Origin of the sequence: Aeromonas rivipollensis, assembly GCF_010974825.1 — a bacterium.
Classification (GTDB): domain Bacteria; phylum Pseudomonadota; class Gammaproteobacteria; order Enterobacterales; family Aeromonadaceae; genus Aeromonas; species Aeromonas rivipollensis.
Map to the genome: position 1 here is coordinate 113,052 of NZ_JAAILA010000025.1, position 56,607 is coordinate 169,658.

General features: G+C 61.8%; 53 protein-coding genes and 1 tRNA gene (2 of these 54 running past the window's edge). 38 read left to right on the forward strand and 16 right to left on the reverse strand.

Annotated elements, in window-relative coordinates; genetic code table 11:
• From G4923_RS14685 to G4923_RS14705, 5 genes are all read left to right on the forward strand, one after another.
• Positions 1-405, forward strand: the final stretch of a protein-coding gene (locus G4923_RS14685; RefSeq protein ID WP_163137513.1) for a beta-galactosidase. It extends 2,637 nt beyond the left edge of the window; 405 of the gene's 3,042 nt are visible here — the last part of the coding sequence; its start codon lies off the left edge, out of view; it ends in the stop codon at positions 403-405.
• 221 nt (positions 406-626) lie between these two features.
• Entirely contained in the window at positions 627-1,613 is a 987-nt protein-coding gene (gene mglB / locus G4923_RS14690) for a galactose/glucose ABC transporter substrate-binding protein MglB (protein WP_111910882.1), read from the forward strand.
• A 53-nt stretch (positions 1,614-1,666) separates the two neighbouring features.
• On the forward strand, positions 1,667-3,187 hold the full coding sequence (gene mglA, locus G4923_RS14695) for a galactose/methyl galactoside ABC transporter ATP-binding protein MglA (RefSeq protein ID WP_041206573.1): 1,521 nt from the start codon (positions 1,667-1,669) through the stop codon (positions 3,185-3,187).
• A gap of 15 nt (positions 3,188-3,202) precedes the next feature.
• A complete protein-coding gene (gene mglC / locus G4923_RS14700) occupies positions 3,203-4,213 on the forward strand; it encodes a galactose/methyl galactoside ABC transporter permease MglC (RefSeq protein WP_106885521.1) in 1,011 nt (336 codons plus the stop codon).
• 58 nt (positions 4,214-4,271) lie between these two features.
• Positions 4,272-6,005, forward strand: a complete 1,734-nt coding sequence (locus G4923_RS14705; RefSeq protein WP_163137514.1) for a methyl-accepting chemotaxis protein — start codon at positions 4,272-4,274, stop codon at positions 6,003-6,005.
• A gap of 804 nt (positions 6,006-6,809) precedes the next feature.
• Here the strand turns inward: G4923_RS14705 and G4923_RS14710 are convergent.
• Entirely contained in the window at positions 6,810-6,986 is a 177-nt protein-coding gene (locus tag G4923_RS14710; protein ID WP_163137515.1) for a hypothetical protein, read from the reverse strand.
• 191 nt (positions 6,987-7,177) lie between these two features.
• On the opposite strand from G4923_RS14710, the gene G4923_RS14715 reads away from it, so the two are divergent.
• From G4923_RS14715 to G4923_RS14735, 5 genes are all read left to right on the forward strand, one after another.
• Positions 7,178-7,390: a hypothetical protein gene (locus G4923_RS14715; RefSeq protein WP_139743815.1), complete on the forward strand. Its 213-nt coding sequence runs from the start codon at positions 7,178-7,180 to the stop codon at positions 7,388-7,390.
• A 343-nt stretch (positions 7,391-7,733) separates the two neighbouring features.
• Positions 7,734-8,954, forward strand: a complete 1,221-nt coding sequence (gene arcA / locus G4923_RS14720) for an arginine deiminase (RefSeq protein ID WP_106885524.1) — start codon at positions 7,734-7,736, stop codon at positions 8,952-8,954.
• Positions 8,955-9,016: 62 nt separating this feature from the next.
• Entirely contained in the window at positions 9,017-9,943 is a 927-nt protein-coding gene (arcC, locus tag G4923_RS14725) for a carbamate kinase (protein WP_163137516.1), read from the forward strand.
• A gap of 70 nt (positions 9,944-10,013) precedes the next feature.
• The gene (gene argF, locus G4923_RS14730) at positions 10,014-11,018 is read left to right on the forward strand and encodes an ornithine carbamoyltransferase (protein ID WP_163137517.1); all 1,005 of its coding nucleotides are present in this window, start codon (positions 10,014-10,016) and stop codon (positions 11,016-11,018) included.
• Positions 11,019-11,139: 121 nt separating this feature from the next.
• On the forward strand, positions 11,140-12,546 hold the full coding sequence (locus tag G4923_RS14735; protein WP_025328664.1) for a YfcC family protein: 1,407 nt from the start codon (positions 11,140-11,142) through the stop codon (positions 12,544-12,546).
• A gap of 124 nt (positions 12,547-12,670) precedes the next feature.
• Here the strand turns inward: G4923_RS14735 and G4923_RS14740 are convergent, their stop codons facing one another.
• The 4 genes from G4923_RS14740 to G4923_RS14755 all read right to left on the reverse strand — a co-directional run bounded on the left by G4923_RS14740 (position 12,671) and on the right by G4923_RS14755 (position 15,582).
• Positions 12,671-13,162, reverse strand: coding sequence for an arginine repressor (locus tag G4923_RS14740; protein WP_005324454.1), 492 nt, complete (start codon positions 13,160-13,162; stop codon positions 12,671-12,673).
• A 200-nt stretch (positions 13,163-13,362) separates the two neighbouring features.
• The gene (pyrI, locus tag G4923_RS14745; protein WP_005324452.1) at positions 13,363-13,827 is read right to left on the reverse strand and encodes an aspartate carbamoyltransferase regulatory subunit; all 465 of its coding nucleotides are present in this window, start codon (positions 13,825-13,827) and stop codon (positions 13,363-13,365) included.
• A 17-nt stretch (positions 13,828-13,844) separates the two neighbouring features.
• Positions 13,845-14,765: an aspartate carbamoyltransferase gene (gene pyrB / locus G4923_RS14750; RefSeq protein WP_163137518.1), complete on the reverse strand. Its 921-nt coding sequence runs from the start codon at positions 14,763-14,765 to the stop codon at positions 13,845-13,847.
• 232 nt (positions 14,766-14,997) lie between these two features.
• Entirely contained in the window at positions 14,998-15,582 is a 585-nt protein-coding gene (locus tag G4923_RS14755; RefSeq protein WP_025328660.1) for a hypothetical protein, read from the reverse strand.
• Between the two features lie 202 nt (positions 15,583-15,784).
• Here G4923_RS14755 and G4923_RS14760 point away from each other — a divergent pair.
• Positions 15,785-15,861: transfer RNA gene (locus G4923_RS14760), tRNA-Trp, on the forward strand.
• A gap of 377 nt (positions 15,862-16,238) precedes the next feature.
• A complete protein-coding gene (locus tag G4923_RS14765; RefSeq protein ID WP_163137519.1) occupies positions 16,239-18,128 on the forward strand; it encodes a methyl-accepting chemotaxis protein in 1,890 nt (629 codons plus the stop codon).
• A 275-nt stretch (positions 18,129-18,403) separates the two neighbouring features.
• Here the strand turns inward: G4923_RS14765 and G4923_RS14770 are convergent, their stop codons facing one another.
• Together G4923_RS14770 and G4923_RS14775 are read right to left on the reverse strand one after the other, a co-directional pair.
• On the reverse strand, positions 18,404-18,931 hold the full coding sequence (locus tag G4923_RS14770; protein WP_139743810.1) for a lipocalin family protein: 528 nt from the start codon (positions 18,929-18,931) through the stop codon (positions 18,404-18,406).
• A gap of 16 nt (positions 18,932-18,947) precedes the next feature.
• On the reverse strand, positions 18,948-19,850 hold the full coding sequence (locus G4923_RS14775) for an AraC family transcriptional regulator (RefSeq protein ID WP_139743809.1): 903 nt from the start codon (positions 19,848-19,850) through the stop codon (positions 18,948-18,950).
• A gap of 144 nt (positions 19,851-19,994) precedes the next feature.
• Between G4923_RS14775 and yqhD the strand changes: the two genes are divergently transcribed.
• From yqhD to G4923_RS14805, 6 genes are all read left to right on the forward strand, one after another.
• Positions 19,995-21,158: an alcohol dehydrogenase gene (yqhD, locus tag G4923_RS14780; RefSeq protein WP_163137520.1), complete on the forward strand. Its 1,164-nt coding sequence runs from the start codon at positions 19,995-19,997 to the stop codon at positions 21,156-21,158.
• Positions 21,159-21,664: 506 nt separating this feature from the next.
• The gene (pntA, locus tag G4923_RS14785; RefSeq protein WP_106885533.1) at positions 21,665-23,191 is read left to right on the forward strand and encodes a Re/Si-specific NAD(P)(+) transhydrogenase subunit alpha; all 1,527 of its coding nucleotides are present in this window, start codon (positions 21,665-21,667) and stop codon (positions 23,189-23,191) included.
• Between the two features lie 11 nt (positions 23,192-23,202).
• Positions 23,203-24,687 (forward strand): Re/Si-specific NAD(P)(+) transhydrogenase subunit beta, encoded by a 1,485-nt coding sequence (gene pntB / locus G4923_RS14790; RefSeq protein ID WP_163137521.1) that lies wholly within the window; start codon positions 23,203-23,205, stop codon positions 24,685-24,687.
• 311 nt (positions 24,688-24,998) lie between these two features.
• Complete coding sequence (locus tag G4923_RS14795) at positions 24,999-26,291, forward strand: L-cysteine desulfidase family protein (protein WP_111910890.1); 1,293 nt, start codon at positions 24,999-25,001, stop codon at positions 26,289-26,291.
• A gap of 156 nt (positions 26,292-26,447) precedes the next feature.
• Positions 26,448-27,848, forward strand: a complete 1,401-nt coding sequence (locus G4923_RS14800) for an L-cystine transporter (protein WP_163137522.1) — start codon at positions 26,448-26,450, stop codon at positions 27,846-27,848.
• A gap of 98 nt (positions 27,849-27,946) precedes the next feature.
• A complete protein-coding gene (locus tag G4923_RS14805) occupies positions 27,947-29,275 on the forward strand; it encodes a CoA-disulfide reductase (RefSeq protein ID WP_163137523.1) in 1,329 nt (442 codons plus the stop codon).
• Positions 29,276-29,390: 115 nt separating this feature from the next.
• Here G4923_RS14805 and G4923_RS14810 read toward each other — a convergent pair whose 3' ends face one another.
• Positions 29,391-30,146: an outer membrane protein assembly factor BamD gene (locus G4923_RS14810; protein WP_163137524.1), complete on the reverse strand. Its 756-nt coding sequence runs from the start codon at positions 30,144-30,146 to the stop codon at positions 29,391-29,393.
• 116 nt (positions 30,147-30,262) lie between these two features.
• Between G4923_RS14810 and rluD the strand changes: the two genes are divergently transcribed.
• The 6 genes from rluD to G4923_RS14840 all read left to right on the forward strand — a co-directional run bounded on the left by rluD (position 30,263) and on the right by G4923_RS14840 (position 37,481).
• Complete coding sequence (rluD, locus tag G4923_RS14815; protein WP_005324417.1) at positions 30,263-31,243, forward strand: 23S rRNA pseudouridine(1911/1915/1917) synthase RluD; 981 nt, start codon at positions 30,263-30,265, stop codon at positions 31,241-31,243.
• A gap of 109 nt (positions 31,244-31,352) precedes the next feature.
• On the forward strand, positions 31,353-32,090 hold the full coding sequence (gene pgeF / locus G4923_RS14820) for a peptidoglycan editing factor PgeF (RefSeq protein ID WP_163137525.1): 738 nt from the start codon (positions 31,353-31,355) through the stop codon (positions 32,088-32,090).
• Positions 32,091-32,276: 186 nt separating this feature from the next.
• Complete coding sequence (gene clpB, locus G4923_RS14825; RefSeq protein WP_163137526.1) at positions 32,277-34,853, forward strand: ATP-dependent chaperone ClpB; 2,577 nt, start codon at positions 32,277-32,279, stop codon at positions 34,851-34,853.
• A 60-nt stretch (positions 34,854-34,913) separates the two neighbouring features.
• Complete coding sequence (locus G4923_RS14830) at positions 34,914-35,735, forward strand: MBL fold metallo-hydrolase (protein ID WP_163137527.1); 822 nt, start codon at positions 34,914-34,916, stop codon at positions 35,733-35,735.
• 211 nt (positions 35,736-35,946) lie between these two features.
• The gene (locus tag G4923_RS14835; RefSeq protein WP_163137528.1) at positions 35,947-36,570 is read left to right on the forward strand and encodes a c-type cytochrome; all 624 of its coding nucleotides are present in this window, start codon (positions 35,947-35,949) and stop codon (positions 36,568-36,570) included.
• Entirely contained in the window at positions 36,567-37,481 is a 915-nt protein-coding gene (locus G4923_RS14840; RefSeq protein WP_111910898.1) for a c-type cytochrome, read from the forward strand. The genes G4923_RS14835 and G4923_RS14840 overlap by 4 nt, the downstream gene beginning before the upstream one ends.
• A gap of 272 nt (positions 37,482-37,753) precedes the next feature.
• On the opposite strand, the gene asnA is transcribed toward G4923_RS14840, so the two are convergent.
• The gene (asnA, locus tag G4923_RS14845; protein ID WP_163137529.1) at positions 37,754-38,746 is read right to left on the reverse strand and encodes an aspartate--ammonia ligase; all 993 of its coding nucleotides are present in this window, start codon (positions 38,744-38,746) and stop codon (positions 37,754-37,756) included.
• A 153-nt stretch (positions 38,747-38,899) separates the two neighbouring features.
• Here asnA and asnC point away from each other — a divergent pair, with 153 nt between their 5' ends.
• Positions 38,900-39,361: a transcriptional regulator AsnC gene (asnC, locus tag G4923_RS14850; RefSeq protein WP_106885545.1), complete on the forward strand. Its 462-nt coding sequence runs from the start codon at positions 38,900-38,902 to the stop codon at positions 39,359-39,361.
• Positions 39,362-39,474: 113 nt separating this feature from the next.
• On the opposite strand, the gene G4923_RS14855 is transcribed toward asnC, so the two are convergent.
• Positions 39,475-40,239 carry a substrate-binding periplasmic protein gene (locus G4923_RS14855; RefSeq protein ID WP_163137530.1) on the reverse strand — a complete coding sequence of 255 codons (765 nt, stop codon included), beginning with the start codon at positions 40,237-40,239 and terminating at the stop codon, positions 39,475-39,477.
• An 83-nt stretch (positions 40,240-40,322) separates the two neighbouring features.
• Here G4923_RS14855 and G4923_RS14860 point away from each other — a divergent pair, with 83 nt between their 5' ends.
• Entirely contained in the window at positions 40,323-40,859 is a 537-nt protein-coding gene (locus G4923_RS14860; protein WP_163137531.1) for a DUF2301 domain-containing membrane protein, read from the forward strand.
• On the opposite strand, the gene G4923_RS14865 is transcribed toward G4923_RS14860, so the two are convergent.
• Entirely contained in the window at positions 40,856-41,260 is a 405-nt protein-coding gene (locus tag G4923_RS14865) for a CBS domain-containing protein (protein WP_163137532.1), read from the reverse strand. The two genes, G4923_RS14860 and G4923_RS14865, sit on opposite strands and share 4 nt — an antisense overlap.
• A gap of 129 nt (positions 41,261-41,389) precedes the next feature.
• Here G4923_RS14865 and G4923_RS14870 point away from each other — a divergent pair, with 129 nt between their 5' ends.
• Positions 41,390-42,094 (forward strand): SDR family oxidoreductase, encoded by a 705-nt coding sequence (locus G4923_RS14870; protein WP_163137533.1) that lies wholly within the window; start codon positions 41,390-41,392, stop codon positions 42,092-42,094.
• A gap of 50 nt (positions 42,095-42,144) precedes the next feature.
• Here G4923_RS14870 and G4923_RS14875 read toward each other — a convergent pair whose 3' ends face one another.
• Positions 42,145-42,693, reverse strand: a complete 549-nt coding sequence (locus G4923_RS14875; RefSeq protein ID WP_163137534.1) for a 2-amino-4-hydroxy-6-hydroxymethyldihydropteridine diphosphokinase — start codon at positions 42,691-42,693, stop codon at positions 42,145-42,147.
• Positions 42,694-42,818: 125 nt separating this feature from the next.
• On the opposite strand from G4923_RS14875, the gene cydH reads away from it, so the two are divergent.
• The 4 genes from cydH to G4923_RS14895 all read left to right on the forward strand — a co-directional run bounded on the left by cydH (position 42,819) and on the right by G4923_RS14895 (position 46,274).
• On the forward strand, positions 42,819-42,911 hold the full coding sequence (gene cydH / locus G4923_RS14880) for a cytochrome bd-I oxidase subunit CydH (RefSeq protein ID WP_106885551.1): 93 nt from the start codon (positions 42,819-42,821) through the stop codon (positions 42,909-42,911).
• 102 nt (positions 42,912-43,013) lie between these two features.
• Positions 43,014-44,414: a sensor histidine kinase gene (locus tag G4923_RS14885; RefSeq protein ID WP_106885552.1), complete on the forward strand. Its 1,401-nt coding sequence runs from the start codon at positions 43,014-43,016 to the stop codon at positions 44,412-44,414.
• A gap of 8 nt (positions 44,415-44,422) precedes the next feature.
• A complete protein-coding gene (locus G4923_RS14890) occupies positions 44,423-44,932 on the forward strand; it encodes a hypothetical protein (protein ID WP_025328636.1) in 510 nt (169 codons plus the stop codon).
• A gap of 61 nt (positions 44,933-44,993) precedes the next feature.
• Positions 44,994-46,274 carry a sigma 54-interacting transcriptional regulator gene (locus G4923_RS14895; protein ID WP_163137535.1) on the forward strand — a complete coding sequence of 427 codons (1,281 nt, stop codon included), beginning with the start codon at positions 44,994-44,996 and terminating at the stop codon, positions 46,272-46,274.
• Between the two features lie 43 nt (positions 46,275-46,317).
• On the opposite strand, the gene G4923_RS14900 is transcribed toward G4923_RS14895, so the two are convergent.
• Positions 46,318-46,800 (reverse strand): DUF1097 domain-containing protein, encoded by a 483-nt coding sequence (locus G4923_RS14900; protein WP_163137536.1) that lies wholly within the window; start codon positions 46,798-46,800, stop codon positions 46,318-46,320.
• 370 nt (positions 46,801-47,170) lie between these two features.
• Between G4923_RS14900 and msrP the strand changes: the two genes are divergently transcribed.
• Together msrP and msrQ are read left to right on the forward strand one after the other, a co-directional pair.
• A complete protein-coding gene (gene msrP / locus G4923_RS14905) occupies positions 47,171-48,175 on the forward strand; it encodes a protein-methionine-sulfoxide reductase catalytic subunit MsrP (RefSeq protein WP_163137537.1) in 1,005 nt (334 codons plus the stop codon).
• A gap of 97 nt (positions 48,176-48,272) precedes the next feature.
• Positions 48,273-48,911, forward strand: a complete 639-nt coding sequence (msrQ, locus tag G4923_RS14910; RefSeq protein ID WP_139743795.1) for a protein-methionine-sulfoxide reductase heme-binding subunit MsrQ — start codon at positions 48,273-48,275, stop codon at positions 48,909-48,911.
• On the opposite strand, the gene G4923_RS14915 is transcribed toward msrQ, so the two are convergent.
• Entirely contained in the window at positions 48,908-49,156 is a 249-nt protein-coding gene (locus tag G4923_RS14915; protein ID WP_111910906.1) for a PepSY domain-containing protein, read from the reverse strand. The genes msrQ and G4923_RS14915 overlap by 4 nt on opposite strands.
• 63 nt (positions 49,157-49,219) lie before the next feature.
• Between G4923_RS14915 and G4923_RS14920 the strand changes: the two genes are divergently transcribed.
• From G4923_RS14920 to G4923_RS14935, 4 genes are all read left to right on the forward strand, one after another.
• Complete coding sequence (locus G4923_RS14920) at positions 49,220-49,552, forward strand: PepSY domain-containing protein (protein ID WP_025328631.1); 333 nt, start codon at positions 49,220-49,222, stop codon at positions 49,550-49,552.
• An 81-nt stretch (positions 49,553-49,633) separates the two neighbouring features.
• A complete protein-coding gene (locus G4923_RS14925) occupies positions 49,634-50,290 on the forward strand; it encodes an AHA_4052 family stress response regulator transcription factor (protein ID WP_025328630.1) in 657 nt (218 codons plus the stop codon).
• A gap of 37 nt (positions 50,291-50,327) precedes the next feature.
• Positions 50,328-51,677, forward strand: coding sequence for a sensor histidine kinase (locus tag G4923_RS14930; protein WP_025328629.1), 1,350 nt, complete (start codon positions 50,328-50,330; stop codon positions 51,675-51,677).
• 122 nt (positions 51,678-51,799) lie between these two features.
• The gene (locus G4923_RS14935) at positions 51,800-52,261 is read left to right on the forward strand and encodes a hypothetical protein (RefSeq protein ID WP_106885558.1); all 462 of its coding nucleotides are present in this window, start codon (positions 51,800-51,802) and stop codon (positions 52,259-52,261) included.
• A gap of 214 nt (positions 52,262-52,475) precedes the next feature.
• Here G4923_RS14935 and torA read toward each other — a convergent pair whose 3' ends face one another.
• Positions 52,476-54,956 carry a trimethylamine-N-oxide reductase TorA gene (gene torA / locus G4923_RS14940; RefSeq protein ID WP_163137538.1) on the reverse strand — a complete coding sequence of 827 codons (2,481 nt, stop codon included), beginning with the start codon at positions 54,954-54,956 and terminating at the stop codon, positions 52,476-52,478.
• A 22-nt stretch (positions 54,957-54,978) separates the two neighbouring features.
• Positions 54,979-56,109 (reverse strand): NapC/NirT family cytochrome c, encoded by a 1,131-nt coding sequence (locus G4923_RS14945; RefSeq protein WP_163137539.1) that lies wholly within the window; start codon positions 56,107-56,109, stop codon positions 54,979-54,981.
• A gap of 348 nt (positions 56,110-56,457) precedes the next feature.
• On the opposite strand from G4923_RS14945, the gene G4923_RS14950 reads away from it, so the two are divergent.
• Positions 56,458-56,607 carry the start of a DNA topoisomerase III gene (locus G4923_RS14950; RefSeq protein ID WP_111910909.1) on the forward strand. The gene runs 1,821 nt beyond the window's last position, so the window shows 150 of its 1,971 coding nt (coding positions 1-150); its start codon is at positions 56,458-56,460; its stop codon lies off the right edge, out of view.

Here is a 56,607-nt window from a genome sequence, read left to right on the forward strand (position 1 = left end):
CTGGCCGACGAGGTCGACGAGGTGAGCTGGCTGGGACGCGGTCCCCACGAGAACTATCCGGATCGTCAGCTTTCCGCCGACCTCCATCGCTGGCAATTGCCGATCTCGGCCCTGCACACCCCCTATGTGTTCCCGACCGACAACGGTTTGCGTTGCGATACCCGTCAGCTGCGCCTCGCAGAGGTGAGCATGGAGGGCAAGTTCCACTTCAGCGTCAGCCGCTACAGCCAGCAGCAGCTGGCCCAGGCCCGCCACCAGACCGATCTGGTGGCCCTGGGGGGATTGCACCTCTGCCTGGATGGTTTCCACATGGGTGTAGGGGGTGATGACTCCTGGAGCCAGAGCGTGCGACCCGAATTCTGGTTGTCGCCTGGAAGTTACAGTTGGAACTGTGTTCTACACTGAATCTGACGCCGATGACGAAAATGGATTCGTAAAGGTCTTTTAATTGGATATCTGATTGATTTTAAAGTGTTTTATGTCTATGTAACAGAGTGTAAACGTTTTCATTTTGTTGCCATGATCACAGACCGCCATACAACAAACTGATTACATTAGGCTGGCGCCAGTTCAAACGGTGTACAGCATTCCCTACAAAAACAGATATTAGAGATCGGAGCATAACAATGAAAAAACTCACGACAGTTGCCACCTTGCTGATGGGACTGATGGCGGGAGCCCAAGCCCAGGCCGATACCCGTATCGGTGTCACCGTCTACAAGTATGACGACAACTTCATGGCGGTAGTGCGCAAGGCCATCGAGAAGGAAGCGGCAGCCAATCCCGGTGTGGAGCTGCTGATGAATGACTCCCAGAATGACCAGTCCAAGCAGAACGACCAGATCGACGTGCTGCTGGCCAAGGGCGTGAAGGCGCTGGCCATCAACCTGGTTGACCCGGCGGCGGCCCCTGTCGTGATCGAGAAGGCCCGTGCGGACGAGATCCCCGTGGTGTTCTACAACAAGGAACCGAGCGCGGCCGATCTGGCCAGCTATGACAAGGCCTACTACGTGGGCACCGACTCCAAGGAGTCAGGCATCATCCAGGGCCAGCTGATCGCCAAGCACTGGAAGGCACACCCTGAGTGGGATCTGAACAAGGACGGCGTCATCCAGTTCGTGCTGCTGAAGGGCGAGCCGGGCCACCCGGATGCGGAAGCCCGCACCACCTACGTCGTCAAGACCCTGAATGACGGCGGCGTCAAGACAGAGCAGCTGCACATGGATACCGGTATGTGGGATACCGCCATGGCGAAAGACAAGATGGACGCCTGGATCTCCGGCCCCAACGCCAACAAGATCGAAGTGGTCATCGCCAACAACGACGGCATGGCAATGGGCGCTGTTGAATCCCTGAAAGCCCAGGGCAAGAGCGCCATCCCGGTATTCGGCGTCGATGCCCTGCCGGAAGCCCTGGCCATGGTCAAGAGCGGTGCCATGGCGGGTACAGTGCTGAACGATGCGGCCAACCAGGCCAAGGCCACCTACGAGCTGACCAAGAACCTGGCGGAAGGCAAGCCGGCCGGTGAAGGCACCAACTGGAAGATCGACAACAAGGTCGTGCGTGTTGCCTACGTGGGCGTTGATAAAGACAACCTGTCCCAATTCGAGTAATTCCCCCCTCCAGGGCAAGGGAGATCCCCTTGCCCTTTTTTCAACCAGATGTGATGGCTGATATGACAACACGGCAACAATCAGAATGGCTGTTGGAGATGATTGACGTCAGTAAGAGCTTTCCTGGCGTCAAGGCACTCGATAATGTCAATTTACGGGTCCGTCCTCATTCTGTGCATGCGTTGATGGGCGAGAATGGCGCAGGAAAGTCCACGCTGCTCAAGTGCCTGTTCGGCATCTACGAGAAGGATCAGGGCAAGATCTTCTTCAAGGGCGAGGAGGTCAACTTCACCTCTTCCAAAGAGGCGCTGGAAAATGGCGTATCCATGGTGCACCAGGAGCTGAACCTGGTATTGCAACGCACCGTGATGGACAACATGTGGCTAGGTCGCTATCCCACCAAGGGCTGGTTCATCGACCACGGCAAGATGTATGACGACACCAAGCGCATCTTCGACGAGCTGGACATCGACATAGACCCCCGGGTCAAGGTCGGCACCCTCTCCGTCTCCCAGATGCAGATGATCGAGATCGCCAAGGCATTCTCCTATGACGCCAAGATCGTCATCATGGACGAACCCACCTCCTCCCTGACCGAGAAAGAGGTCAACCACCTCTTCAAGATCATCAACAAGTTGAAGGACAAGGGGTGCGGCATCGTCTACATCTCCCACAAGATGGAAGAGATCTTCCAGCTCTGTGACGAGATCACCATATTGCGGGATGGCCAGTGGGTGGCGACCCAGCCGCTCGAGGGCATGACCATGGATCAGATCATCGGCATGATGGTCGGTCGTGAGTTGACCCAGCGCTTCCCGGAGAAAACCAACCAGCCGAAAGAGGTGATCCTCGAAGTCGAGCACCTGACGGCCAAGAACCAGCCTTCCATCAAGGACGTGAGCTTCAACCTGCACAAGGGGGAGATCCTCGGCATCGCCGGTCTGGTGGGGGCAAAGCGCACCGACATAGTCGAGACCCTGTTCGGCATCCGCGATCACAGCGACGGTGTCATCAAGTTGCACGGCAAGGAGGTCGCCAATCGCAACGCCCACGAGGCGATCCAGAACGGCTTCGCCCTGGTGACGGAGGAGCGCCGCTCCACCGGGATCTACTCCCGTCTCGATATCGCCTTCAACTCCCTGATCGCCAACATGGACAGCTACAAGGGATCCATGGGGCTGCTCAGCGACAACAAGATGAAGAGCGATACCCAGTGGGTCATCGACTCCATGCGGGTCAAGACACCGACCCAACAGACACAGATTGGCTCCCTCTCCGGGGGCAACCAGCAGAAGGTCATCATAGGCCGCTGGCTGCTGACCCAGCCGGAGATCCTGATGCTGGATGAACCGACCCGCGGCATAGACGTGGGCGCCAAGTTCGAGATCTATCAGCTCATCCTGGAGCTGGCGAAGAAGGACAAGGGCATCATCATCATCTCCTCCGAGATGCCTGAACTGCTGGGGATCACGGATCGCATCATGGTCATGAGCAATGGCCGGGTCGCGGGGATCGTCAACACCAAAGAAACTGACCAGAGCGAGATCCTGCGCCTGGCATCTCTGTACCTATAAAGACAGGAAGACATTATGGAGTCGGCTAAAAATTTCAATCTGATGCAGGCGCTCAAAGAGAACGCCATCTACTTGGTGCTGCTGGTGTTGCTCATGATCATAGTGATCCAGGAGCCCTCCTTCCTCAGCCTCACCAACCTCAGCAACATACTGACCCAGTCCTCGGTGCGGGTCATCATAGCCCTCGGGGTGGCGGGCATCATCATCACCCAGGGCACGGATCTCTCGGCCGGTCGTCAGGTCGGTCTGGCGGCGCTGATCGCGGCCACCATGCTGCAGGCGCTGACCAACGTCAACAAGGTGTTCCCCAGTCTGGGTGAAGTGCCCATTCCTGTGGTGATCCTGCTGGTGTGTGCTGTGGGTGCCCTGATCGGTCTGGTCAACGGCCTGATCGTTGCCTACCTGAACGTGACGCCCTTCATCACCACCCTGGGCACCATGATCATCGTCTACGGCATCAACTCCCTCTACTTTGACTCTGTAGGTGCCTCCCCGGTGGCTGGCTTCGACCCCCGCTTCTCCAGCTTCGCGCAGGGCTTTATCCGGATAGGGGGATTCAAGCTTTCGTATCTCACTTTCTATGCGGCCATCGCCAGCGTCTTCGTCTGGGTGCTGTGGAACAAGACCCGCTTCGGCAAGAACATCTTCGCCATCGGCGGCAACCCGGAAGCCGCCAAGGTCTCCGGCGTCAACGTCGCCGTCAACCTGGTGATGATCTACGCCCTGGCCGGCGTCTTCTACGCCTTCGGCGGCATGCTGGAAGCGGGCCGCATCGGCAGCGCCACCAACAACCTCGGCTTCATGTATGAACTCGATGCCATCGCGGCCTGCGTGGTGGGCGGTGTCTCCTTTGCCGGTGGTGTGGGGACTGTCGCCGGTGTCATCACAGGGGTGCTCATCTTCACCCTGATCAACTACGGCTTGACCTACATAGGGGTCAGCCCCTACTGGCAGTTCATCATCAAGGGCGGCATCATCATTCTTGCCGTGGCCCTGGACTCCATGAAGTACGCCAAGAAGAAGTAAGCATTGGCAGAGAGGGTCGGACATGTTCCGGCCCTTTCTACTTGGAGGGACCCACCCCATGCCATTCAAAGTCAAAATCAACGTCCTGCTGCTGCTCGCCATCCTGGTCACCATCGGCACCGCCTGGTTCAGCGTCAATCACTTCATCAGTGGCTATATCCGCACCCAGGCGACCCAGAACATCAACGAGCAGATCACCCTGGTCAAGGAGAAGCTGGCCGGTGACATCAACCAGAAGGTGCTGCTGGCGGCGAACCTCAACCTCGGGGTGACCAGCGTCAAGAAAGCGCTGCAGGAGACCGGCTTTCACAACATCGTCAAACTGATCGGCGACATGGCGTTCGACGTTAACGGAGTCATCGACGACAAGGCCAGGGTTGAAGCCCTGCGCAAGCTGATCCCCGCCGCCAACAACCAGATCACCGTCAGCTCGCTGGAGCAGCTGGACGGCAAGCCGGTCATCTCCATCCTGGTGCCCAGGGGTGCCGATTCCGCCTACCTCTACTACCTCGACATGAGCGAGTTCAAGGCGCTGCTGGCCAAGGTAAGCGGGGAGGGGCGCTACTTCTCCCTTGCGGACAGTCAGGGTCAGGTGCTCTACAGCAGCAAACCCCAGGGAGAGAGCGAGTCTCGCCCCAACCAGCTGGATATCCGTGGCAGCCAGTGGACCCTGACCGGTTACGTGGACCTCGATTACATCCGGTCCATGACCCAGGCGCTCAACGGCAAGATCACCCTGGCCCTGCTCGGGGTTGCGGCCCTGGTGCTGGTGATCTCCATGGTGGCCCTCAACCTGGCCTACCGCCCCATCCTCTCCCTGCGCGATCTGGTGCAGGAGCTGTCCCGGGGCAGCGGCGATCTGACCCGCCGCCTGACGGTGACCAGCAAGGATGATCTCGGCCAGATCTCGGCCGGCATCAACCGCTTCATCGAGCGGCTGCAGGAGATGATGGGAGAAGTGCGGGAAGCCAGCGGCCAGCTCAACGAAGGGATCTCGGGTCTGGCCAGGCAGACGGGCTCGGCCCAGGGGCTGCTGGCCGAGCATGTGCGAGAGACGGAGCAGGTGGTCACCGCCATCAACGAGATGAGCCGTACCGCCGTCTCGGTATCGGAGAGCGCCGCCAGCACGGCCCAGCTGACCGGCCAGAGCCAGCAGCTCGCGAGCCAGTCGCGCCGGGTGGTGGATCAGGCCATGGCCAGCGTGACCGCCCTGGTGACAGAGGTGGAGGCCACGGCCCACTCCATCGCCGCCATGCAGCAGGATGTGCAGCAGATTGGCTCCATCCTGGGGGTCATCGGCAGCATAGCCGAGCAGACCAACCTGCTGGCCCTCAACGCCGCCATAGAGGCCGCCCGGGCCGGTGAGCAGGGGCGCGGCTTTGCCGTGGTGGCCGACGAAGTGCGCTCCCTGGCGGGCCGTACCCAGCAGAGCACGGCCGAGATCCAGACCATGTTGACCCGGTTGCAGCGGGGGACCCAGACTGTGGTTGCGGCCATGGGTAACACCCGGCAGAGCTGTCAGGATGCGGCAGAGAACACCAGCAAGGTGAATGCGTCGCTGGATCTGATGGCGGGGGAAGTGGTGGAGATCAACGATCTCATCAGTCATATCGCGACAGCGGCGGAGCAGCAGAGTGCGGTCGCCGAAGAGATCAACCGCAACATGAGCGCCATCGCCGAGGTGATCACCCAGCTCAAGGGCAATGGCGAGCGGACGGTTGAGAGTTCGACCTCAATGCAGCACACCTATGACAGGCTGCGGGAGATAGTGGGACACTTCCGACTGGAGTAAGGTCGGTTGGACTGGTCGTGGGCACCCTGGCCGCTGGCGCCAGGGTGGCAGCTCACAGGGAAAGTGTGAAAAATTCCCAAAAAAAGATGGGGGCGACTTGCGTCGCCCCCGATAGTCTTATCGCTCATATCCTTGAACGAAGTTGCTCCCTGCAATCCCTGACTATACCTCTTCCTTTAGGTTTCCCCTTCCCAATCCTTTGGGGTGTCCTTTAGCCATCATGGCCTGACGAGTCATCCGTTCCCGTCGCACTTTCTCCGTCCTGGGAGGTGTCCTTTACCACATCCTGTGGTGAGTCCATTTGCCCAACCCTGGCAGCCAGTCTTCCTGACCGACTTCATTGCGTCCGTGCAGGAGTAACTATAAGGATTTCCCGGGGGACGACAACGGCATGTTGAAAAACGTTTTTTCGAAACTCGTTTCTCGAGAAATGATAATGATGTTATTTCGTTGTAAATCATTTAGTTGTGATTTTTAAGTGCGGTTTTTTTGCTCCTATCTTCCGACTATGGCGAGAATTTTTGAGGCGCTTCGCTTACGTCCTCCATGGCGAATGTCTCACAGCTCGTTTAACTGAGGTTCAGAAAAGTCACCAGGGTCAGAGTCGATCGCAGATAGGTGAGCCGGGGCCGTCAGCATCCAGGGTCAGAGGCACCTGTGCCAGGACGGGTTGAGGGGGGAACACAGAGGGTTGCATGGGGTTGCTGGCCGGAAGTGGCTAAAAGGAGCGGGCTTCGGGGGAGGGGTATGCCGGTGTGGGGAACTGACAACCCAGGAGGAGGCGTCCTCCCCCTGGGGGCAGTATCAATGGTGCTGCTGGCCGCCATGCTGTTGGCACAGATAGGCGGGGAGCAGCTTCTGGGGGGACTGGTCAACATGGCACACCACCAGCGGTATGGCGGGAGCACCTTGGGCCTGAACCAGGGTCGGGGCCATGGGCAGAACCAGGGCGACCAGTAGAAACAGCGATTTGATCTTCATGGTTATCTCCTTGGTGATAGAAAATAGCGTGATCCTGATCACTTTCTGAGTTAAGGCGAACCCGGGAGTGGCGCAAGGTGGCGCAATAAATTCAACTAATGAAAAAACTTTAAAACCGGGATGCAATGGCGCTGGTGAGAAAAGCATCGCCAGGATGCGCTCAGAATGCATATCCATATAAAGGAGATGCGATGAGCACCCTGATACGGAGGGCTGCCCGTGCGGGTTGGCGCCGATGCCATGATCTGGGACAAGAGATGGATTATTCAGGCGAAGGGATGAAGATGACTATTTATGTGGTGAGTGGCGGGAGTATTTATGAGGATAAATGCATGGATGAGCGTATAAAATTCAAACAAAAAATAAAATCCATCCATGCCAATGATTTTATTGATTATTTTTAATTGTTCATATCCATTTGTAGATATCTGGCATGAATGAAAACGGTATCTTGGTGAAATAAAACCTGCCCTTATTGCGTCGTTATGCGGCAGGCGTTAATGAGTAAATGTCATTTATGTAAACTCCATCATAAATTAACTCCTGATTTTATTCAGTCTCGAGTGAATGTGATCAATGTCTAAGTTTGTGGTGATTGCTAGTCCTAACCTCTGTCACGAAAGGCAAGGGCAGGATAGAACACAAGCCGAGTACCCTACATAAAGAATATCCCGCCTTAGCCACGAGCCAGAATAGAAGGAATCTATTCAATCACTCGCAGGGACCACTGCTAGACGGAATATAATCATGAGCAAATTTTATGTAGGTTCTGAAGTTGGCCAATTGCGCCGCGTCATGCTGCACCGCCCCAACCTCAGTCTGAAGCGCCTGACCCCTTCCAACTGCCAGGATCTGCTGTTCGACGATGTCCTGTCCGTTGAACGTGCCGGTCAGGAGCACGACAAATTCGCTCAGGTACTGCGCGATCAGAATGTCGAAGTCTTCCTGCTGACCAACCTGCTGGCCGAAACCCTGGATGTGCCGGAAGCCAAAGCCTGGCTGCTGCAACACCAGGTCTCCGATTATCGCCTCGGCACCGCACTGGCCAATGACGTGCGCTGCTTCCTGGCTGACATGCCGCACCGCGAGCTGGCCCGCATCCTCTCCGGTGGCCTGACCTACTCAGAGATGCCCTTCAGCGGCGTCAACATGGTAGTGGGCATGCACGCTCCGACCGACTTCATCATAGAGCCGCTGCCCAACCACCTCTTTACCCGTGATACCTCCTGCTGGGTTTACGGTGGCGTCTCCATCAACCCCATGGCCAAGGCCGCCCGTCGCCGCGAAACCAACCATGTGAAGGCCATCTACCGCTGGCACCCGCAGTTCGCCGGTCAGGACTTCATCAAGTACTTCGGTGACGAGGATCGTGACTACGACAACTCCACCATCGAAGGGGGGGATGTCCTGGTCATCGGCCGTGGCGCCGTGCTCATCGGCATGTCCGAGCGCACCACGCCGCAAGGGGTGGAACACCTGGCCCGCGGCCTGTTCAAGCACGGTCAGGCCAAACAGGTCATCGCCATGCAACTGCCGAAACACCGCAGCTGCATGCACCTGGATACCGTCATGACCCACATGGACATAGACACCTTCTCCGTCTATCCGGAGGTCATCCGCAAGGATGTGAATTGCTGGAGCCTGACTCCGGGCGGCGCCACCGGCATGAACATCAAGGAAGAGGGCTACTTCGTCACCGCCATCGAGAAGGCGCTGGGTGTGGATCAGCTCAAGCTCATCACCACAGGTGGTGACAGCTTCGAGGCCGAGCGCGAGCAGTGGAACGATGCCAACAACGTGCTGACAGTGCGTCCCGGCGTGGTGGTGGGTTACGAGCGCAACACCTACACCAACGAGAAGTACGACAAGGCCGGCATCACAGTGCTGCCCATCCCGGGTGAAGAGCTGGGACGTGGTCGCGGCGGCGCCCGCTGCATGAGCTGCCCGATGGAACGTGACGGCATCTGACAAGACGGCGTGGCGCCGGCAGAGGCTGGCGCCACACACACCAAGACTCGAGAGTAACACTCATGAAAAAACCAACTGTCGTCGTCGCCCTGGGTGGCAATGCCCTGCTCCGTCGTGGCGAGCCCCTTGAAGCTGACATTCAGCGCAAGAACATAGCGACCGCCGCCAAGACCATCGCCCTGATAGCTCAGGAGTACAACGTGGTGCTGGTGCACGGCAACGGCCCGCAAGTCGGCCTGCTGGCCCTGCAGAACAGCGCCTATACCAAGGTCTCCCCCTATCCCCTGGATGTGCTGGGCGCCGAGTCCCAGGGCATGATCGGCTACATGCTGATCCAGGAGCTGAAAAACCTGATGCCGAGCCGCAACGTCACCGCGCTGCTGACCCAGGTGCAGGTCGACCCCAAGGATCCGGCCTTCGCCAATCCGACCAAGTTTATCGGCCCCGTCTATGAGGAAGCCGAAGCCCGCGCCCTGGCGGCCGAGAAGCAGTGGAGCGTCAAGGCCGACGGCAAGTTCTTCCGCCGCGTGGTGCCGTCCCCGCTGCCCCAGCGCATCGTCGAAGGCGACGCCATCGAAACCCTGATCGCCCAGGGCCACCTCATCATCTGTACCGGTGGTGGCGGCATTCCGGTGACCTGGGATGGCCAGTGCCTGACCGGCATCGAAGCGGTGATCGACAAAGACATGTCCGCCGCCTACCTGGCCAGACAGATCAAGGCCGATGCCCTGCTGATCCTGACCGATGCCGATGCCGTCTACCTGGATTGGGGCAAGCCGACCCAGCACCCGCTGCGGGTCACCAGCCCGGATGAACTGGCTGGCGTCAAGTTCGATGCCGGCTCCATGGGGCCCAAGGTCGAAGCCTCCTGCGAATTCGTCAAGGCAACCGGCGGCATGGTCGGGATCGGTTCCCTGGAAGATGGCCTCGCCATCCTCAAGGGGGAAGCCGGCACCAATATAGTCGCCACCCATACCGTGAATGCTTGAGTCGTTGAATCACTGCGTAGTTAACAACACTGCCCGAATTGGTCTGACACAAATATAGAGAGAACTCATCATGGCTTTTAATCTGCGTAACCGTAACTTCCTGAAACTGCTGGACTTCACCCCGCGCGAAATCCAATACATGATCGATCTGGCCATCGACCTGAAAAAAGCCAAATACGGTGGCTATGAGCGCAAGCATCTGACCGGCAAGAATATCGCCCTCATCTTCGAGAAGACCTCCACCCGCACCCGCTGCGCCTTTGAAGTGGCGGCTTTCGACCAGGGCGCCCAGGTCTCCTACCTTGGCCCAAGCGGTTCCCAGATTGGTCACAAGGAGTCTATGAAGGACACCGCTCGTGTGCTGGGCCGCATGTATGACGGCATCGAATACCGTGGCTATGGCCAGGAAATCGTGGAAGAGCTGGGCGCCCATGCCGGCGTCCCGGTCTGGAACGGCCTGACCAACGAATTCCACCCGACCCAGATCCTGGCCGACTTCATGACCATGCTGGAGCACGGCAAGGGCAAGCGTCTGGATCAGATCAAGTTCGCCTACCTGGGTGATGCCCGCAACAACATGGGCAACTCCCTGATGGTCGGCGCCGCCAAGATGGGCATGGACATCCGTCTGGTTGCGCCGAAAGCCTTCTGGCCGGAAGAGGAGCTGGTTGCCAAGTGCCGCCAGATCGCCGAAGAGACAGGTGCGCGCATTCACCTGACCGAAGATGTGAAAGAGGGCGTGCTGGGTACCGACTTCCTCTACACCGACGTCTGGGTTTCCATGGGTGAAGCGAAGGAAGCCTGGGATCAACGGGTGAAACTGATGACCCCCTATCAGATCAACATGGACGTCATCAACGCCACCAAGAACCCGGATGTGAAGTTCATGCACTGCCTGCCGGCGTTCCACAACGATGAGACCACCATGGGCAAGGAAGTGGCTGACAAATATGGCATGAAGGGTCTGGAAGTGACCGAGGACGTGTTCGAATCCGAGCACAGCATAGTCTTCGACGAGGCCGAAAACCGGATGCACACCATCAAGGCAGTGATGGTGGCTACGCTGGGCGACTAAGGTCGCAGTAGTGGTGCCGGGGGGTGACCCCCGGCTTTTCGACCATGTGACGGCGGCATAACACCTCTAACCCTACGACCCGCAGATACATGGATACCGCACCACAGAAGGAAGCTGGACCATGACCAAATTCAAGTTCCCGTCAGCCTACACCATATTGTTTGTGCTGATCGCCCTGGTGGCCGCCCTGAGCTGGATAGTGCCGGCCGGCAAATACGACATGGTAATGAATGAAGCCCTCGGCAAGGAAGTGCCGGTGGCTGGCACCTACAAGCTGGTAGAGGCCAATCCCCAGGGGATAGTCGACGTGTTGCTGGCACCCATCGACGGCCTCTACAACCACGACACCTATGAGGCAGGCGCCATCGACGTCTCCCTCTTCATCCTGATCATCGGCGGCTTCCTTGGCATAGTGACCAAGACCGGGGCCATCGATGCCGGTATCGAGCGCGTCACCGATCGTCTGCGTGGCCGCGAGGAGTGGATGATCCCTATCCTGATGGCGCTGTTCGCCGCAGGGGGCACCATCTACGGCATGGCGGAAGAGTCGCTGCCCTTCTACACCCTGCTGGTGCCCGTGATGATGGCCGCCCGCTTCGACCCCGTGGTCGCCGCCGCGACAGTGTTGCTCGGCGCCGGTATCGGTACCCTGGGCTCCACCATCAACCCGTTCGCCACCGTGATTGCCGCCAACGCGGCCGGCATCTCCTTCACCGACGGCATCTGGCTGCGGGTCGCCATGCTGGTGGCCGGCTGGCTGCTGTGCGTCGCCTACGTGATGCGTTACGCCAAGATGGTGCGCAACGACCCCAGCAAGTCCCTGGTGGCCGACAAGTGGGATGAGAACCGTGCCCACTTCCTCGGCAACAAGAGCGATCAGATGCTGGAGTTCACTCTGACTCGCAAGATAGTGCTGGGGATCTTCGTCGCCGCCTTCGCCGTGATGATCTACGGGGTGGCCGTGCTCGGTTGGTGGATGGCGCAGATCTCCGGTGTCTTCCTGGCCGCCGCCATCATAGTCGGTCTCATCTCCCGCATGAGCGAGGAGGAGCTGACCTCCAACTTCATCGACGGTGCCCGTGACCTGCTCGGCGTGGCCCTCATCATAGGTATCGCCCGCGGTATAGTGGTGGTGATGGACAACGGCATGATCACCCACACCATCTTGAACAGCGCGGAAGGCATAGTGACCGGCCTCTCCACTGTGGTGTTCATCAACGTGATGTTCGTGCTGGAAGTGGTGCTCTCCTTCCTGGTGCCGTCCTCCTCCGGTCTGGCGGTGCTGACCATGCCGATCATGGCGCCCCTTGCCGACTTCGCCAACGTGGGCCGCGAGCTGGTGGTCACCGCCTACCAGTCTGCCTCCGGTCTGGTGAACCTGGTGACCCCGACCTCAGCCGTGGTCATGGGTGGCCTGGCCATCGCCAAGGTGCCCTATGTGCGCTGGCTGAAGTGGGTGGCACCGCTGCTTGGCATACTGACTGTGCTGATTGTGGTCTGCCTGAGCCTGGGGGCCCTGCTCTCCTGAGTGAAGTAGCACGAGAAGACGAGTCGAATGAAACGGGAGCCTGCGGGCTCCCGTTTTTTTATGGCCTAGATGACAGGCAATAAAAAGGCGACCCAGGGGTCGCCTTGCTGCATTCGGGGCTGGCTTAGCGCGCCTGCTCCAGGGTGCGCACCACGGCGGCATGGGCCTGGCGAGTGCGACTGATGTGGCGCGGGGCTATCAGCACCACATCGTTGCCGGCGACGGCCCCCAGGATCTCGGGATCGGCGTGGCGATCCAGCAGACGGGCCACCACGGTCGCGGCGCCCGGGGTGGTGTGCACCAGCACCATCTGCTGGTTGTGCACCACGGCGCGCACCATGTCGTGTACGGAGCGGGTGCTGCCGGCGGGTTCCAGCTGATCGTCCACTAGCGTGTAGACCTTCTTGCCATTGGCATTCTGGGCCTTGGCGACGCCGAGGCGGCGCAGCAGACGGGAGATGGTGGACTGGCTGATGTCGGCGAAGCCGCGCTCCGCCAGCTCGCGGCGGATCTCTTCCTGGGTGCTGTAGCAGTGCTGGCCGATGATCTGGCGGCAGGCATCGAGCTGGGCCAGGTCGGACTCCTGTTCCGGGGGGCGACTGAGGGTCTTGACCATGGCGACTTCCTTTGACGATGACAGATGGCTATGGCGCTCAGTCTGTCATGCCTGTTTTTCATAGCGAAAAACACTGATGACGGGCATTTCGGTAGGTGATGAGCGATGTCTAGCCGTTGCGAGATGGCAAATTATAACCAAAGGGGGAATAAGTGATGTGACAGGGGTCAAAAATGGGCCCCACAGGGCCCGACAGAGTATCAATAGCGTTCGCTGACGATGTCCTGGGTGAAGGATTTCTCGCAGTATTTGCACTTCATGCGCACAGCGCCCTTCACTTCGCGCACCCGGAAGTAGCTGTCCACCGGCTCGTTGTGGGAGATGCAGTTGGAGTTGGGGCAGTGGAACACCCCGGCGATGAACTCCGGCAGCTTCAGCTGGTGCTTCTTCACCACGGCGAAGTCTTCGATGATGTTGACGGTCGCGGTCGGGGCAAACAGCGCCAGCTGGTTGGCCTGCTGTTCGGTCAGGCGGGTGTTCTCGATCTTGATGAGATCCTTCTTGCCCAGGGCGCCGGATTTGAGGTTGAAGCCGACGGTGATCCGCTCCTGGGTCTCGATCAGCTGGAACAGCTTGAGGATCTTGATGCCCTGGCCGGCGGGGACGTGGTCGATGACGGAGCCGTGACGGATGGCTTCGACTTGCAGTTGGTTCTTCTCGGACATGATGTTCCCCTTTTCCCTTAGACGGTTTCGTTCAGTACCAGTGCCAGCAGCGCCTGGCGTGCATAGACCCCGTTTTCCGCCTGCTGGAAGTAGTAGGCGTGGGGGGTCTTGTCGACGGCGACCTCGATCTCGTCGACCCGGGGCAGGGGATGCAGGATCTTCATGGTGGGTTTGGCCCCTTCCAGGGTCACCAGCTCCAGCACGAACTTGGCGGCCATGTGCTTGTACTCTGTCTCGTCGAAGCGCTCTTTCTGGACCCGGGTCATGTAGAGAATGTCGAGCTCCGGCATCACCTCTTCCATGGTCTCGTGGACGCTGAACTGAATGCCCTTCTCCTCCAGCTCTTCGCAGAGGTAGTCCGGCATCGCCAGGGCTTCCGGGGAGATGAAGAAGAAGCGGCAGTTGAACAGGCTCAGGGCCTGGGCCAGGGAGTGGACGGTGCGGCCGTACTTGAGGTCACCGACGAAGGCCACGTTGAGGCCGTCCAGCTTGCCTTGGGTCTCGTGGATGGAGAAGAGGTCGAGCAGGGTCTGGGTCGGATGCTGGTTGGAGCCGTCACCGCCGTTGATGACAGGCACCCGGGAGAACTCGGAGGCCAGACGGGCGGCGCCCTCTTTCGGGTGGCGCATCACCACCGCATCGGCATAGGAGCCGATGATCTTGATGGAGTCGGCCAGGGTCTCGCCCTTCTTGGCGCTGGTGTTGCCGCCGTCGGCGAAGCCGATGATGTTGCCGCCGAGGCGCTGTACCGCGGTCTCGAAGGAGAGACGGGTGCGGGTGGAGGCCTCGAAGAAGCAGCTGGCGACCAGCTTGTCTTTCAGCAGGCGGGTGTCGGGTTCGGCCTTCAACCGCTGAGCGGTGGCGACCACCAGTTCCATGTCGGACCGGGTCAGGTCCGAGATGGAGATGACGTGTTTGTTATAGAGTGGATTGGTCATCGTCTGCATTCCCTTTGACATCAATGAAGGTTTTTCTGGCACAAAAAAAAGCCCCTGAAACAGGGGCTCTTTTTAAAAATAACTGGGGATCTGTGGGTCGGAAACCGGAAACAACGGGGCCGCTCTGGTGCGCTCCACCCGTCTGCAAGGCTGCTTTTTTCATCAAAAACGGCATCGTCCTGTCCCGACCTTTTTCAAAACCGGACAGATTATAGGGCTGGTTTTTGAATTGTCAAAAATTTATTTCAGAGGCAGGATTTGCTGGTAAAAACGTTTGAGTGTCGCGAACGGGTCGACAAATCCAGACCTGGTGCTCACTCTGCAACGGCAGACCATCTTCGGCCATGCTGCGCAGATAGCCGAGCCTGTGGTGCCCCTCCAGCAGACAATATGGCTGCGGCAGGGGTTGGCCGTCCGGATAATGGCCGCCGGGCTCGGGGGCGAGCACTATGATGGGCTCTGACCAGGTGCCCCGGCTCAGCATGTCCTCGCCGAGCCAGGAGCGGCGCACATAGCGGTTGCTGCGCAGCATCTCGCCCCAGCGTTCGATCACCTCCATATGGCGGGAGCCTATCTGGCTCACGACCTGGGCCGTGTCCCAGGCCTCGCACTCGAATTGGTGGCGGGCGAGGTCGATAAAGCTCCAGTTGGACTCAAAACCGCGCCAATGGCGGTAAATCCATTGCGTCAGCACATTTTGGGGAATGAAGGGCACTAGGGGAGAGACCCGCTCGAGATAGTCTGGCAGGGACTCGGTTTTGCGCTCATCCCGGAAGTTGAGGGGCGCAAGTTGTTGAAGCAGGCGGTAATTGAGCATGAACGACCTCCCTGTGGCTGGTTTCACCCTACCCCCATTTATGCCCCATTCCTACCCCGGCGGGACTGCAAATACAGCAAGTTACCCCGGCTGGTTGCGGGAATTGCCGCGATTTGCTCGTGAATTGTTCGATCGCATCGAAAGTGAGAAAAAAAGCCTTTACCTTTGATCCCGGCTTTGTATAATTCGCCTCGTTTGTTGCAGGGGCGTAGTTCCAATTGGTAGAACAGCGGTCTCCAAAACCGATGGTTGCGGGTTCGAGTCCTGCCGCCCCTGCCATTTTCAGAAAGGCCAGCTCATTGAGCTGGCCTTTCGCATTTCTGCGATCCCTGAACCTTTCTGCTGCGCCGCTCGCCGGCGACCCCTGACGCGCTCCGCGCGACTCACTTCTCTTGTCCTTGCCTATCCGCCCCTTGGGTTCGCTCACCCTCGCTGGTCGCCCTGGCGCCATGTCGTTGCTGGCAATGGTGCCGCCTGCGGGCGGCCTCTGGATCTTGGTGCCCGGCGGCTGAGGTCGCGGCGACATGCACAGCATCTTCAGCTGTTGATAAAGAAGAAATTAAAAGGATTCACTAAAGTCCAGTGGGGCTGCCGCCGATATCACCTACCAATATGGGGGTATTCCTGGCCTCCTGTCACCACAAGGATTTGTAGTCATGACACTCTCGTTGCGCGGCAAGCTGCTCGCGACCAGCCTGGGGGTAGTGCTGCTGATGGCTGCCCTACTCGGCATAGTCGCCTTCCACACCCTCAAATCACGGACCCTGAGCGCCATCCAGAGCGAGGCGGTCAACTATGGTCACGCCCACTCGGTGGCCATCGGCAACTGGATGGCGGATCGCAAGCACGCGGTCGATGCCCTGGCCGCCGTCATTGCCGACAATCCCGAGGCGGCTCTGGTGCCGCACCTGCTGCAGACCCGCACCTCCGGCGGCTTCGGCCTCACCTATTTCGGCTCGGCGCAAGGGGCCATGACCCGCCACGATCCCTCCCTCAACACCGCCAACTACGATCCCCGGGTGCGCCCCTGGTATCAGAGCGCCAGCAAGGCGGGCAAGCTGATCGTCACCCCGCCCTACGTCAGCGTGACCATGCAGCAGATGGTGGTGACCCTGGCGGAGCCGGTGAGTCATCAGGGTCAGGTGATCGGGGTGGCGGGGGCTGATCTCTCCCTGGATGCCCTGATCGACGAGGTGCTGGCCATGAAGGTGCAGGGAGAGGGCTACGCCATGCTGCTTGACAGCTCCGGCCTCATCGTCGGCCACCCGCAGAAGGAGCTGGCCCTCAAGCAGGTAGCCGAGCTGGCCCCCGGCCTCACGGGGACGACCCTGGAGGGCTGGAGCCGGGACGGCGAGCTGCACGTCGCCACCATAGCGGGGCGTGAGGTGCTGCTGTCGGTGCAGGGGGTGCCAGGCACCGACTGGCTGCTCGCCATGGTGATGTACAAGGATGTGCTGGAGGCGCCCTTCGCCAGCCTGCTGTGGCAGCTGGTGGGGCTGACCCTGGTGCTGCTGCTGGTGTTCAGCGCCCTGCTCATCGCCATGTTCAACTACCTCTTTGCCGATCTCGGCCGGGTCTCCAAGGCGCTGGCCGACATAGCCCACGGCGAGGGGGATCTCACGGTGCAGATCGCGGCCCACAGCAAGGACGAGGTGGGGCTGCTGGCCCAGAACTTCAACCTGTTCGTGGCCCGGCTGCACGGCATCGTCAGCCGGTTGCGGGACGTCACCGTCGAACTGGCGGCCCAGTCGCGGACCCAGGCGGCGGGGGCAGAGGCTCGCAGTCAGCGGGTGCGCGAGCAGCAGGACGAGATCGTCATGGTGGCGACCGCGGTGACCGAGATGGCGTCCGCCACCCAGGAGATCGCCGGCAACGCCGAGTTTGCCGCCACCACCTCCGGCGATGCGGTCAGGCTGGCCGTGGCCGGTCAGTCCCAGGTCGGCCAGAGCCAGCGCAGCATCAGCGGCCTGGCAGGGGAGGTGGCCGACGCCAGCCAGACCATTCATGAGCTGGATGGTCATGCCCAGAAGATCAGCGGCATCCTGGCCACCATCAGCGGCATCGCCGAGCAGACCAACCTGCTGGCACTGAACGCCGCCATCGAGGCGGCCCGGGCCGGGGAGCAGGGACGCGGCTTCGCCGTGGTGGCGGACGAGGTGCGGGTGCTGTCGCGCCGCACCCACGACTCCACCGCCGAGATCCAGCAGATGATAGAGGCGCTGCAGCAGACCACGCGCCGCGCCGTGGGGGGCATGGAGACCAGCCGTCAGCTGGCGGGCACCAGCGTGGAGGATGCGGAGGCCGCCAACCAGAGCCTGGCGCGGATCAACGAGGCCATAGGCGCCATCAGCGACATGGCGACCCAGATAGCGGCGGCGGCGGAGGAGCAGACCTCGGTCACCGGCGAGATCAGCCGCAACACCGAGAATATCCGCCATGTCTCCCAGACGCTGGCGGCGCAGGCGAAGGAGGAGGCCGCCCAGGCCGCCGAGCTCAAGTCCCTGACCGAGCGGCTGGAGCAGGAGATAGGCCGCTTCCGGCTCTAGGGGCAGACCCTGATGTGACAAAGGCGACCCAGGGTCGCCTTTATTCATGCGGTATATGGATATTTTGTCACCATGCACCCGCTGAATAATGCCGGACTCTGGACTCGAAACCTGACCGGTCAGGGGCTCAGAGCGGCTTGATCTAGCCGTAGAACTCGATGTCCCGCTGGTCGCAGTGCCCCTCGTAGAGGGCCTGGGCCTGCCGATTGTCGGTGGCAGTGCTCAGCATCAGGGGGCGACCCGGGGAATGTCCGGCGGGGTGGCCTGGAAGATCTTCAAGGTGTGTTCCCGGCCGGCTCCTGGCTGACCCAGATAAGCTGGTCGGTGGCAAAGCCCAGCCCCCTGGCCTTGGCGATCAGCGCATCCACCTTGGCCTTGGGCGGCTGGGGGGAGCGGGAGAGGATCCACAGATAGTCGTGGTTGTAGCTGGTCACCAGGGAGAGCTGGTAGTCGGGGTCCAGATCGATGACGTTGTAGCCGCCGTAGAAGGGGCCGAAGAAGCTCACCTTGAGCCGCGCCTCGGTAGGCTTGTCCACGAAGTAGGCCTTGCCTTCGGCCTCGCGCCAGCTGCCATCGCTCTGCAGGCCGCGGTTGAGCACCTTGACGCCGCCGTCGTCACGCAGGCTGTAGGTGGCGCTCACCCGCTCCAGCCCCCGCTCGAAGCTGTGGTCGAGACGGGCGATTTCGTACCAGGTGCCGAGGTAGCGATCGAGCTGGAAGCCGGTGACGGGGCGGATGCCGTCGGCGAGGCCGGTGCAGGCCGTCAGTAGCCAGGCGGTGAGCAGACAAAGCAGTGAACGCATGGGGGATCCCTCTCTTTTAGCCTTCGATGATGTGCAACTGGCCTTCCCGGAAGCGGGAGGCCTGATCCGTCGGCGTGCTGCCGAAGAAGCGCTTGTACTCCCGGCTGAACTGGGAGTTGCTCTCGTAGCCGACTCTGGCCGCCGCCGCCCCCGCCTTGATGCCGTCGTGCAGCATCATCATGCGCGCCTTGTGCAGGCGAAACGACTTGATGTACTGCAGGGGCGAGGTGGCGGTGACCGCCTTGAAGTGGTGGTGGAAGGCGGAGACGCTCATGTTCACCTCCCGGGCCAGCTCCTCCATGGTCAGGGTGTCGGCGTAGCGCGCCTCTATCATACGCAGCACCCGGGCTATCTGGCCCACATGGTTGTGACGATTGGCCAGCGCCTGCAGCGCCGGGCCGCCCCCTTCGTGCAGGGCGTAGAACAGCATCTCCCGCACCGTCTGCGGCCCCAGCACCCGGGCGTGGTGGGGCTTGTCCATCAGATCGATCAATCGCTCGGCGGCACAGAACATTTCTTCGGACAGGGGGACAGAGTGCACACCGCTCTTTTGCACAGCCGGGGCGGGCAGGGCATCCCCCAGTTCCAGCAGCAGTTCCTGCAGGGTGGCGACGTTGATCTCCAGGGAGAAGCCGATGAGGGGCTGCTCGGGGGAGGCGAAGCACTCGCACTCGCAGGGCAGCGGCAGTGTCATCAGCAGGTAGTGGCTGGGGTCGTAGCGAAACACCTGATCCGCCAGATAGCCCACCTTGTGTCCCTGCAGTATGACGATCATCCGGGGCTGGTAGAGCACGGGCGTGCGGCCGTGATACTCGGTGGTGTAGATGAGGTTCACCTGATCCACCGGGGAGGGGGTGATGCCCGGGGTGGTGACGTGGCGGGCCAGCCTGGCGGCGAGATCGGCGTAACGGTTGGACATGGTCGCTCCGGGTGGATTCTGATGATTTGTAGAAATAGGCAAGCAATGTGCAGAATGTTGCCTTGATGGTAGAGGTTGCCTGTAGAAAAATGCAATCAACATTTTGCGGCCAGGCCGCCGGACTATCAGAAGAAGGCAATGTCGATGAACAATTTTACTCTCCATACCCCGACCAAGGTGCTGTTCGGCAAGGGCCAGGTGGCCCAGCTGCGCGGCCAGATCCCGGCCGACGCCCGTGTCCTCATCACCTACGGTGGCGGCAGCGTGGTGCGTAGCGGCCTGCTGGCGCAGATCCGCAGCGAGCTGGCGGGCCTGACCCTGTTCGAGTTCGGCGGCATAGAGCCCAACCCGGCTTACGAGACCCTGATGGGGGCGGTCGAGCTGGCCCGTGCCGAGCAGATCGACTTCCTGCTCGCCGTCGGCGGCGGCTCGGTGCTCGATGGCACCAAGTTTATCGCCGCTGCCGCTCACTACGATCTGGCCAAAGAGCCCTGGCACATCCTCGAGACGGTCGGTGGCGAGGTGGCTTCCGCCATTCCCCTGGGCGCCGTGCTGACCCTGCCGGCCACCGGCTCCGAGATGAACATGGGGGCCGTCATCACCCGCAGGAGCAGCGGCGACAAGCAGCACTTCTTCTCCCCCTTCGTGATGCCGCGCTTCGCCGTGCTGGATCCCGTGCTCACCTATACACTGCCGGCCCGCCAGGTGGCGAACGGCGTGGTGGATGCCTTCATCCACACCCTGGAGCAGTACCTCACCTACCCGGTCAACGCCAAGGTGCAGGATCGCTTCGCCGAAGGCCTGCTGCTGACCCTGGCTGAGGAGGGCCCCAAGGCGCTGGTTGAGCCGGAAAATTACGACGTGCGCGCCAACATCATGTGGAGCGCCACCCTGGCGCTCAACGGCCTGATCGGAGCCGGTGTGCCCCAGGACTGGGCCACCCACATGCTGGGCCACGAGCTGACCGCCCTGCACGGCCTCGACCACGCCCAGACCCTGGCGGTGGTGCTGCCCGCCCTGCTCGCTGCCAAGCGTGAACAGAAGCGCGCCAAACTGCTGCAATACGCCGAGCGGGTCTGGGATCTGCGCAGTGGCAGCGAAGAAGAGCGCATCGACGGCGCCATCAAAGCCACCCGCGACTTCTTCGAGCGGATGGGGGTCAAGACCCGGCTGCGGGACTACGGCCTGGCCGACGCCAATATCGACACCCTGCTGGCCAAGCTCGAAGAGCACGGCATGACGGCGCTCGGGGAACACAGCGACATCGACCTGGTGCAGAGCCGGCATATTTATGAAGCCGCCTGGTAAGAGGCGAGAGACCAGCTCCGGCCTTGTCCGGGGTTGAATCAGGGGGCCCGCTCCCGCCTTATGGCGGCGGCGCGGCCCCCGAGTCGTTACAAAACGGTTACTTTTTCCCCTTTCATCTCATCAGATGAGCCAACGGCAGATTTCATAAGAACAAAAAACGCTAAGGTAGAGGCTCGGCAAAACATTTTTTTTGACTGGTTGGATCACTTTTTTCAGCGCATTTTGCTGGTATAAGCCCCTAATTTGGTTTGTTTTTTTTAATCATGGTCCGGGATGGGCTGAATTCTGTACCCGCCCGCTCGGGGTCGTGGTTGTAATAAAACTCCAAAATTTGATACTAATCACCTTCGCGCCTGAAAAGCGGGGGCCTGACCATGACAGGAGGTTGAGGTAAAGCCTGCTGATTTTCATAACAAAGGGCCCGTGACCTGCACTTTGATCATGCCTTGTCCCCTCAGACATGAGAGACTGGGCAATGATTGTTTATTAACCATCAGGGAATAGTCATGCAGATTGGAATACCGAGAGAGAGTCTCGCCGGTGAGACCCGGGTCGCAGCGACCCCGGCCACCGTCGAGCAGCTGAAAAAGCTCGGCTTCGAGGTCGCCATCGAGGCCGGTGCCGGCCAGCTGGCCAGCTTCGATGATGCCGCCTTCGAGGCTGCCGGTGCCAGCGTGGTGCCGAGCGTCTGGCAAGCCGACCTTATCTTCAAGGTCAACGCGCCGACCGATGCCGAGATCGCACAAATTAAGGATGGTGCCACCCTGGTGAGCTTCATCTGGCCTGCCCAGAACCCCGAGCTGGTCAAGAAGCTGTCCGAGCGCAACATCAATGTGATGGCGATGGACATGGTGCCGCGGATCTCCCGTGCCCAGTCCCTCGATGCCCTCTCCTCCATGGCCAACATCGGCGGCTATCGCGCCGTGGTCGAAGCCGCCCATCAGTTCGGTCGCTTCTTCACCGGTCAGATCACCGCCGCCGGCAAGGTACCGCCCGCCAAGGTATTGGTGATCGGTGCCGGTGTGGCCGGTCTGGCCGCCATCGGGACCGCCGGTTCCCTCGGCGCCATAGTGCGTGCCTTCGATACCCGTCTGGAAGTCGCCGAGCAGATCGAATCCATGGGTGGGGAATTCCTCAAGCTGGACTTCGGTAGCGAGGACGGTGCCTCCAGCGACGGTTATGCCAAGGTCATGTCCGATGAGTTCATCAAGGCCGAGATGGAGCTGTTTGCCCAGCAGGCCAAGGAAGTGGACATCATCATCACCACGGCCCTGATCCCCGGTCGTCCGGCGCCCAAGCTGATCACCAAGGAGATGGTCGACAGCATGAAGCCGGGTTCCGTCATCGTGGATCTGGCTGCCGCCACCGGTGGCAACTGTGAGTACACCAAGCCGACCGAGCTGTTCGTCACCCCGAACGGCGTCAAGGTGATAGGTTACACCGATCTGCCGGGTCGTCTGCCCGCCCAATCCTCCCAGCTCTACGGTACCAACCTGGTCAACCTGATGAAGCTGATGTGCAAGGAGAAGGACGGCAACGTCGCCATCGACTTCGAGGACGTGGTTCAGCGCAACATGACGGTGATCCAGGCCGGTGAAGTGACCTTCCCGCCCCCCGCCATCTCAGTCTCTGCCGCGCCGCAAAAGCCGGCCGCCAAGGTTGCGCCGAAGAAGGCCGAAGAGAAGAAACCGTCCAACAAGAAGTTCGTGTTCGGTGCCCTCGGCATCGCCGCCTTCGGTTGGGTAGCTGCGGTGGCACCTGCCGCCTTCCTCTCCCACTTCACCGTCTTCATCCTGGCCTGTGTGGTCGGTTACTACGTGGTGTGGAACGTCTCTCACGCCCTGCACACGCCGCTGATGTCGGTCACCAATGCCATCTCCGGCATTATCGTGGTCGGTGCCCTGCTGCAGATTGGGCAAGGGTCGACCCTGGTCACCGTATTGGCCTTTATCGCCGTGCTGATTGCCAGTATCAACATCTTCGGTGGCTTCACCGTCACTCAGCGCATGCTGAAGATGTTCCGTAAGGATTAAGGGGGTTTAACGTGTCTCAAGGACTGGTAACAGCATCCTATATCGTTGCCGCCGTGCTCTTCATCCTCAGTCTCGCGGGACTGTCGAAGCAAGAAACGGCCAAGCATGGCAACCTGTTCGGTATCGCGGGGATGGCCATCGCCCTGCTCGCCACCGTCTTCAACCCGGAAACCAGTGGCGTGCACTGGATCATCCTGGCCATGGTCATCGGTGGCGCCATCGGCGTGCGTCTGGCGCTCAAGGTCGAGATGACCGAGATGCCCGAGCTGGTGGCCGTGCTGCACAGCTTCGTGGGCATGGCGGCGGTGCTGGTGGGCTTCAACAGCTTCATCGACTTGCACCCCTCCGCACCCGCTGAGGTAGTCGTCTCCGTCGGCTCCAACCTGGATGCGACCCTGGCTGCTGCCCGGGCGGCGTTCGAGCAGGCGGCCAGCGTCGCCCAGGTCGAGCACCTCTCCGGCGCCATGCTGAACATCCACCTGGTGGAAGTCTTCCTGGGCGTCTTCATCGGTGCCGTGACCTTCACCGGTTCAGTGGTGGCGTTCGGCAAGCTGCGTGGCCTGATCTCTTCCAAGCCGCTGCAACTGCCCCATCGCCACAAGCTGAACCTGCTGGCCGTGGTGGTTTCGCTGGCGCTGATGATCCACTTCGTCAACGCCGGTGGCTCCACCTTCGCACTGCTGGTGATGACCCTGATCGCCTTCGCCTTCGGCTGGCACCTGGTGGCCTCCATCGGCGGCGCCGACATGCCGGTGGTGGTCTCCATGCTGAACTCCTACTCCGGTTGGGCGGCGGCGGCGGCGGGCTTCATGCTCTCCAACGACCTGCTGATCGTGGTGGGTGCCCTGGTGGGTTCCTCCGGTGCCATCCTGTCTTACATCATGTGTAAAGCGATGAACCGCTCCTTCATCTCCGTCATCGCCGGTGGCTTCGGCTCCGACGGTGTGGCCTCCACGGCCGATCAGGAGATGGGCGAATACCGCGAGACCAACGCCGAAGACGTGGCCGACATGCTGAAGAATGCCAGCTCCGTCATCATCACCCCGGGCTACGGCATGGCGGTGGCGCAGGCCCAGTACCCGGTTGCCGAGATCACCCACAAGCTGCGCGAGCGCGGCGTCAAGGTGCGCTTCGGTATCCACCCGGTTGCCGGTCGTCTGCCTGGTCACATGAACGTGCTGCTGGCGGAAGCCAAGGTCCCGTATGACATAGTTCTGGAAATGGACGAGATCAACGAGGACTTCAGCGATACCGATGTGGTGCTGGTGATAGGTGCGAACGACACCGTCAACCCGGCCGCCATGGAAGATCCGGGCAGCCCCATCGCCGGCATGCCGGTGCTGGAAGTGTGGAAGGCGCAGAACGTCATCGGCTTCAAGCGCTCCATGAACACTGGCTACGCCGGTGTCCAGAATCCGCTGTTCTTCAAGGAGAACACCCAGATGCTGTTTGGCGATGCCAAGGCCAGCGTCGAGGCCATCCTGAAGGCGCTCTAAGCGTCGATGGGATGAGACAAGAGGAGGCTTCGGCCTCCTTTTTTATTGCCCGTTTTTCAGGGGGCGCGGGCAAGACATTGATGGCAAAGGGACTTGGCCGGGAGGGGGGATCCGTTGCCGGTGGCAGGGCAGCAATCCGGTGACGTTGCCCTCGCTGGAAGGCATAATGGCGGCAAAAGGCGAGGGGGCTCAATTTTATTTGAGACTCGCGCCACTAGAATCAAATAAAGTGACATGGACGGGGTGGCCCTCCAGATAGCACCCATATCCTCATACGATGCCTGCGGCACAGTGAACCAGAGAAACCACAGATGAAAGCACAATGGACCGACTTTATTACTCTGCTCAAGCGTGAAGTGGTGCCGGCCCTGGGCTGCACCGAACCCATGTCGGTGGCGCTGGCCGCCGCCAACTGCCGCAAGCTGCTGGGGCAGGATCCGACCCGCATCAGCGTCTGGGTCAGCGGCAATCTGTTCAAGAATGGCATGGGGGTCGGGGTACCCGGCACCGGCATGATAGGCCTGCCGGTCGCCGCCGCCGTCGGCATCACGGGGGGCAACCCGGATGCGGGGCTGGAGGTGCTCAAGACTCTGACCCCGGAGCAGGTGGACGCCGCCAAGGCGCTGCTGCCCATCATCAAGGTGGACGTGAAGGATGTGCCTGATGTGCTCTACGCCGAGGTGCTTGCCGAGGCCGACGGTCACAGCGCCCGTGTGGTGATCTGCACGGATCACACCCGCATAGTGCTGCTGGAGAAGGATGGCGAGGTGCTGATGGAGCAGGACAGTGCCCCCGGTGTGCAGATCCAGCCCGCGAAATCCGACAAGCCCGCCATGACGCTGCGGGAGATAGTGGCCTTCGCCCTGGAGGCGCCACTGGCCGAGCTCGACTTCATCCGCGAGGCCGCCACCATGAACCAGGCGCTGGCGGATGAGGGGCTGCAGGGCTATGGCCTGCGCATCGGCAAGATCCTCACCGAGCAGGTGGAGCGCAAGCTGCTCTCGGACGATCTGATGACCTTGGCCATGCGCCTCTCTTCTGCCGCGTCGGACGCGCGGATGGACGGCGCCATGCTGCCCGCCATGTCCAACTCGGGCTCGGGCAACCAGGGCATAGCCGCCACCATGCCGGTGGTCGCCGCCGCCCGCTTCCTCAAGGCCGATGACGAGCAGCTGACCCGGGCACTGGTGATGAGCCACCTGGTGGCCATCTACATCAAGGCCTACCAGAACAAGCTGTCGGCCCTGTGCGCCGCCAGTACCGCCGCCATGGGCTCGGGTGCCGCCATCACCTGGCTGCTGGGTGGCCAGTTCGAGCAGATCAGCCACTGCATCAACAACATGATTGGCGACGTCTCCGGCATCATCTGCGACGGTGCCGGCAGCGCCTGCTCCATGAAGGTGTCGACCTCTACCTCGGCGGCGGTCAAGTCATCGCTGATGGCCATCAACAACCTGCACGTGCCCCAGAGCGAGGGCATAGTCTCCGACGACGTGGACCAGACCATAGCGAACCTGGGCCGCCTCTCGAAACAGGGGATGCTGGACACCGACATAGAGATCATCAACATCATGCGGGCCAAGCAACAAGGCAAGGCTGGCTGATGAGGGGGGCGGCACTGGCCGCCCCCGGTTTTTGCAGAGATTGACGTCACCCCGAACGGGGGGCGTGCCGCCACGATGCGGCCAGTTTCGGGGCGAGGCGCAGGGTGCGCCCGTCCATCCATCTCGGGCCTCGCCCGTTTATTTTTGGGGAATATCATGACTCTTAGCGTTATCGGTAATCTGGCCATCCTGGTCATGTTGCTGCTGTTTCTCTACCGCTTGCAGCAGACCCACGTCAGCTTCACCCGCCGGGTCTTCTCGGGGCTGGGGCTCGGGGTCCTGTTCGGCTGGGCCTTGCAACTGCTGTACGGCGTCGGCTCCGAGGTGCTGGTCCAGACCGGCGACTACCTGGATCTGGTCGGCAGCGGCTACGTGAAGCTGCTGCAGATGATCATCATCCCGCTGATCATGGTCTCCATCATAGGCGCCATCCTCAAGCTGAGCGGCGGCACGGCGCTCGGCAAGATCAGCGCCCTGACCATAGGGGTGCTGATCTTCACCACCATGATCGCCGCCGGGGCGGGCATACTGATGTCCAACCTGTTCGGCCTGAGTGCCGAGGGGCTGGTTGCCGGCGCCGCCGAGACGGCCCGTGGCGCGGCCCTGCAGACCAGCCTCGGCAGCGTCGAGAGTATGTCCCTCCCCAAGATGGTGCTGGAGTTCATCCCGGCCAATCCCTTCCTCGACATGACGGGGGCACGCAAGACCTCCACCATAGCCGTGGTGATCTTCTCCATCTTCATCGGCCTGTCCGCCACCGGCATCGCCCGCAAGCAGCCCGAGATCTTCGCCAGCTTCGAGCGCTTCATGCAGGTCGCCCACGCCATCGTCATGCGGATGGTGACCCTGGTGCTGCGCCTCACTCCCTATGGCGTGCTGGCGCTGATGGCCAAGGTGGTATCCGGCTCCAACTACGCGGACATCATCAACCTGCTGAACTTCGTGCTGGCCTCTTACGGCGCCATCGCCATCATGTTCCTGGTGCACCTGCTGCTGGTGAGCCTGGTGGGCATCAACCCGGCTCGCTTCCTGAAGAAGATCATGCCGGTGCTGGCGTTCGCCTTCACCTCGCGCACCAGTGCGGGATCCATCCCGATGAACGTGCAGACCCAGACCCGGGCCCTCGGCATCCCGGCGGGCATAGCCAACTTCGCCGCCTCCTTCGGCGCCACCATAGGGCAGAACGGCTGCGCCGGCATCTACCCGGCCATGCTGGCGGTGATGATAGCCCCGACCGTGGGGGTCGATCCCCTGGATCCCGGCTTCATCATGACGCTCATCGCCATCATCACAGTCAGCTCCTTCGGGGTGGCCGGTGTGGGGGGCGGCGCCACCTTCGCGGCGCTGATCGTGCTCTCCGCCCTGGACTTCCCGGTGGCCCTGGCGGGGCTGCTCATCTCCATCGAGCCCCTCATCGACATGGGCCGCACCGCCCTCAACGTCTCCGGCTCCATCACCGCAGGGACGGTTACCAGCCGCCTGATGGGCGAAACCGACATGCATGTGTTCAACAGCGATCACGAAGTGAGTCTGGACGGCGAAGAGTCCACCGTCTGATTTGCTGCAGGTTGATCTGCGCGTGGAAAGGGGCGACCCTTTCCCGCCATAGACCGCAGGGAGGGCATGCCCTCCCTGCGCCATTGAGAGGAAAAACTATGAGAATCCTGATCATCGGTGGCGAAGCCGCCGGTATGAGTGCGGCCGCCAAGGCGCGCCGTCTGGCCAAGGATGCCGAGATTGTGGTCTATGAGGCCTCCGAGGTGATCTCCTTCGGTGCCTGCGGTCTGCCCTATTTCGTGGGGGACGATTTCCAGGAGCCGGGCTACATGGCCGAGTTTACCCCGGAGCAGTTCGCCGCCAAGGGGATAGAGGTGAAGATTGGCCACAGGGTGCTGAGCCTGGACGCGGCGGCCCAGACCCTGCGGGTGGAGCACAAGGGCGACAGCTTCACCGATCGCTACGATCGGTTGATGATAGCCACAGGTGCCCGCGAACAGATGCCCCCCATCCCCGGCTTGCAGCAGCAAGGGGTGTTCGGCCTGCGCCGCATGAGCGATGGACTGGCGCTCAAGGCAGCGGTGCAGGATCCGCGCAGCAAGAAGGCGGTGGTGATCGGCTCCGGCTTTATCGGGCTGGAGGTGGTCGAGGCCCTGGTCCATCAGGGCAAGGAGGTGCGCCTCATCGAGCTGGCGGACAGGGTCATCCCCGATGCCTTCGACTCGGAGATCACCCAGCACATCGAGACCGAGCTGCGCGAGCAGGGGGTCTCTTTGCATCTGGGTGAGCGCGTCCAAGCCTTGCTGGGGGAGGGCCGGGTGACCGGCGTGCGCACCGACCAGGGTGAGTTCCAGGCCGATATAGTGGTGGTCTGCACCGGGGTCAGGCCCAATACCGAGTTCCTGGCCGACACCGGCATAGAGCGGCTGGCCAACGGCGCCATCAAGGTCGACCGTCAGGGCCGCAGCTCGCTGGCCAACGTCTGGTCGGCGGGGGATTGTGCCAGCGTCTGGCACAGCGTGAAGCAGCAGCAGGTCTATGTGCCGCTCGCCACCATCGCCAACAAGCTGGGGCGCATGGTGGGGGAGAACCTGGCCGGCGCCGGCCAGGAGTTTCCGGGCACGCTGGGCTCTGCCGCGCTCAAGGTGCTGGGGCTGGAGGCGGGTCGCACCGGGCTTTCTGAGAAAGAGGCCCAACAATTGGGCATCGACTACCGCACAGTGGTGATCAAGGACAAGTGCCACACCAACTACTGCCCGGGTCAGTCAGACATCCACGTCAAGCTGGTCTATGAGGCGGGCAGCAAGCGGCTGCTGGGGGGGCAGATCCTCGGTCGCAAGGGGGCGGTACACCGCATCGACGCCCTGGCGGTGGCCATCACCATGGGGGTGACCACGGAGCAGCTCGGCATGCTGGACTTCGCCTATGCGCCGCCCTTCTCCCGCACCTGGGACGTGCTCAACGTGGCGGGCAATGTAGCCAAGTAGCTGAATGAAGATGACGGCGCATGCAGGGCGCCGTCGTGGGAGGTGCACTCTGCGCGGAGATTGCAGCCATAAAAAAACCGATGCCTTGGCATCGGTTTTTTTGTTCCCGTCATGCTCAGCCGCGGCCGAGGCGATTGTCCGGGTAGTTCTTGGCCAGCACTTCGCGGGCGTGGCGGGCCAGGGTCGGCATCTTCAGGGTATCGTAGGCGTTGACCATGATCTCCAGTGCCTTCTCTGTCTCGACAGTGTCGGGATAGGTTTCGACCACCAGTTTGGCGCGGTTGGCGGCGGCGATCAGGGCATCACGCTTCACGTAATACTCGGCCACCCCCAGATCGTAGCGGGCGAGGCGGGTTTTCAGACCGACCATGCGGGCACGGGCATCGGCCGCGTAGCTGCTGTTGGGGTAGCTCTGCAGCAGGGTCTTGAAGTCCTGGAAGGCCTGACGGGCGTAGGAGGGGTCCTTGTCATCCCGATCTATGCCCAGGAAGTCCTGGAAGAAGTTGTAATCCGCCGCCATGTTGGTCAGACCGCGCATGTAGAACACGTAATCGATGTTCTTGTGCGCCGGGTTGAGGCGGATGAAGCGGTCGATATTGGCGATCGCCTGGGCGGTATCATCCTGCTTGTAGTAGGCGTAGATGAGATCGAGCTGCACCTGGTTGGAGTAGGCGCCGAACGGGTAACGAGAGTCCAGCGCTTCCAGCAACTCGATGGCATTCAGGTAGTTGCCTGTGTCCAGTTTGAGACGGGCTTTCTGGTACAGAACTTCCGGCGGTTCGTCGGGAACCTTGGGTTTGGTGCTGGAACAGCCAGTGATCAGCGTAGCGACCAAGGCGAGCGACATCAGCAGGCGAGACTTCTTTCCCATCAACAACATCCGGTCCATTTCCACGAAATTGGCAAAGTATCCGTTATGCTTGGCTAAAAGAAAAGCTAGAATACCCGGATTATTTCGAATTGATACCCCCGCTCAAGAGACCATACATGAGCCAGCATATTGAACTGACAGGCGAATTTCAGGATCACCAATTCGGGCAGCGACTCGACCAGGCCCTGGCCGAATTGTTTCCAGACTACTCCAGAACCCGCATCAAGGAGTGGATTTTACAGGACAGAGTGACCCTGGACGGTCAGGTTGCCAATACCCCGCGCGAGAAAGTGGTGGCCGGGCAGCAGGTACATGTAGATGTCGAGTTGGAAGATGACACCCGCTGGGATGCCCAGAACATCGACCTCAACATCGTCTATGAAGATGAACACATTCTGGTGATCGACAAGCCGGCCGGCCTGGTGGTTCACCCGGGCGCCGGCACGCCGGATGGCACCATACTCAACGCCCTGCTGCACCGTTACCCCGGCATCGCCGAGGTACCCCGTGCCGGCATAGTGCACCGTCTGGATAAAGACACCACGGGTCTGATGGTGGTTGCCAAGACGATCCCGGCCCAGACCCATCTGGTGGAAGCGCTGCAGGCGCGTCAGATCACCCGTGAGTACGAAGCCGTCGCCATAGGTCACATGACCGCAGGCGGCACTGTGGATGCCCCCATCGGCCGTCACCCGACCCAGCGTACCCACATGGCTGTGGTGCCCAATGGCCGTCCTTCCGTGACCCACTACCGGGTGCACGAGAAGTTCCGTGGCCACACTCGTCTGCGTCTGCGTCTGGAAACCGGTCGTACCCACCAGATCCGTGTCCACATGGCTCACATCAAGCATCCGTTGGTGGGGGATCCCGCTTACGGTGGCCGTCTGCGCCTGCTGCGCAACGCGACCCCGGAGCTGACCCTGGCCCTGCGCAACTTCAACCGCCAGGCGCTGCACGCCACCATGCTGAAGCTGGCTCACCCCATCACCGGCGAAGTCATGGAGTGGCACTCTGCCACGCCGCAAGACATGCTGGATCTGATGGAAGTGCTGCGGGCTGATACCCTGGCCAACCCGGACGATTTGGTCTGGAGCTGATGCAATAGGGCCTGCGTCGGTTTCTGCCGCCGTCCGGCCCTAAGAGATGCCAAACGGGGTTCCCTTTCAGGAGCCCCGTTTTTATATCCGTGAATGGAAGGAGTCACAGATGAACTGGATTGAACCCGACTGGCCCGCTCCTGGCAATGTCAGGGCCCTGTCGACCACCCGGGATGGTGGCCTGAGCGAAGGGGTCTTCGCCGGTCTCAACCTGGGGGCCCACGTGGGGGACGAGCCGGCACGGGTCGAGGCCAACCGTGCCCGCCTGCAACAGGCGGCGCAGATCCCCGGGCCCCTCAACTGGCTCAACCAGGTGCACGGCATCGCCGTCCACCCCGTCAGCAACGAATACGACGGGGCACCGAATGCCGATGCGGCCTGCGCCCACGAGGCCGGGCAGGCCTGCATAGTGATGACAGCCGACTGCCTGCCGGTGCTGTTTTGCGACCGGGCTGGCACAGTGGTGGCAGCCGCTCACGCCGGTTGGCGTGGGCTGAAGGAGGGAGTACTGGAAGCCAGCATCGCCGCCATGGGCTGCGAGCCGGGGGAGATCCTGACCTGGCTCGGTCCGGCGATAGGCCCCACGGCCTTTGAAGTGGGGGGTGAGGTGCGCGAGGCCTTTATGGCGGAGCAGGCCGAAGCCGAATCCGCTTTCGTACCTTCAGTCAGCGAGGGGAAATGGCTGGCGGATATCTACCGGCTGGCCCGGCTGCGACTGGCTCGCGCCGGAGTGAACGCTGTCTATGGCGGCGAATTCTGCACCTTCAGCGACGGCGATCAGTTCTACTCTTATCGCCGCGACGGCCAGACCGGCCGCATGGCCTCCATCATCTGGTTGGCCCGCTAAGTAATCACCCGCCCCTCTCAAGACCAAATCCGCGCGAGAGGGGCGGGCATCCTGCCCCCTCCCCGTTTTGCAGAAAAAATAACCAGCCTCAACCCTTGAAATAACCCGTACGGGCCTCATCTACCTTGTCAGAAGATCATGTTGTTTGCCGCGCAAGCGGCGTGTCTGTTTCAAAGGGGGAGTGCAATGCGCCTCGATCGCCTGACCAGCAAATTCCAAGTCGCTATTTCCGATGCCCAGTCTCTCGCACTGGGTCGTGACCACCAATTCATCGAACCCGTCCACCTGATGACAGCCCTGCTCAATCAGGATGGCGGCTCCATACGCCCGCTGCTGACCCTGACCGGGATGGACATCAACGCCCTGCGCTCCCGTCTCGGCGAGGAGCTCGACCGCTTGCCCAAGGTGAGCGGCGTCGAAGGGGATGTGCAACTTTCCAACGGCCTCGGTCGTCTGCTCAACGTCTGCGACAAGCTGGCCCAGCAGCGCAAGGATCAGTTCATCTCGTCCGAGCTGTTCGTGCTGGCGGCCCTCGACGAGAAGGGCAACCTGGGGGAGCTGCTGCGCGCCCAGGGCCTGACCAAGGAAAAACTCGAAGCCGCCATCGACAAGGTCCGTGGCGGCAAGAAGATCGATGATGCCAACGCCGAGGAGAACCGCCAGGCGCTGGAGAAGTACACCATAGACCTCACCGAGCGGGCCGAACTCGGCAAACTTGACCCTGTGATCGGCCGGGATGAAGAGATCCGCCGCACCATACAGGTGCTGCAGCGCCGTACCAAGAACAACCCCGTGCTGATCGGTGCCCCCGGTGTGGGCAAGACCGCCATCGTCGAGGGGCTGGCCCAGCGCATCATCAACGGCGAGGTGCCGGAGGGGCTCAAGAACAAGCGGGTGCTCTCTCTGGATATGGGGGCCCTGGTGGCCGGTGCCAAGTATCGCGGCGAGTTCGAGGAGCGGCTCAAGGCGGTGCTGAGCGATCTCGCCAAGGAGGAGGGCAATGTCATCCTCTTCGTGGACGAGCTGCACACCATGGTCGGCGCCGGCAAGGGCGAGGGTGCCATGGACGCGGGCAACATGCTCAAACCGGCTCTGGCGCGCGGTGAGCTGCACTGCGTCGGTGCCACCACCCTCGACGAATATCGCCAGTATGTGGAGAAAGACGCCGCCCTGGAGCGCCGCTTCCAGAAGGTGCTGGTGGAGGAGCCCTCGGTGGAGGACACCATCGCCATACTGCGCGGCCTTAAAGAACGCTACGAGCTGCACCACCATGTGCAGATCACAGACCCCGCCATAGTCGCGGCGGCCCAGCTGTCCCACCGCTACATCGCGGATCGCCAGCTGCCGGACAAGGCCATCGATCTCATCGACGAGGCGGCGGCCAGCATCCGGCTGCAGATCGACTCCAAGCCGGAGTCCCTGGACCGGCTGGAGCGGCGCATTATCCAGCTCAAGCTGGAGCAGCAGGCGCTGATGAAGGAGGACGACGACGCCAGCCGCAAGCGCCTCGATCTGCTCAACCAGGAGCTGACCGAGAAGGAGCGGGAATACAACGAGCTGGAAGAGGTGTGGAAGGCCGAGAAGGCCGCCCTTGCCGGTACCCAGCACATCAAGGCGGCGCTGGAGCAGGCCCGTCAGGATCTCGAGGTAGCGCGCCGGGCCGGGGATCTCGGCCGCATGTCCGAGCTGCAATACGGCCGGATCCCCGAGCTGGAGAAACAGCTGGATCTCGCCACCCAGGCCGAGATGCAGGAGACCAGCCTGCTGCGCAACCGTGTCACCGACGTGGAGATCGCAGACGTCCTGGCGCGCTGGACCGGCATTCCGGTGGCGCGGATGCTGGAAGGGGAGCGGGACAAGCTGCTGCGGATGGAAGATCAGCTGCACAGCCGGGTGATCGGCCAGGAAGAGGCGGTGGACGCCGTCTCCAACGCCATCCGTCGCTCCCGGGCCGGACTGTCCGATCCGAACCGCCCCATCGGCTCCTTCCTGTTCCTCGGGCCGACCGGGGTGGGCAAGACAGAGCTGTGCAAGGCGCTGGCGGAGTTCCTGTTCGATACCCAGGACGCCATGGTGCGCATCGACATGTCCGAGTTCATGGAGAAGCACAGCGTGGCGCGGCTGGTGGGGGCGCCTCCGGGATACGTGGGCTACGAGGAGGGGGGTTATCTCACCGAGGCGGTACGCCGTCGCCCCTACTCGGTGATCCTGCTGGACGAGGTGGAGAAGGCGCACCCGGATGTGTTCAATATACTGCTGCAGGTGCTGGACGATGGCCGCTTGACCGATGGTCAGGGCCGCACCGTCGATTTCCGCAATACGGTGGTGATCATGACCTCCAACCTCGGCTCGGATCTCATCCAGGAGCACTACGCCGAGAAGGACTATGAGGAGATGAAGGCCCTGCTGATGGAGCTGCTGACCCGCAGCTTCCGCCCGGAGTTCATCAACCGGATCGACGAGACTGTGGTGTTCCACCCCCTCGGCGAGGATCACATCAAGTCCATCGCCCGGATCCAGCTCAAGAGCCTGATGGGCCGTCTGGAGTCCCAGGGCTTCGAGGTGGAGGTGAGCGAGGAGCTGTTGACCAAGCTGGTCCACGCCGGTTTCGATCCCGTCTACGGGGCGCGTCCCCTCAAGCGGGCTATCCAGCAGAAGGTGGAGAACCCGCTGGCCCAGGCGCTGCTCAGCGGTCGGGTCATCCCCGGCAAGAAGTTGCTTCTGGGTGCCGACAGCAACGGGCTCACCATGAGCCAGCCATGATGGTGTCATCGATGAAAAACGCAGGCCTTGTGCCTGCGTTTTGTTTTCAGGGTGATTGAGATGCTGAAGTTTTCCGTCTTGGTGGATGATGATGTTCATCTACCCGGCTGCCTGCCTGAAAAGGGACTGTCGTTGTTGTTGGAGTGCGATGGCCTCAGGGTGCTGTTCGACAGCGGCCGGGGCCGGGCGCTGCGCCACAATGCCGAGGTGATGGGGGTCGATCTCGGCTCTCTCACCCATGTGGTGCTGTCCCACGGTCATTACGACCATGTGGGCGGCATCGGCTCCCTGCCCCTATATCCCGATCCCATCCCGTTGATCGCCTGTCCGGATGTGTTCAATGAGCGGGGCTACTTCCTGCCGTTGCTGCCCCGACGCTACAACCTCTACCGCCTCTCGGGGGATCTGGATCCGCAACAACTGGCGACGAGAGGGCTGCTCCCTCACTGTTCGGCCGAGCCGGTCTGGCTGTCCGAGCGGCTGGTGTTTCTCGGGAGCATCGCGCGGCGCGACAAGGCGGCGCCTTCCCTGCTTGGCTACATATTACGAGGTGGTCGAGTGGAGAAGGATCTTATCAGCGACGACTCGGCGCTGGCCTACAAGAGCGAGCAGGGTCTGATTGTCTTCATTGGCTGCGGCCACTCCGGGGTCGAAAACATCGTCCAGTGGGCCAAAGAGGTGTGTGGCGACGAGCGGGTGCATGCCGTCATAGGTGGCTTGCACCTGAAGTTTTCCGGCCCGCAACGGGCAGAGGCGCTGGGGTCGTATTTGCAACGGGAAGGGGTCGGCCGTCTATTTGCCTGCCACTGTACCGGCAAGCGGAAGGTGGGGCTGCCAAGGCAAACCCAGATAGGGGCGGGCTTTGAACATGTGTTCCCGTGAGCCTGAGCGAGGTGGGAAGCGAGCCCAACCAGCACCGCGGCGCTGGCGATGAGGCCATCGACCAGAACCACGCCGGCCCTAGGGCTGGCGTTTTTATTGTCGCAGCGTGTTGGCGTTAACATGGCGATAACTATTGGTCATCGAATTGTAGTGATAGGCTTCATACCATTAATGACGCCATTGTCATTGTCAGGAGAGGGAGCCTTTGCCGATGAGAACACGATTTTCGCTCATGTTGCTGTGCAGCAGCCTGGTGCCCCTGGCGGTGCAGGGGGAGCAAGCAACCCAGGATGTGCCCCAGATCTGCGCCACCTGCCACGGGATGAACGGCGTGCCCAAGGAGTCGAACATCCCCAATCTCTGGGGACAGTCGGAGGCCTACCTGACCGAGCAACTGCGTGCCTTTCGCAGCGGCAAACGGGTCAGCGATTTCATGAATCCCATCATCTACCAGTTGAGCGACGAGCAGATAGCCCGGGCGGCCAGCCATTTTGCCGGCCAGGCTGCCGCCAGGGAGGTGAGCCTGCACTGGAGCGGCGACAAGTGGCCCGGGGACATGGAGACGGGGGAGCGGCTGGCCCTGGCCGGCAAACCTGAGCGCAATCTGCCGGCCTGCGTGGCTTGCCATGGCCCGAGTGGCGTCGGCGTCATGCCCCTGTTTCCCCGTCTCGCCGGTCAGGATCCCGCCTACCTCAAGCGGCAGTTGATCTACTGGAAGGCCGACAAGCGCCCGCTCGGCGCCATGGGCTCCATGCCTGCCATCGCCAAGTCGCTCAGCGAGGCGGAAATGGACGCAGTGGCCAACTACTTCGCGGCGCAGGGGGTGGCGAAATGAAGCATGCATATCTGATGGCCTGCCTGCTGGCCGGTCTGGCTCATGGCGCCGCGTTCGAGGATCAGTTCAGCGTCCCGCTCGGGGAGAAGGCACCCGATGGCAACTACCACAAGGTGCCCGACTGGTCTGCCGTGCCAGAGGGGGAGATGGGCGCCGCCATCAAGCGTGGCTACAGCCTGTTCGTCAACACCCAGCAGCTCAAGGGGCAGGGCCAGCCGGGGAACGGCTTGCAGTGCAGCAACTGCCACCTGGGGGCCGGCATCATTGCCGGTGCCAGTCCGATGTGGGGGGCCTATCCGGCCTACCCCGCCTATCGCAAGAAGAACAACAAGGTGAACACCTATGAGGATCGGCTGCAAGGTTGCTTCCTCTATTCGATGAATGCCAGAGAGGGTCAGCCCCCCGCCTATGACAGTCAGGCGATCCGGGATCTGGTGGCCTACTCCTACTGGCTGGCGAGCGGTGCCCCCATCAGCGACAAGCTGCCCGGGCGCAACTTCTTCACCATCGCCACCCCTCCCCAGGCCCCCGATTTCAAGCGGGGCCAGAGCGTCTATGCCGAACGCTGTGCCGATTGCCACGGCGGTGAGGGGGAGGGCAAGAAGGTGGCGGATCGCTACGTCTTCCCGCCCCTGTGGGGCAAGGAGAGCTACAACTGGGGCGCGGGCATGCACGGCATCGACAAGGCAGCCGCCTTCATCAAGAGCAACATGCCGCTCTCCCAGGGGGGGAGCCTGAGCGATCAGCAGGCCTGGGATGTCTCCCTTTACATCAACAGCCATGAGCGCCCTCAGGATCCCAGGTTCAAGGGGGATCTCGGCCAGACCACCAAGGCGTTCCATGGCACCTACTCCCAGTACGGCTTGCCTTCCCCGGTGGATGGCCACCTGCTGGGCAGCAAGGCGTATTGAGGGCTGAGGCAGGACTGCAGAGGGGCTCAGGCCCCTTTTTTCATGGGCCGCTCGGGTGCAGGCAAAAAAAACGGCAATCCAAAGATTGCCGGGAGGAATGTATTCGATACGACCTTGCGTGGGTTGAGCGGGTCGCAGGGGCAAGCCCCGGTTTCGCAGCGGGTCATCCAGGATGACCCTCTCCTTACAGCCTGTCCGGACTGCGCTCTTTCAGTCCGCACCGCCACACACCTTCGGCATCCGGCATGGGTTGCCGGATGCCATCAATCTGCTTACAGCATGCCCGGGATGGCAGCCTTCATCTCGGATGGCCAGACACCGACTTGTACCTGGCCGATATGCTCTTTTTGCAGCAACAGCATGGCCAGACGGGATTGGCCTATGCCGCCGCCTATGGTTTGCGGCATCCGCTCCGCCAGCAGATCCTGGTGCCAGTCGTACTGCAGGCGATCCTCGTCCCCTGTGATGGCGAGCTGGCGGCGCAGGGCCTCGGCGTCCACCCGGATCCCCATGGAGGAGATCTCGAAGCTGTCTTCCAGCACAGGGTTCCACACCAGGATGTCGCCGTTCAGACCCGCCAGACCCAGTTCGCTGTGGCTGCTCCAGTCGTCATAGTCCGGGGCGCGCACGTCGTGACGCTCACCGTGGGAGAGGGCACCGCCGATGCCGATGAGGAAGACGGCTCCCAGCTCCTTGGCGATGGCCCGCTCGCGCCCCTTGGCATCGAGGTCCGGGTAGCGGGTCAGCAGCTCTTCGCTGTGGAGGAACTGGATCTCTGCCGGCAGGAAGGGGGTCAGCTCGTGCTCGGCGCAGACCGCGCGCTCTGTGGCCTTGATGGCGGCCCAGATGCCGCGCACGGTTTCTTGCAGATAGGCGAGATCCCGGCGCTCGCTTGGCATCACCTTCTCCCAGTCCCACTGATCTACGTAGACGGAGTGGATGGGGGTGAGTCTGTCTTCGTCCGGGCGCAGAGCCTTCATGTGGGTGTAGATGCCTTCACCCGGGCCGAAGCCGAAGCGACCCAGGGTATGGCGCTTCCACTTGGCCAGGGAGTGCACCACTTCGTAGCTGTGTTCGGGTAGAGTCTTCACCTTCACTTGCACCGCATTCTCGTGGCCGGAGAGGTTGTCCTGAGTGCCATCGCCGACCCGGCTCAGAATGGGGGCTTGCACCTCCATCAGACCCAGTTGCTGGGCGAGCTGGCGGGAGAACATCTCTTTGACGAAGCTGATCTGTTGTTGGCTGCGAATGTAGTGCTGTTTCATGGGAAATACCTGTTTCAAACCCGTTGGATGTGGCGATTCTTCAACAGATTGCGCACTAAATTCAATATTCGATAATAGAAATAGGCTTTACGTATTTTTTTGTTCAAAATATCCGGGTTTTTGCTGAGATATCGACAACGGGAGTGCAAAAAAGTGTCGGAAAATTATCGGATCGATAATCTCGATCAGGCCATCCTCACCGCCCTGATGGAGAATGCGCGGCTTCCCTATGCGGAGCTGGCCAAACAGCTGGCGGTCAGCCCGGGCACCATTCATGTGCGGGTGGAGAAGATGAAGCAGGCGGGGATCATAGAGGGGACCCGGGTGCAGGTGAACGCGAAGAAGCTGGGTTACGACGTCTGCTGCTTTATCGGCATCAACCTCAAGAGCGCCAAGGATTACCCCTCGGCCTTGGCCAAGTTGCAGGCGCTGGACGAGGTGGTGGAGGCCTACTACACCACGGGACACTACAGCATCTTCATGAAGGTGATGACCCGCTCCATCGACGAGTTGCAGACTGTGCTTATCCACAAGATCCAGACCATAGACGAGATCCAGTCCACCGAAACCCTGATCTCGCTGCAAAATCCTATCCTGAGAGATGTGAAACCCTGAGGGGGCAGTGCATGGAGGGCAGTACGAGATCCATGCCCCATGCGAAACGCTCATTTCGTTGCAGAACCCGATATTGAGAGACGTGAAGCCCTGATCACCCCTGTGGAGGAGGATCAGGGTTCGAGATAGGGGATGCCGTACTTGTCGTAGAGGGCCTTGAGCCGGCCATCTTGTTTCATATGCAGCAGTTCGGCGTCATAGGCCGCCATCAGGGCCGGGGTGTCGGCATCGGCCCGGGAGCGGGTCCAGACATTGAAGTAGGCACTGGTCTTGAGGGGTTTTGGCAGGTAGCCGAGCTTGCCCTCCAGCCCCTCTTCCCTTATCTGGGTGAAGGCGGTGACCAGGGACATGGGAACCAGATCGATGCGCCCGGCGATCAGCTTGCGCAGTTGCAGCTGGTTGATGGGGATCGCCTGGAAGCGATAGGCAGGATCGGCCATGGCCGCCGTGAGCTCGGGGGTGTAGGAGAAGTCCTTGGTGACACCTATGCGCCAGGGCTTGAGATCGGCCAGGGTCTGGTAGTGGATCTTGCTCATGTCGGCCTTGCGCACGAAGAAGTGCCAGCTGTGGCGGATATGGGCCTGTTTGGGGTAGAGCAGGTAGCGCGTTCGCTCCGGCTTGTAGGAGTGGCTAAGCAGCAGGTCATAGACGCCGCCCTCGGCGTTGCGGGTGAGTCTGGCACCGGAATCGAGCAGCTCTATCTTGATGGGGACCTGGAGGACGCCAAAGATGGTGGTGACCAGATCCACATCCAGCCCCCGTGGCTGGCCTTTCTCATCCAGCCACTTCAGGGGGGGCTCCAGAAGGCCGCCAATGACCAGCTCCCTGGCCGACAGCCAGCAGGGCAGCAGCAAGCAGAGCACGAGCAAGATTCGCAAATCACATCTCCTGAACACTCGGGGCTGGTTTATGCGCAACGGGGTATAGTGACCGGCAGATACCTCAATAGAGACGACCCCGGATGGCAAACCCTGAAGTAGAAAGCGAACTGGATGGCATCGACAGGCTCTCTGTCTGTCTCTATCGTCTCGGTCTGAGTCTGACAGCTTTGCTGCTGTTGTGTCGAGGGGTTGGCTTGCTGGGAGGACCGGTGCCCTTGTCCCCCGCCGTCTGGCTGACCATGCTGGTGGTGGCCAGCGGCCTGTGTGGGTTCTGCCTGCACATTTATGACAAACGGGTCCGGTTTCTCCTGCAGGGGCTGGCCTGGGGCGGATTGATGCTGGCCGCCTGCGGCGCTCCCGCCCTTCTGGTGCTGGGGGCGGCCCTGGCCACCCTCAGTGGCCTGGCGTTCAAGGAGCAGTTCTGCTTCGCCATCCCGGGTATCAGGCTCTTGCCTCTGTTGTTACCCCTGCTATGGCTGCTGGAGTGGACCCGCTTCGCCTGGGCCACGGCCCTGGTTGCCCTGGTGAGCGGCTTGCTGCTCGGCCTGCTCAGTCTGGCCAAGTGGCGCATGCCCCTGCATTTCGATATCGGCGATCGGGGACGCTACCAGCTCTAGGTGGCCTGGCACTGCTTCATCTGCGCGTTGAGGGCCTGCATCACCTGTCGACGGTTGATGATGCCGACCACCTTGCTCCCTTCCAGCACCGGATAGACCTTGGGCCTGGCCCCCGTCATCTGGCGGGCGAGATCCAGGATGCTGTCGTCCGGGCTGACGAACAGCGGGGTGCGGCTCATCAGATCCTCCACCCGGGTGCGGCTGTCGCAGTGATAGCTGCCGGTGAGCAGGCTGGGGATGCAGTCCTGCTCGGAGAGAAATCCGATCAGCCGTTTCTGATCGTCCAGCACCGGCAGGCCGCTCGCATCGGCCTGATGGAGTCTGTCGAGGGCCTCGGCCAGGCCGAGTTGCGGGCTGAGGGAGTGGGTCAGGCGGCTCATGTGATTGCGGATCTGCAGCATCTGGATGGCTCCAAAAGGGTTAAAGTGGTGTCACTATGTCCTCTGGACGGCGGACGGGGCCAATGGCTTGTGCCGTGGAGATTGATAGGCAGGGCCCCGGGTCGGCAAGCACTGACAAAAGGAGAAGTTATGCGTGCATTGGTAACGGGCTGCGGCCGTCGGCTGGGATTCTACCTGTGCGAACAGCTGGTGGCAGCGGGCTGGCAGGTGACGGGCAGCTATCGCAGCGAGCGGCCCGAGCTGGCCCGCTTGCGGGATCTGGGGGTGGAGCTGGTGCAGGCGGATTTCGCCCTGGAAGGGGAGGTGGCCCGCCTTGTCACTGTGCTGGGTGCCCATGACGATCTGGCTCTGATCATCCACAACGCCTCGGCCTTCGAGCCACAGGCGGCGGATCCTGCGGTGCAGCTGGCCCAGTTCGAGCAGTTCTACCGGGTGCACATGGCGGCGCCATTTCAGCTGAATCGCGCGCTGGCACCCAAGCTGGCAGGCAATCCCAACGCCAGCATCATCCACATCACCGACATCTACATTCACGCCCCGGCGCCCCAGTTCGCCGCCTATGTGGCCACCAAGGCCGGGGCGCATTCGCTGGCCATGAGCTTTGCCCGGGAGCTGGCACCGGCGGTGCGGGTCAACACCATAGAGCCCGGCCCCATACTGTTCCTCGATGAACATGGGGACGCCTGGCGCCAGCAGGTGCTGGCCCGGACGCCGCTGGCGAGGGAGGGGGGGCTGGAGCCCATCTGGCAGGCAGTCAGGCTCTTGATGACAAACGACTATATGACGGGGGCCAGCATCCGGGTGGACGGTGGCCGGGCCCTCGCCGTCATCTAGACGTCATGAGGGGCTATGGAGCTGGAGGTGGCGGTAGCCTGTTCGGGCGCCTAGTTGGGCCGAATGGTTGCCTGATGGGCAGGCAGGTCCGGGTGCACGGCGGGCAACTCCTGACGCTGTTCGGCAGCTTGGCGCAGGGCGATGGGCTGCTGGCCGAAGCTCTGCTGCGCAAACACCTTGCTGGTCTGCAGACGCAGCGCCACCTTGTGGGCGCCGACCCGTCCCCCCTCATACATCTCGGCCAGCAGATCCCTGAGATAGGCATCCACCCCGACTCCGGCGAAGGCATCCCTCTCATGGCTGGCCAGGATGTCGATGTCGAGGGGCCTGTCTGTCACCTTGCACAGGGGATTGCCGCGATCCCGCCCATGGGCCAGCTCCATGGTGACGAATTCGGCCTTCAGCTGGGCGGCGGAGAGCTCGCTCTGGACGACGAACAGGCAGTTGAGAAAGTCATGGCGCGACTGCATCCCCACCGGTTTGGTCTGGATCACCGAGCTCAGACGCAGCTGGCCGAAGCGGGCCAGCAGCTCTTCCACGGCCTGACTGACATGCTGGGTAGGGTCGAGATTGGATCCAATGCTGCAGAGGTAAAACATGGTTGCCATTCCTTGGGTTGGGCTCGTCTGAAATATATACGCAGCTCACGGTTATCGGATTCACTATGAATTAACATGCCGTTATCTGTTGTGATCCAACTCTGATTGGCAGAAAGGAGGTTCATATGAGTGTAGAGATGAAGTGGGCGCTGTTGACCGCCTCAGGTGCCCTGGCAGTGATCCTGATAATCTGCCTGGCGTCCGTCGGTCTGGCGTGAATCCTGACCCCGAGTGCAATCAAACCGGCCCCCTGGCCGGTTTTGCTTTTTCATGGAGTGCGGATATGCTGGCCCACCCATGAAGAATCGAGACAGCAGAAGATGACCAAGGTTCGGCCCCGTTCCCTGCTCCAGGTGGTATTGATGGGCTTCGTGCTGGTGCTGATGCCCCTGGGGGGCATGATCTGGCACGACAGCCAGGCGCTCTCCCATCTGGGCCAGCTGACCAGCGACGAGATGGAGCGGGCGGTGCGGGATACCCGCCGGGCGACCCTGCTCACCACCCAGGCCATCGATCTGGAGCGCACCTTGCGCCGCTATGCGGTGCTGGGGGACGAACGCATCCTCGGCAGTTATCAGCAGCAGCTGGCCCGCTATCGCGAGCTGCTCGCCACTCACCGGCAATCCATCCCGGATGCCGCCGCCTACACAGATCTCGAGGCCATCCTGGCCTGGCTGGATGGCTTGCAGGATCTGCGCAAGGCCAGACAGGAAGCGACCAGCCCTAACTTCACCCAGTTCAATGAGCTCAACCAGCAGTTGGAAGTGGTCACCCGCAGCCAGGTCGATGAGCATGTGGCGGGGATGCGGGCGGCCATCGCCGAGCTGCGGAAGGAGATCTGGTGGGTGAGCGGCTTCGTGGCGGGGCTCAGCCTGTTGCTGGTGCTGCTGTTTACCTACCTCATCATCCACCCCGTGCGTCAGATTGAGTCGCGGATCCTGAGCCTGGGCGCCGGTGTCGAGCCGGACAAACGCCCGGTGGATGGCCCCGCCGAACTGGTGCTGCTGGGAGAGCGGATCGGCTGGCTGCACGACAAGCTCAAGGAGCTGGAACAGCAGAAGTACCAGTTCCTGCGCCATGTATCCCACGAGCTGAAGACGCCCCTCGCCGTGCTGCGGGAGGGGGCGGATCTGCTCTCCGAACAGCTGGTGGGACCGCTCAACGGGGATCAGCAGGAGATCTGCCAGATGCTGGAGGAGAACAGCCGCCGGTTGCAGACCCTGATCGAGCGCCTGCTCGACTTCAACCGCCTCAGCCAGCAGGAGGTATTCAGCCTGACGGCGGTGCCGCTGGCCCCCTTGTTGTCAGAATTGTCTGCGGAGTACCGGCTGGCGCTGGAATCCAAACAAATCAGTGTACACTTGCCGCCCGAGCCCATCAGCCTGCAGGCCGAGCCTTATCGTCTGCGACTCATCCTCGACAACCTGTTTTCCAACGCGGTCAGTTATGGCGCCAAGGGTGGTCAGATCTGGATCCGTGCCGGCCAGGATGCCAACGGCAGCTGGCTGGAGGTGGCCAACGAAGGGCCCGTCATCCCGCCAAACGAGCGGGAGCGGATCTTCGAGCCCTTCGAGCAGGGCAGCATAGTGCGCCAGGGGTTGTTGAAAGGATCCGGGATGGGCCTCTCCATTGCCCGCGAGTCGGCGATGAGTCTGGGGGGCGAGCTTAAATTAATTGAGGATAAACAGGCTGATGTCTGTTTCCGGTTGGATCTTAAGTGAAATTCAAGATGAAACGATTCGTTGTACCCGTATTGATGATAAGCCTGCTCTCGGGCTGCTCCCTGCTGCCATCGCGCAGCCTGACCGAGCCCTCGGAGCAGGTCCTCGCCAAGCGGATGGAGTTCGCCAATAAAGAGATGCAGGTGCGCCTGCAATACTCGGACTGGCTGCTGGCCAGTCGTCCCCAGCAGCGGGCGCAGGAGCGCGAGCGGCTGGCCGGTGCCACCGATCTCGAGAGCCGGGTCAGCCTGGCCATGGTCAACACCCATCCGTCCGAGTCGGTGGCGAGCCGCCGGGCCGGGCTGGATCGGCTCAAGGCCCTGCTGCCCGAGCTCGGCCTGGATGCCCAGGCCTTCCTGCGCAGCTGGATAGCCCTCGGCGAGGAGCTGCTGGCCCGTGACAGTCGCCGCGACGATCAGAGCCAGGAGGTGCAGCGTCTGCGCCGCCAGATAGAGCAGCTCTCCGCTATCGACGAACAGCTCAACCAGCGCAAGCTCAATGGGGGCGCCCAGCCATGACATGCCGAGGGCGTGCAAGGCGGGGAACCACAACAGATCTTCAGGGTAAGGGGGTGAGAGCATGAGTCGCATTCTGCTGGTGGACGACGATGCCAGCCTGCTCAAGCTGATGAGCATGCGCCTGCGCAGTCAAGGTTACGAGGTGGATACCGCCGACAGCGCCGAGGGGGCGCTGGACAGGTTGCGTCAGCAGCGGGCCGATCTGGTGCTGAGCGACCTGCGGATGGGGGGCATGGACGGACTGGCGCTGTTCGAGCGGATCCAGGCCCAGTGGCTCGGCATGCCGGTCATCATCATGACCGCCCACGGCACCATCCCCGACGCCATCCAGGCGACCCGTTCCGGGGTGTTCAGCTTTCTCACCAAGCCCATCGACAAGGACGAGCTGCTCGTCACCATAGAGCACGCCCTGAGTCTGACCCGCCCGAAACAGCAGCATGAGTGGCAGTCCCTCATCCAGACCCGCAACCCCCAGATGGAGCAGTTGCTGATCCAGGCGAGCAGCGTGGCCACCATGGAGGTGCCCGTGCTGATCCTGGGGCCTTCGGGCTCCGGCAAGGGGGTGATGACCCAGGCGCTGCATCAGGCAAGTCGTCGTCGTGATCAGCCGCTGCACACCATCAATTGTGCCGCGCTGCCCTGGCATGTGCTGGACTTGCAGCTGTTTGGCGAGGATGGACAGTCCGGCCTGTTCGAGCAGGCCAAGGGGGCAACCCTCTTCCTCGACGAGATAGGGAATCTGTCGGAGTCGTTGCAGGCCAAGTTGCTGCAGGTGCTGGCGGAATATGGTCAGGGCACTCCCGAGGTGCGGGTCATCAGCTCCAGCCATCAGGATCTGGTGACCGCCATGGAGGAGGGGCGTTTTCGGGAGGATCTCTTCTACCGCCTCAACGTGGCCAACATCACCCTGCCGCCCCTCAGCGCCCGCAGTGAGGATATCCCCCTGCTGGCGCGCCAGGCGCTGGACGACTATCGCAGTCGCCACGACAACTGCGCCTCCCTCGGCTTCTCGCCGGAGGCGCTGGCCCTGCTGGCGGCGGCGGCCTGGCCCGGCAACGTCCGTCAGCTCTACGGGGTGGTGGAACAGCTTGCCAGCCTCTGCTGCAGCCCTGTGATAGGCGCCGCCATGGTGGAATCTGCCCTGAGCGGTGGCGTCGGCGGCATTCCCTCGTTCAACGAGGCGCGCGCCGAGTTCGAGAAGGAGTATCTGATCCGCCTGCTGCGCACCACAGAAGGGAATGTGACCCTGGCGGCCAACATGGCGGGAAGAAACCGCACCGATTTCTACAAGTTATTGAATCGGCACGGTATCGAGGCGGCAAACTTCAAATCGAAGGGATAAGCGAGGCGGGAGCGGCCGGTCAGAGACTTGCCGCTCCCCTTGTTCAGGCCGGATCGACCGCGCTGTTCGCGTCCTGGGCCTTCCGGGTTTTGTCGGAGAGCCAGAGGCCGCTCGCCTTCATCAGGTAGCCAAAGAGCGCCCCTATCACCAAGGATGGCAGGATAAGGCGCCACTCCCCCGCCGCCCCGAAGGTGGCGCAGCAACCGGCGAAGGTGCCGGGAATGTAGCCCAGCCACTGCTGCTTGGCCTGCACGCACATCAGGGTCGCCACCACACCCGTCATCAGATAGCCCGCCATGCCAGCCCCCCACCAGCCTTCGCCGTGGATCAGCAGCAGTGCCCACAGCATGCCGGTGGCATTGCACAGCAGGGTCTGCAGCAGCGCCTTGTAACCGCCGCTCGAGGCGAAATAGCTGGTACAACCGAGGAAGCCGACCCAGGAGATGAGACCGAGGGCGGCGGCCAGTCCACCCCAGACGGCGGAGAGGATCCCGGTCGTGATGGCGATGGCGATCAATGGGCTCATGACATGACTCTCAGTGGTTGAATTCGGAAAAGGAGGCAGCCTACCCTTCGGCGAGGGGGCGGCAAGCAGGGGCCGGATTGTGTGTGATCTTCGTCACTCTTTTCAACTCGGGAATACGCTTGCGCTCGCGAAAAAAATTCATTGGAGGCGTTCTTGGCCTTGGACCATAGTTAGAGGCCCTGTCCTGCTCATGGAGTGAGTCTGATGGCGCCAAACGTGATAGTCCCCCTGCTGGTATTCATTCTGCTGTTCCTGGTCGGCACCATGGCCAAGGCGTTGCCTCTTTACCAGCCCATGTAAATTTGTGTGAAATAAAACTCGGCCGGGGCGGGTCTTATGGTTGTCAGCCTCATCGCCCCGGGAGTTTTCCATGTTGATCAAGCGCCGTTCCTCTCATCACCTCACCGAACAGGATGTCACGCCGGAAGCTGTCTATCAGGATCGCCGGCTCATTCTGAAAGGACTGGGACTGAGTGCCGCCACCCTGGCATTTCCCACCCAGGCCAGCCTGCTGGATCTCTTCTCCGCCGAGGAGTCGACCCCGGCACCTGCCACCAAACCACTTAATTACAAGGCTGCGGCCCGACAGGACGGATTGACCCTGACGCCGCTGGAGAAGGCCATCAGCCACAACAACTTCTATGAGCTCGGTACCGACAAGGGGGATCCGGCCCGCAACGCCCACTACCTCAAACCCGAGCCCTGGACGCTCAAGGTCGAGGGGGAGGTGGCCAAACCCTTCACCCTGGATGTGTGGGATCTTATCAACAAGAACACCTTGGAGGAGCGGATCTACCGGCTGCGCTGCGTGGAGGCCTGGTCCATGGTGCTGCCCTGGAGCGGCATTCCGCTGGCGGACCTGATCCGCCGGGCCGAGCCCAACAGTCGCGCCAAGTTCGTGGCGTTCGAGACCCTCTATGATCCCGAGCAGTTGCCGGGACAGGCCTCTCGCTCCCTCGGCGGCGGTATCGATTACCCCTATGTGGAGGGCTTGCGCCTCGACGAGGCGATGAACTCGCTCTCCTTCCTGGCGATGGGGCTCTACGGCAAGACGCTGCCCGCCCAGAACGGGGCTCCCATCCGGCTGGTGGTGCCCTGGAAGTACGGCTTCAAGAGCATCAAGAGCATAGTCTCCATCCGTCTGGTGGAGGAGATGCCGCCCACCACCTGGAACCTGCTGGCACCGAACGAATATGGTTTCTATGCCAACGTCAATCCCGAAGTGGATCACCCGCGCTGGAGCCAGGCCAGCGAGCGCTTCATCGGCGAGGGGGGCATTTTCGGCGCCAAGCGCCAGCCGACCCTGATGTTCAACGGCTATGGCGACGAGGTGGCCTCCCTCTATCAGGGGATGGATCTGCGCAAATGGTATTGAAACTGACGCTCTGTCCGAACGGTGTCTTGCCCCCTTCTCCCCTTGTGGGAGAAGGGTTGGGGATGAGGGGTGGGAAAAACATAACGGGAATTGCGATATGACGCCGAGACTGAAAACAGCCCATATCAACGGCTTGCGCCTGCTGGTACACCTGGCCTCGCTGGGCTTTTTGCTCTGGCTGGGCTATGCCGTGCCGGCCGGGTTGCTGGGGGGGGATCCGGTACAGGGGCTGACCCACTACCTCGGCAAGGGTGCCCTGCACCTGCTGCTGCTCACCCTGCTGGTGTCGCCGCTGGCCAAACGCTGGCGTCAGGGTCAGCTCATCAAGCTGCGCCGCCCCCTCGGGCTCTGGTGCGCGGCCTGGGCCGGGTTGCACTTTATGGTCTGGCTGGGTCTGGATCTGCAGTTTGATTGGGGTCTGATCGGTGGCGAGCTGGTGAAACGCAGTTACATAGTGGTCGGGGCGCTGGCCTTGCTGCTGTTGCTGGCGCTGAGCATCACCTCGATCCCGGCCCTGCTGCGGCGCATGGGGCCAGCCTGGCAGAAGCTGCACAACTGGATCTATGCGGTGGCCCTGCTGGTGCCGGTACACTACTGGTGGTCGGTCAAGAGTGGCTGGCAGGAGCCCCTCATCTACCTGTTGCTGGCGGGTGCTTTGCTGTGGCCGCGGCGAGAGAAGCTGCTGCGTCCCTGGCGCCAACGCCGGCAGCAACGCCAGAAACTGAAAGAGGCCTAATCGGCCTCTTTTTTGGTGATCTCTCCGCTGTAGGCATCGACCTGCAACTGCACCCGCCTATCGTCGGCATCCAGGGTTTCCACCTCGAATTTGTCCCCTTCCAGCTCGACTTCCCGAATGTCGTGGTACCCTTGGGCCAGCAACAGCTTGACCAGTGCCGGCATGTCGAGACGCGTCTGAGCCGCCCAGCCAAGGGTGGAAAAAAGGCAGAGGATCAGCAGGATACTGCGTGGGATCATATTCATTCCGGATTCATGGCTGGCACACTATAAACGGCATTATGTTAGGTTTTGAGAGATGAATCACCCATGAATAGCGCGCTGCCCCTGCTTGGATTGCTGCTGCCGATGCTGGTCCAGGCGGCCCAGCCGAATGAGGCCTTGCTGCAACAGGCGGTCAGCGAGGGGCGGATCCGGCCTTTTCATGAGCTGATGGAGGTGGCTTCCCGCCTGCCGGTGCGCGTGCTGCGGGTCGATCTGGGGGAGGAGGACGGGGTCTGGCTCTATGAGCTCAGGCTTATCGACGACGAGAACAGCGTCATCAAGGTGGGCTATCGCGCCGACAACCTGGAGATGGTGTGGCTCAAGGGCCATCATCTGGAGCGCCTGTTCGAGCCTCGCCCGCCCCCGGAGGAGGAGTGATCCGCCCTATGCTCCCCGCCCTGATGGTTCGTTCCCCAATCGCCGCCGCGACAGGCGCAACTCTGCTTTGGATACCCATTTATGCGAATTCTGATAGTTGAAGATGAAAAGATCCTGGCAGGCCAGCTGGCGGAACAGCTGCGCCTGTCCGGCTTTGTGACCGATCTCTGCCACGATGGCAACGAGGCGGGTTTTCTCGGCGAGACCGAGCCCTACGACGCCATCATCCTGGATCTCGGCCTGCCGGGTCGCGATGGTCTGAGCGTGCTCAAGGAGTGGCGCAGCAAGGGGATAGACACCCCTGTGCTGGTGCTGACCGCCCGTGGCCAGTTGCACGAGAAGATAGAAGGGCTCAACGCCGGGGCCGATGACTACCTCACCAAGCCGTTCCAGGTCGCCGAACTGGTGGCCCGGGTGCAGGCCCTGGTGCGCCGGGCGGCGGGCAATGCCAGCTCCATCCTGGAGATAGGCGGGGTGCGCCTCGACATGGCGGCGTCCCAGGTATGGTACGAAGGCACCCCCATCAAGCTCACCGCCCACGAGTTCCGGGTGCTGGGGTATCTGATGCAGCACAGGGGCAAGGTGGTGTCGCGCAGCGAGCTGATCGACCACATCTATGCCCAGGATTTCGATCGCGACTCCAACACGGTCGAGGTGTTCATCGGCCGGATCCGCAAGAAGACCCACGCCGATCTGATCGAGACGGTGCGCGGTCTCGGCTACCGGATCAACGAGTGAGACGGACGCTGATGCCAGCACGGCAGGGGGTCGGTGAATGAGGCTGGTGCGTACCCTGCGGGGACGGCTGGTGGCCATAGCTCTGGTCTGGTGCGGGCTCTTCCTGTTCGCCACCGGCTTCAGCCTGCAGACCATGATGCGCAACTACTGGCAGGAGGCGGAAGCCGACGGCCTGAGGTTGCAGCTCTACGATCTGCTCTCTCGCCTGGAGATCCAGCCCGACGGTCTGCCCGTGGTCACCGAGCCCATGGCGGACCCCCGTTTCCGCCAGCCCTATTCCGGTTATTACTGGCAGCTTGAGCTGGGGGATGCCGTGGTCAGCCGCTCCCGCTCCCTGTGGGATGTGCACCTGAGCGCCCACGGCCTGAAGTCGGCCTTCGGGGATCCGGATCTCTTCGTCGGCAAGGGGCCCAACAAGGAGCCCCTGCTGATCATGACCCGCACTGTGCTGCTGCCGGGCTCTGACAAGGTGTTTACCCTGGTGATGGCCAAGGACAGCAGCGCCCTGACCCAGACCCTGAAGAAGACCCGGATCAGCCTCTTCCTCGGTCTCGGCTTCGCCGCCGCCGGCCTGGTGCTGGGTTTCATGTTCCAGATAGTCTACGGCCTGCGTCCGCTCCATCTGCTGCGCCGCGAGCTGGGCCGGGTCCACCAGGGTCATCAGGAGGGGTTCCGGTTGCGCTATCCGCTGGAGATCCAGCCGCTGGTGGAAGACATCAACCGGTTGCTGCACCACTACAGTGAGCTGCTGCAGCGGGCCCGCTCCCACACCGGCAACCTGGCTCACGCCCTCAAGACGCCCCTCAGCATAATGCGCAATCAGGTGGCCCAGCTGCCCCCCGAGGATCAGGCCGCCATCGGCGAGCAGCTCGACCAGATCCAGCGCCACATCGACTACCACCTCGGCAAGGCGCGAGTCACCGGGGCCGCCAAGATCCTCGGGGTCTCGACCCCGGTGCGGGCACGGGTGGAGTACATCTGCCGCGCCTTCTCCCGTCTCTACCCGGGCAAGACGGTGGACCTGCAGGTGCCGGCCAACCTGGCGGTCGGAGTGGAGGAGCAGGACTTCGACGAGATGGTGGGCAATTTGCTGGAAAACGCCTTCAAATGGTCCGCCAGCCAGTTGCGCATCTCCAGCGCCGAGCTGGGGGGCTGGATCACCTTGCGCATCGAGGATGACGGTCCCGGCATGAGCGAGGATCAGATAGCCAAGGCGGTGCTGCGCGGGGTGCGCCTCGACGAGAAGGTGCCTGGCTCCGGGCTCGGCCTCAACATAGTGTCAGACCTGGCCGAAGCCTATCGTGGCAGCCTCATCATGGGGCGGGCCGAGCTGGGGGGGCTGGCAGCCTCGCTCTCGCTGCCCAAGGTGGCCAGGGTCGACGGTTAGCGTACCTATGAGTGAGGCGGTCCGGCATGGGCCGCTCGGGCCCGGGTCGTCCTCCGAGGTAGCATGGGGGGCGCACCAGGCATAAGATAGGGTCCTTATTTCAAGCGGTAGGAAGGGTAGCAATGACTGACGATCCATGGGCGCTGTGCCATCTCGATGATTCGTTCGATGCCTCGGTACTGGGTACCAAGGGGGCCCAGATCCAGTGGTTTGAGGACAGGGAGTCCCTGATCCAGTTCTTGCTGGAGGACTTTGTCGATCTGCTGGCCGATGTGGGCGAGCTGGATGAGGATCAGACCGAGAGCGCCCGCGAGCGCTTCACCCTGCTGGTGGAGCAGAGTCAGGACGATCGCACCCTGATGGATGCCATCAACGATCTCGCCTCCGGCCTGCGCCGCATCGCCTGGCTGGGGCCGCTCTCGGAGCTTGCCGAGATCAGCGACGACTTCGCGAGCGGTCTGCGCGCCTTCTTCTGGACCCAGTATGATGGGGACGAGGATGACCCCGAAGCCTGGGTGCCGGAAGATCTCTGGCCCCAGCTCGTTGAGTGTGCGGAAGAGTACATGGTTGAGGGAGACTTCTGATCCACCTTGTCTGCGCTCTGGCAGCAAAGCGGGTGGAGTGTGCACAAGAGTACATGGTTGAGGGAGACTTCTGATCCACCTTGTCTGCGCTCTGGCTGCAAAGCGGGTGGAGTGTGCACAAGGGTAGATGGTGGAGGGAGACTTCTGAGTCACCCCGAAAACCGCGATATAGAAAACGGCGCCTTATGGCGCCGTTTTTGTTTTCAGTCGGGCATCAGGCGTGGGTCGGTACCTCATGGGCTGTGTTGACGAGTTCTGGCCCGCTGTACTTCTCGATCTGCAATTGGGCCATGTGACCGCAGTTGCCTTGCGCCAGGCTGGAGGAGCCCTCGTCGAAGGTGAGGCAGTTGACGTTGCCGTTTTTGCAGATGGCGCCCACCTCACCCGGTTTGGCCGGATCGAACCAGGCCCCTTCGCAGATCCGCACCACGCCGGGGCGAATGTCTTTCGAGAGCAGCGCCCCCACCAGGATCTGGCCGCGCTCGTTGAAGGCGCGCACCAGGTCCCCATCCTGGATGCCGCGTGCCTTGGCGTCGTCCGGGTGGATCAGTATGGCCTCCCGATCGGCGATGGCGAACTTGTCCCGCAGCGGGGTGTTGTCGAGCTGGGAGTGCAGCCGCTGGGTCGGGTGCGAGGTGTTGAGGGAGAGCGGATAGCGCGCTGCCACCTCGCTCTTCACCCACTCCTTGGGTTCATACCACTTGGGGTGGCCGGCGCAGTCGGCATAACCCATGCCCGCTACCGTGTTGGAGAAGATCTCTATCTTGCCGGACGGGGTGCCGAGCGGGTTGAGCAGCGGGTTCTCGCGAAAATCGGCGTGGCGGATCCACTGGCGGTTCGCCTCGGGGATCGGGAAACGAATGTAGTTGTTGGACTCCCAGAACATGCTGAACGGCGGCAGCGCCACCCGGGCACCCCGGGCCTGGGCGGCCATGCCGTCGTACATCTGCTTGAGCCACAGCATCTCGTCCTTACCTTCGGTGTACTGCTCCTGCACACCCAGCTTGGCGGCGATGGCGCTGAAGATATCGAAGTCGTTGCGGGCTTCAAACTGGGGGGGCACGCACTGGTGCATGGGGAACACATAGCGCTGGGAGTAGTCGCCCCCCATCTCCAGATCGTTGCGCTCGTAGCTGGTGGTGACCGGCAGCACTATGTCGGCGTGCTTGGCGGTGGCCGTCCAGTAGGGCTCGTGGACTATCACTGTCTGCGGCTTGCGCCACGCCTTGAGCAGGTTGTTGGTGTCCTGATGGTGGTGGAAGGGGTTGCCGCCCGCCACATAGACCAGCTTGATGTCCGGATAGGTCACCTTGCGGCCGTTGAAGTCGATAGTCTTGCCGGGGTTGGCGAGACAGTCGGCGATGCGGGCCACCGGGATGGGTGCCGGGCTGTTTTTGGGGGCGTTGCCGGCGGAGATGCCGGCCAGGATCCCCCCCTTGGCGGTGGGGCTGCCGCCGGAGGAGTAGTGGTAGCTGAAGCCGTAACCGCCCCCCGGCAGGCCGATCTGGCCGAGCATGGCCGCTAGCGTGATCAGCATCCAGTTCGGCTGCTCCCCGTGGTGCTGACGCTGCATGCCCCAGCCGGCCATGATCATGGTGCGCTTGGCGGCCATGTCGAGGGCCAGCTGACGGATCACTGCGGCATCGACACCGCAGACGCTGCTCGCCCACTCGGCACTCTTCGGCTGACCGTCGTCCTTGCCGAGCAGGTAGTCGAGGAACTTGTCGAAGCCGACGGCGTAGCGATCGAGGAAGGCCTGATCGTGCTTCTTCTCGCTATAAAGGGTGTGGGCCACCCCCAGCATCATGGCCACGTCTGTGTAGGCGTTCGGGGCTATCCACTCGGCATTGGCCAGCTTGGCGGTCTCGTTGTAGACGGGATCTATGCTGATGACGCGGGTTCCCTTCTCTTTCAGGGCCTTGAAACCGGCCTGACCCTCGTGATCCGGCATGTTCCAGCTGTTCTTGAGGGTGACCTGGGCGTTGACCCCCCATAGCACCACCAGTTCGGCGTGCTCCACCACGTTGGGCCAGGCGGTCTGCTGCTCGTACACCTCGATGGAGCCCATCACGTGGGACGTGATCACCTGGGCTGCGCCTGTGGAATAGTCACCGGCATAGCCGGTGAAGCCGCCACTGAGGTTCATCAGACGGTGCAGCAGGGTGCGGCTGTTGTGGAACATGCCGACACTCTTCCAGCCGTAGGAGCCTGCGTGGATCGCCTGGGGGCCGAAGTCGCGCTGGACCCGCTGGATCTCGCCAGCCACCAGCTCGATGGCCTGCTCCCAGCTCACCCGCACCCACTCGTCGGCGCCGCGCAGCTCGGGCTTGGCGCCCGGGCCGTGCTCCAACCAGCTCTTGCGCACCATGGGGTACTTGATGCGGTTCTTGGCATGGACCTGGAACGGCGCCATGTCGATGAGGTCATTCGGTGCCGGATCATCGGCCACCGGCTGGACCCGCACCATGCGGCCATCGGCGACTATGGCCTCGAAGGCTCCCCAGTGGGCGCCGGTCAGTATGCCCTTCTGGGCGGGGACCAGGGTGGGGAACTGCTCCAGCGCCGTGCTGATGGCCTGGGCCAGGGCGTGTTTCGGGAACAGGGCACCGAGCAGGGGCAGGGCGGCACAGGCCCCCAGGCCCTTGAGCAGGCTGCGGCGGGACAGATTGGTCTGTTGATCATTGAAAAAAGTCATATCGAATTCCTCTGTTCCAGCCTTAGTGTGCCGCGCTCATGTCACTGGCGTGTTTCTGCACGTATTGGGTCAGCATGCGAGCCTGCTCCGGGGTGAGGGAGGTGCGGGACTCCATGCCCTTGATGACGCCTATCCACTGGTTGGCATTGAAGTGATCCAGCGCGGTCAGACCGTGGCAGCCGGTACAATTGTTGGACATCAGGGTGGAGGCGTATTGCCACAGCTTGCCCTGATCGCCGATGAGCTGGGCCTCGTCCACCCAGGCGGTCAGCTTGACCTGATGCCAGGTGAGGTTGGTGGCGCTGTCGGTCTCGCTCTTGCCGGTGACCAGCGCCTGCTTGGCGGCATCGCCGACCAGCACGCTCAGGATCCGTTTGCCGGGGGCGGCGTAGAAGACCTCGCTCACCCCGTCCTGCTGCCAGCCCTCGATCTGCACCTGGGCGCGGCCGTTGTCGTTGGCCAGCACTTCCACCTTGGTCGACGGCATCAGGGTGCCCTCGTCCGTGGTGGCCTTGGCATCGAGGTACAGGGGCGTGGTGGCGATGGCGTAACGGGTGGTGACGCTGGCCGGAGTCTGGGCCGCGGCGGCAGCCAGTTCACTGGCGCCGGCGGCTGCCAGACCGCTCATGTCAGGCATGATGTGGGCGACGCCGCGGTGGCAGTCGATGCAGGTCTGGCCCTCCTTGATGGCGACCGGGTGCTCGGCGCGGGCGTTCGGGCGCTGGGCCAGAATGTCCATGGCGGCGTAGCTGTGGCAGCTGCGGCAGGTGGCGGAGTCATTGGCCTTGAGCTGATCCCAGACCGTCTGGGCCATGCGCAGCTTGTGGGCTTCGTATTTCTCAGGAGTGTCGAGGGTGCCGATCGCCTCGTGATAGATGTCCTTCACGGCGCGGATCTTGGTCCAGAGGTAGGAGGCGGGCTCATTGGGAATGTGGCAGTCGGCGCACTCTGCACGGATCCCCTTCACGTTCTGGAAGTGGACGCTGCCCTGATACTCGGCGAGCGGTGTCTGCATGGAGTGGCAGGAGACGCAGAATTCGGTGGAGCTGGTCTTGTGCAGCACTGTGATTGTCACTCCCAGTGCCGCGACGCCCAGCAGGGCTCCGAGCAACAGGAGCCAGAACCAGGTCTTTCTCAACATTTTTCCAAGCATGGCGGCAGTGTCCTTCGAATCGGGTATTACCAATATAGTAGTAGTCTTGACGGGTGAGGGATTGACCTCGGTTATGCTTTTTATTCTTTAAATTGGTTTTTATTGGTTTTAAATTTCATAAAGACGTTTTTGTTTGAATTAAAATCAAACCAAGATGGTTAACTTTGTTAGTTTAGCCTTATTTGGCTCTCTTTTGGTCATCATATCCGTACGAATGATGCTGGAAACGGCACTGTCGCGACGTTTTGTTCTCCAGTGCGACTTTCTGGCTCGGAATGGGCCGGTGTTGGGCTTTACGAAAGGCTCGATATATACTGTTTGCATATACAGTGTTCAGGTTTGTCAGTCATGCGACTCTTTATTGCCGAAAAGCCCAGCCTTGGCCGCGCCATCGCCGATGTTCTGCCCAAGCCCCACAAGAAGGGGGAGGGCTTCATCGAGACGGCGCAGGGAGACGTGGTGACCTGGTGTATCGGCCACCTGCTGGAGCAGGCGGAG

Bases quoted from the DNA above. Each gene is read 5' to 3' on its own strand.
- mglB (WP_111910882.1), top strand. From the start codon at position 627: ATGAAAAAACTCACGACAGTTGCCACCTTGCTGATGGGACTGATGGCG.
- mglA (WP_041206573.1), top strand. From the start codon at position 1,667: ATGGCTGATATGACAACACGGCAACAATCAGAATGGCTGTTGGAGATG.
- mglC (WP_106885521.1), top strand. From the start codon at position 3,203: ATGGAGTCGGCTAAAAATTTCAATCTGATGCAGGCGCTCAAAGAGAAC.
- G4923_RS14705 (WP_163137514.1), top strand. From the start codon at position 4,272: ATGCCATTCAAAGTCAAAATCAACGTCCTGCTGCTGCTCGCCATCCTG.
- G4923_RS14710 (WP_163137515.1), bottom strand. From the start codon at position 6,986: ATGAAGATCAAATCGCTGTTTCTACTGGTCGCCCTGGTTCTGCCCATG.
- G4923_RS14715 (WP_139743815.1), top strand. From the start codon at position 7,178: ATGAGCACCCTGATACGGAGGGCTGCCCGTGCGGGTTGGCGCCGATGC.
- arcA (WP_106885524.1), top strand. From the start codon at position 7,734: ATGAGCAAATTTTATGTAGGTTCTGAAGTTGGCCAATTGCGCCGCGTC.
- arcC (WP_163137516.1), top strand. From the start codon at position 9,017: ATGAAAAAACCAACTGTCGTCGTCGCCCTGGGTGGCAATGCCCTGCTC.
- argF (WP_163137517.1), top strand. From the start codon at position 10,014: ATGGCTTTTAATCTGCGTAACCGTAACTTCCTGAAACTGCTGGACTTC.
- G4923_RS14735 (WP_025328664.1), top strand. From the start codon at position 11,140: ATGACCAAATTCAAGTTCCCGTCAGCCTACACCATATTGTTTGTGCTG.
- G4923_RS14740 (WP_005324454.1), bottom strand. From the start codon at position 13,162: ATGGTCAAGACCCTCAGTCGCCCCCCGGAACAGGAGTCCGACCTGGCC.
- pyrI (WP_005324452.1), bottom strand. From the start codon at position 13,827: ATGTCCGAGAAGAACCAACTGCAAGTCGAAGCCATCCGTCACGGCTCC.
- pyrB (WP_163137518.1), bottom strand. From the start codon at position 14,765: ATGACCAATCCACTCTATAACAAACACGTCATCTCCATCTCGGACCTG.
- G4923_RS14755 (WP_025328660.1), bottom strand. From the start codon at position 15,582: ATGCTCAATTACCGCCTGCTTCAACAACTTGCGCCCCTCAACTTCCGG.
- G4923_RS14765 (WP_163137519.1), top strand. From the start codon at position 16,239: ATGACACTCTCGTTGCGCGGCAAGCTGCTCGCGACCAGCCTGGGGGTA.
- G4923_RS14770 (WP_139743810.1), bottom strand. From the start codon at position 18,931: ATGCGTTCACTGCTTTGTCTGCTCACCGCCTGGCTACTGACGGCCTGC.
- G4923_RS14775 (WP_139743809.1), bottom strand. From the start codon at position 19,850: ATGTCCAACCGTTACGCCGATCTCGCCGCCAGGCTGGCCCGCCACGTC.
- yqhD (WP_163137520.1), top strand. From the start codon at position 19,995: ATGAACAATTTTACTCTCCATACCCCGACCAAGGTGCTGTTCGGCAAG.
- pntA (WP_106885533.1), top strand. From the start codon at position 21,665: ATGCAGATTGGAATACCGAGAGAGAGTCTCGCCGGTGAGACCCGGGTC.
- G4923_RS14795 (WP_111910890.1), top strand. From the start codon at position 24,999: ATGAAAGCACAATGGACCGACTTTATTACTCTGCTCAAGCGTGAAGTG.
- G4923_RS14800 (WP_163137522.1), top strand. From the start codon at position 26,448: ATGACTCTTAGCGTTATCGGTAATCTGGCCATCCTGGTCATGTTGCTG.
- G4923_RS14805 (WP_163137523.1), top strand. From the start codon at position 27,947: ATGAGAATCCTGATCATCGGTGGCGAAGCCGCCGGTATGAGTGCGGCC.
- G4923_RS14810 (WP_163137524.1), bottom strand. From the start codon at position 30,146: ATGGGAAAGAAGTCTCGCCTGCTGATGTCGCTCGCCTTGGTCGCTACG.
- rluD (WP_005324417.1), top strand. From the start codon at position 30,263: ATGAGCCAGCATATTGAACTGACAGGCGAATTTCAGGATCACCAATTC.
- pgeF (WP_163137525.1), top strand. From the start codon at position 31,353: ATGAACTGGATTGAACCCGACTGGCCCGCTCCTGGCAATGTCAGGGCC.
- clpB (WP_163137526.1), top strand. From the start codon at position 32,277: ATGCGCCTCGATCGCCTGACCAGCAAATTCCAAGTCGCTATTTCCGAT.
- G4923_RS14830 (WP_163137527.1), top strand. From the start codon at position 34,914: ATGCTGAAGTTTTCCGTCTTGGTGGATGATGATGTTCATCTACCCGGC.
- G4923_RS14835 (WP_163137528.1), top strand. From the start codon at position 35,947: ATGAGAACACGATTTTCGCTCATGTTGCTGTGCAGCAGCCTGGTGCCC.
- G4923_RS14840 (WP_111910898.1), top strand. From the start codon at position 36,567: ATGAAGCATGCATATCTGATGGCCTGCCTGCTGGCCGGTCTGGCTCAT.
- asnA (WP_163137529.1), bottom strand. From the start codon at position 38,746: ATGAAACAGCACTACATTCGCAGCCAACAACAGATCAGCTTCGTCAAA.
- G4923_RS14860 (WP_163137531.1), top strand. From the start codon at position 40,323: ATGGCAAACCCTGAAGTAGAAAGCGAACTGGATGGCATCGACAGGCTC.
- G4923_RS14865 (WP_163137532.1), bottom strand. From the start codon at position 41,260: ATGCTGCAGATCCGCAATCACATGAGCCGCCTGACCCACTCCCTCAGC.
- G4923_RS14870 (WP_163137533.1), top strand. From the start codon at position 41,390: ATGCGTGCATTGGTAACGGGCTGCGGCCGTCGGCTGGGATTCTACCTG.
- G4923_RS14875 (WP_163137534.1), bottom strand. From the start codon at position 42,693: ATGTTTTACCTCTGCAGCATTGGATCCAATCTCGACCCTACCCAGCAT.
- cydH (WP_106885551.1), top strand. From the start codon at position 42,819: ATGAGTGTAGAGATGAAGTGGGCGCTGTTGACCGCCTCAGGTGCCCTG.
- G4923_RS14885 (WP_106885552.1), top strand. From the start codon at position 43,014: ATGACCAAGGTTCGGCCCCGTTCCCTGCTCCAGGTGGTATTGATGGGC.
- G4923_RS14890 (WP_025328636.1), top strand. From the start codon at position 44,423: ATGAAACGATTCGTTGTACCCGTATTGATGATAAGCCTGCTCTCGGGC.
- G4923_RS14895 (WP_163137535.1), top strand. From the start codon at position 44,994: ATGAGTCGCATTCTGCTGGTGGACGACGATGCCAGCCTGCTCAAGCTG.
- G4923_RS14900 (WP_163137536.1), bottom strand. From the start codon at position 46,800: ATGAGCCCATTGATCGCCATCGCCATCACGACCGGGATCCTCTCCGCC.
- msrP (WP_163137537.1), top strand. From the start codon at position 47,171: ATGTTGATCAAGCGCCGTTCCTCTCATCACCTCACCGAACAGGATGTC.
- msrQ (WP_139743795.1), top strand. From the start codon at position 48,273: ATGACGCCGAGACTGAAAACAGCCCATATCAACGGCTTGCGCCTGCTG.
- G4923_RS14915 (WP_111910906.1), bottom strand. From the start codon at position 49,156: ATGAATATGATCCCACGCAGTATCCTGCTGATCCTCTGCCTTTTTTCC.
- G4923_RS14920 (WP_025328631.1), top strand. From the start codon at position 49,220: ATGAATAGCGCGCTGCCCCTGCTTGGATTGCTGCTGCCGATGCTGGTC.
- G4923_RS14925 (WP_025328630.1), top strand. From the start codon at position 49,634: ATGCGAATTCTGATAGTTGAAGATGAAAAGATCCTGGCAGGCCAGCTG.
- G4923_RS14930 (WP_025328629.1), top strand. From the start codon at position 50,328: ATGAGGCTGGTGCGTACCCTGCGGGGACGGCTGGTGGCCATAGCTCTG.
- G4923_RS14935 (WP_106885558.1), top strand. From the start codon at position 51,800: ATGACTGACGATCCATGGGCGCTGTGCCATCTCGATGATTCGTTCGAT.
- torA (WP_163137538.1), bottom strand. From the start codon at position 54,956: ATGACTTTTTTCAATGATCAACAGACCAATCTGTCCCGCCGCAGCCTG.
- G4923_RS14945 (WP_163137539.1), bottom strand. From the start codon at position 56,109: ATGCTTGGAAAAATGTTGAGAAAGACCTGGTTCTGGCTCCTGTTGCTC.